Here is a 57,671-nt window from a genome sequence, read left to right as displayed (position 1 = left end):
TAAAAAAATGATCGTGGATGCCGTACCCCAGGTAGAGGCAGAACGGGCGACCCTGGTCACCCAGGCCTATAAAGAAAATGAAGATAAATCACCCATTATGCGCCGGGCGAAGGTGTGTGAGGCCATCTTTAACAATATCCCTGTAGCCATCCGGGATGATGAGCTCATCGTCGGGGCACTGACCAAAAATGTACGGTCCTGTCAGATTTCACCGGAATTTTCCTACGACTGGGTCGCCGCTGAATTTGACACCATGGCCACCCGGATGTGTGACCCCTTTGTTATTCCCCAGGATGTTAAGCTGGAATTAACGGAGGCGTTTAAATATTGGCCTGGGCGGACCACCAGCGCTTACGCGGCATCCCTGATGTCCGAAGAAGCCAAGGCCTGCCAGGCGGCTGGCGTGTTTACGGTGGGGAACTACTTCTACGGTGGTGTTGGCCATGTCTGTGTGGACTACGGCAAGGTACTGGATATTGGGTTTACCGGGATCATCCGGGAAGCGGCGGAAGCCAAGGCCAGGATGGAAAGAAATGATCCGGAGTACATCAAGAAGTCAGAGTTCTACGATGCAGTCATTATCACCTATACCGCTGCCATTAATTTTGCCCATCGCTATGCCCAGAAGGCGCTGGAGCTGGCCCAGGTGGAAATGAACCCCACCCGTAAGGCTGAACTCCTCCAGATTGCTAAGAACTGCGCCAATGTTCCGGAAAAACCAGCCGCTAACTTTTATGAAGCATGTCAGGCTTTCTGGTTTATCCAACTGATTATGCAGCTGGAATCCTCTGGACACTCCATCTCACCGGGGCGTTTTGACCAGTATATGTATCCCCATTATGCCGCAGATCAAGAAATCGCACCGGAATTTGCCCAGGAACTCATCGACTGTATCTGGATTAAATTCAATGATATTAATAAAACCCGGGACGATATTTCAGACCAAGCCTTCGCAGGCTATGCCGTCTTCCAGAACATCGGTGTTGGCGGACAGGACAGCAAGGGGGTGGATGCCACCAATGAGATTTCTTACATGTGTATGGAAGCGGCTTCCCATGTTAAGCTGCCCGCACCGTCCTTCTCCATCCGCTGGCATGAAGGGACTCCTGATGAATTCCTGTACCGTGCCTGTGAGGTTGCCCGGGAAGGGACGGGTGTCCCCGCCATGTACAATGACGAAGCCATTATCCCGGCCATGCTTAACCGTGGCGTGTCCTTAGAGGATGCCCGGAATTACTGCATCATCGGCTGTGTGGAGCCCCAAGCCCCCCACAAGACAGAGGGTTGGCATGACGCGGCGTTCTTTAACATCGCCAAGGTTCTGGATATCACCCTGAACAACGGGATGTGCGATGGCAAACAGCTTGGTCCTCAAACCGGAGATATTACCACCTTCAAGTCCATTGAAGATTTCTTCGACGCTTACCAGAAGCAGATGGAATACTTCGTTTTCTATTTGGCCGAATCCGACAATTGCGTGGACTACGCCCATATGGAAATGTGTCCCCTGCCCTTTGAATCTGCCCTGGTGGATGACTGTATCGCCCGGGGTAAATCCGTCCAGGAAGGCGGCGCCATCTATAACTTTACCGGACCCCAGGCCTTTGGTGTGGCAGATAATGCAGACTCCATGTACGCCATTGAAAAGAATGTCTTTTTGGATAAGAAGATTACCCTGGAAGAGCTCCAGGATGCCCTTAAAAATAACTTCGGGGAACCCCTTGGGGCTACTGGAGAACCTGGCTGCGTGAGCACCGCTGGGGATAAGAGTGCCATGGAACAAAAGGTGTACGATGTGGTTCGCCAGGTTCTGGCCGCCAGTGGCTCGGTTGACCTGACCAGCCTGGGCTTAGGGGAAGCAGCCGCGCCGGCATGCAGTGGTAACACCAGCCGTTATGCTCAGATCCGTCAGCTTCTCATGAACAGCCCCCACTTTGGGAATGATGAAGATTGTGTGGATATGATGGGTAAACGCTGCGCCAGTATTTATTCTGACGAAGTTGAAAAATATACGAACCCCCGGGGCGGACAGTTCCAGGCTGGCTGCTATCCAGTATCCGCTAACGTCCTCTTTGGGAAGGATGTCGGCGCTCTGCCCGATGGCCGTTTAGCCAAGCAGCCCTTGGCTGATGGGGTTTCCCCACGCCAGGGGATGGATACCGATGGCCCCACCGCAGCAGCCTGCTCCGTTGCCAAGCTGGACCATGAAAAATTCTCCAATGGGACCCTGTACAACCAGAAATTCCTGCCCACCGCTGTGGCTGGAGACGAAGGGATTAAAAACTTTGCCGCCGTCGTCCGGACCTACTTCCAGCGTAAGGGGATGCACGTCCAGTTTAACGTAATCGATAAGGATACCTTAATCGATGCCCAGAAGCACCCGGAAAACTATAAGGATTTGGTGGTCCGCGTGGCTGGCTACAGCGCACAGTGGACGGTCTTAGCCAAGGAAGTCCAGGACGATATCATCAGCCGTACAGAACAAGAATTCTAGAAGACGAAACGGAGGTCGACTGTTTTGAACGTCAACGTCGATTATGAAAAAGAGGGAGTCGTCTTTAACATACAGCGATTTTCGTTAAATGACGGTCCGGGAATTCGCACCATCCTGTTTTTAAAGGGATGTCCCTTGTCCTGCTTGTGGTGCAGCAACCCCGAATCCCAGAAGATTCGTCCGGTGACCTTGTATGACGTTAAAAAATGTATCCATTGCGGCAGGTGCTTAGGCATCTGCCCCCATGGGGCTTTAGGTCCGCAGTTTCCCACCTTTATCGATTATGAGCGGTGTGTGGGCTGCGGGGAATGTGAAGCCGTCTGTCCGGCAGGCGCCCTGGTGCGAAAGGGGAAGCCCATGACCATTCAACAGGTTATCCGGGAGCTTAAGAAGGATGCCCCCACCTACCGGAATTCCGGCGGGGGGATTACCTTATCCGGAGGGGAGCCCTTGACCCAATTTGAATTTAGTGCGGAGGTTTTTAAGGCCTGCCAGTATCAAGGGTGGCATACCGCCATGGAAACTACTGGCTATACCTTTAATGAAGAAGCCCTGGAGATGGTTTTTAAATATGTTGATTTGGCCTTACTGGATATTAAGTGCATTGATGAAGGGACCCATATGAAGTACACGGGGGTTAGCAATGAAATCATTCTGCACAATGCAAAGAAGATTAGCCAGATGACAGAAACAATCGTTCGGGTCCCAACCATCCCTGGATTTAATGCCAGTCCAGAGGAAATCACCCGGATTTGTGAATTTACAAAGACATTGACTGGTGTGAAGACGATCCATCTATTGCCCTACCATGCCCTTGGCTCCAATAAATACGCCATGATGGGAAGGCCCTATGAAATGGAAGGGGTTAAGCCACCAGAAAAGGAATTAATGAACACCTTGAAAAAAGTGGTTGAAAGCCATGGACTGGGTTGTAAAATCGGTGGCTAAGGCCATCATGCGGTACAGGAAATATATATTTTAATATATTTCATATATATAAACGGGGAAGATGGCCGCTTGGCGGGAGTTATGTAGGATATAACGCACCCCAGCACGTTATCTAAAGCTTCCTGTTTTGATCTCAGAAGGGTCCCTGTTTTAAAGCTTCAGGGACCCGCTTTTGTATAGGAGGAGGGATAGATTATGGATTCACCGGTGAATCAGGCGGTTCAGCTGGCCCGAAAGGCCTACACAGCCTATGCCGGGCAGAAGTTAGCCCGCCGGGAAGAAATCATACAGACCATACGTTTAGCACTACTGCCTGAAGCCATAAGAATTGCTGAAATGACCTTTCAGGAAACAGGAGTGGGGGTGGTGCGGGATAAAGTTGAAAAAATCCACCTGGCCATTAGCCAAACACCAGGCATCGAGGATTTACCTACCGAGGTAAACACCACCGATGATGGGATGACCCTTTACGAATTATCACCCTATGGCGTGGTGTGCGCCGTTCATCCCTATAATAACCCCATTGCCACGCTGATTAATGTGACCATCAGTGCCCTGGCCGCGGGGAATGCGGTGATCCACTGCCCCCACTGCCGGGCGCAAAAAACATCGGCCTATGTGGTGGATCGGATGAATGAGGCCATTAAAAAGGTTTCGGGCATCGATCATCTGGTGGGAATCCTGGAGGAAAGCTCCCAGGCGGCCCGTCATGAAATCATGGCCCATCCCGATGTGGACTGTATCATCATTACCGGCTCCGATACCGCCATTAGTGGTGCCATGCGGGCCGATAAAAAAGTTATTGGGGCAGGACCGGCCAATCCACCGGTGATTATCGATAGCTCTGCCGATATCCTTTGTGCGGCAGAGGACATTGTAAATAGCGCTTCCTTTGATAACAATATGCTCTGTGTGACCGAGGAAGCCATTGTCGTCGTCGATGCGGTGGCAGATGCCTTCATTTCTCAGATGCAGTATCACGGAGCCCTGTACTTAGAGGATATGGCAGATATTTTAAAGCTGACGGGTACCATTTTGGATGAGGATTTAAAACCAAAGAAGATTTTTTGCGGGCGGACAGCGGAGGAAATACTGGCCACGGCAGGACTCCAAGGAAATGGGGAAACCCGGCTCATCATTGTGGAGACCATTAAAGAGCATCCCCTGGCCATCCATGAAATGCTCATGCCGGTGGTGCCCATCATAAGGGTGAAGGATTTTGATGAAGCTGTAGAGGCTGCCCTTTTCATCGAACAGGGCTACCACCATACTGCCGTGATCCATTCTCAGAATATCGCGCATCTCAATTATGCAGCCCGGGTGATGGGAACGGCCATCTTTGTAAAGAATGGTCCGGCCTACGCCGGAATTGGCTATAAAAATGCAGGGGGCTGTAGCTTCTCCGTGGCCACACGAACCGGGGAGGGAACAGTAACCGCCCGTCATTTAGCACGGCGCAGGCGCTGTACCTTAATGAGCGCCTTCATCCTTCGTTAGACAGTGATTAGAAAGAGGTTGCTTTGGAAATGGCTCAGGATGCTTTGAAAAAAAGTCAACAGGATGTCCTCAATTTTAAAAAAAAGAAGGGACAGGAGGAAGGGACCCTGGAGGAACGGCTGAATATGCACTTTTTATTCAACAGCCTGACCTCTGTGGCGAATTTGTCCATTCTTGAAGGGGCTGTCCAAACCAATGAGATGGTGACCCTTTTGGCAGAATTCTTACGCAACAGCTTTTTTTATCGCAACGACTATTGGACGGTGGAGCGGGAGGTTGCCAATATTGAATGCTACCTCCGGATTCAATCCGTTCGGTTTGGGGAGCGCATCACCTACCATCTGGACGTCTCCCGAAGGATTTGGGAGGCACCAGTTCCGGCGTTAATGCTTGTTCCCTTTATAGAATATGCCGTGGATCGCAGCATCAACAACCATAAGGAAGGGGGTACCCTCTGGCTAAAGGGGGAGCGGGATGGGACATCCATCCTTTTCACCATAAAAGATATTAGCAACAAGGCTGACGCCGGGGATGAAATACCCCGTAAAAAGCTGGGGAGCAGCTACTCCCTGGAAAAAAATATAGCTGAGATGAAGGCAGGCCTCTCCCGGGAATACGGGGAATGCTTAGAAATCGAGGAGATACCCCTTGATCAGGGGGGAGAGACGATTCTCCGGCTTCCGTGGCAGGGCGCCGATGTATAAGATACTCGTTGTCGATGACGAAGCCCTGATGGTGGCCGCCCTGGAGCAGATGATTGCCATGATTGATGGCTTTATGGTCTGTGCCACCGCCAGAAACGGTCTGGAAGCCATTGAAGCCCGGGAAAAATACGATCCGGATATCATCATTATGGATGTTATTATGCCCGATATGAATGGAATTGCTGCTGGAAAGGCCATACGGAAGGTGGATTCTCACGTCGCCATCTATCTGATTTCCGCCTATAATGAATTTGATTATGCCAAGGAAGCCATCAAAATAAAGGTGTCCGACTATTTGTTAAAGCCCCTCTCCTTTACGGTGGTTAAGCGGGTGCTGGAAGAATACCGGGGTTTAAATAAGCAGCGTGATGCCACCTTTGAGGAGATTTGTAGTATTCTGGAAACCCGGGATTATAAAACCATGTATTACAAGTTACCGGACATCGTGAAAAGCATTATGGAGGAATCCTGGGACAGCGCCGAGGAAATCATTGATTATTACTACAAGATTGAAGCCAAGCTCATCAGGACCTATGGGTGCAGTCAGTCCACCAGCTATATTAATAAGCCTACCGGGGAAAAGCCTCCCATGGCAAAATGGCTTTCCTTCAGGCTCTATGCCATGATGGATTTGATCCTGCGGACCAAGGCGATGACCGACTACCCCGTTATGGAAAAGGTGTTTTCCTGCATTGATGCCCATCTGGAGGAGAATATTGGTCTGAAAGAGGTTAAAACCTACTGTGATTTAAGCCAGGGATATCTCAGCCGCTTATTCAAACGGACCCTCGGAATCTCCGTAATGGACTATATCCACCTTTGCCATATGATGTATGCCAAATGGCTGTTCTGTACCCAGGGCATGAGCGTGATTGATGTGGCCTATAAGCTGTCCTATAACGAAAGTAGCTATTTCAGCAAAATTTTTAAAAAATATGAGTACATGACGGTTTCAGAATATAAGAAGAAGATACCAGGAAGTGGTGATGAATAATGGAAAAAAGGCGAATAACCGCTGAATCAGTAACGGAAGGACACCCGGATAAGCTCTGTGACCAAATATCTGACAGTATTCTGGATGCCTGCCTAGGGCAAGACCCCGAATCCAGAGTTGCCGTGGAGACCATGGTGTCAAAGGGCACGGTCCTCATCGCCGGGGAAACGGCAACCCAGGCGGTCATCGACCCAGTGGTCATCGCTAGGGAAGTCATAAAGGATACTGGCTATACCTCTGAAGGGGTGGGGATGGATGGAAATCGCTGTCTGATTTTGACCAATATCCACAGTCAGTCTGGGGATATTGCCCTGGGGGTGGACCGGGGGGAAAGCCTGGAGCTGCCCCACTGGATTCCCGGGAAGAAGCGGTGCTGTTGGAAGGCCCCTGAAAACCTGGGAAGCCAGGAGATTAAACGGCACCTGGGCGCAGGGGATCAGGGGATGATGATTGGCTATGCGACTGCGGAAACCCCGGAGTATATGCCCATGCCCTATATGCTGGCCACCCAGCTGGCAAGACGCCTGGCGCAGGTACGGAAAAAGGGTATATTGCCCTGGTTGCGCCCCGATGGTAAATCTCAGGTCACCATGGCCTACGACGGACTGGGACAGCCCGAGCGGATCGAAAGCATCGTCCTGTCTGCCCAGCACGATGAGGGTGTGGATTTGATGGAAATTAAGCTGGAGCTGATGAAGCATGTCATTCAGCCAGTGATTGATCCATCCCTGATCACCGTGGATACCCGATTCCAGATCAACCCCACGGGACGGTTCGTCATCGGTGGCCCCCTGGGGGATACCGGTGTCACCGGGCGGAAGCTTATGGTGGACACCTATGGGAGCGTGGCCCATCACGGCGGTGGTGCCTTCTCTGGAAAAGACCCCACCAAGGTGGATCGCTCCGGAGCCTATATGGCCCGGTACATTGCCAAGAATATTGTGGCCATGGGCTTAGCAAGGCGTTGTGAGATATCCCTAGCATATGCTATTGGCCAGGAGGAGCCGGAGATGATCGAATGTGACACCTTCGGAACTGCAACACAAGGAGAAAGCGCATTACTGGAACGGCTGAAGGCGGAATGCTCCTTTGCCGTGTCGGATATTATCGAGGGTTTGAATTTAAGACGCCCCATTTATAAAAATACAGCGGTCTATGGCCACTTTGGGCGGGAGACCTTGCCCTGGGAACAGGTCGATGGTTTTGCCGCTGTCCGGAAATAGGGAAATTTTTAAGTTGAAATCCAGAAAAAATGCTGCCAAGCTTTTAGAATGAAAGGTAACGACGAATGAAAACTGATTTGATGAATCAATTAATGGCGGAAGTCATGAAAAAAATGGATGAAGTGGAAGAAACAGGCACCTGTGCCGCCACGACGGGGGTCTGTGGGTTAACGGAATTTGTAGGAACTGCCATTGGTGATACCATTGGCTTCGTCATCGCCAATGTGGACGCCAGCCTCCATGAAGCCATGAAGATTGATCCAAAATACCGTTCGATTGGGATATTATCCGCTCGTACAGGTGCTGGACCCCAGGTTTTTGCAGCCGATGAAGCCGTCAAGGCCACTAACACCGAGCTGGTCATTTGTGAATTTGCCCGGGATACCAAGGGCGGTGCCGGTCACGGCTCGCTCTTAATCTTTGGAGCCGAAGATGTTTCAGATGCCAAACGTGCCGTGGAAGTGGCCCTTGGAGATTTAAACCGGACCTTTGGGGATGTGTATGGCAATGATGCTGGCCACTTGGAATTCCAATATACGGCCCGGGCCTCCTTTGCCTGTAACATGGTCTTTGGGGCTCCTATTGGCAAGGCCTTTGCCATTATCGTCGGAGCACCTGCCGGCATCGGTGTGCTTATGAGCGATGGTGCCCTGAAGGCTGCCAATGTAGAGCTCATCGGTTTTGCATCCCCGGATAACGGTGGAACCAAATACTCCAACGAAGCCATTGTCTTCGTCTGTGGAGATGCTGGTGCCGTCAGACAAGCCGTCTACGCTGCCCGGGAAATCGGCAAACAAGCCCTGGAAGCCCTGGGCGGACCTTGTCCATCGAGTACCACTCCCTATATCTAATGACTGGCCTGGAGCAAGCACAAGAATATTACGAAAAATGTGGCAGGGAGACCCTCGCCCGTCAGTTTCCAGAATGCTGGGAGCGGGTTGCAGTGGGATTGGTCGGGGAGGGATCAGAGTGCTTTGGCTATGACGATGCCATCTCCCAGGACCACGATTTTGGCGGGGGATTCTGTCTTTGGCTCATTCCTGGGGATTATGAAAAATATGGGAAAGCCATGGAAGCGGCTTACAACGCTTTGCCCCAGATGGCTGGAGACATAAAAAAAAGACCCCCTAGCCCCATGGGAGGCGATCGTGTTGGGGTATGGTCTATTCCCGTTTTTTATCGAAGCTGTATTGGGTATTCGGAGGCACCCCCTAATAATCGAGCCTGGATGGCCATCCCGGATTATCGACTGGCCACCGCCACCAACGGGATTCTGTGGGTAGACCCGGAAGGCGAATTTACAAGAATCCGGGAGGCTCTGCTCAAAGGCTACCCCGAGGACGTGTGGCTTCGAAAGCTGGCGGGAGAAATCCATACAATGTCCCAAACCGGGCAGTACAATTACGCCCGATGTATGCAGCGGGGAGATGCCGTCACCGCGGCTATCTGTCTGTCTGAATTCGTCCAGGCGGCCATGAAGACTGCTTTTCTGCTTAACCATCGGTATGCCCCATACTACAAATGGATGCACCGGGGGTTAAGGGATTTACCCCTGTTAGCGGATTTAGAACCCCTGCTGCGGACCCTCTTCCTGGCCCCGGATCAACGGGACAAATGGACGGGGGTGGATATCCTGCGTTGGCGCTGCCAGATTAATACCGCAGACGACTGTGTTCGGGTCATCGAGAAAATTTCTGACCGCATACGGGCGGTGCTTCTGGATATGGGCCTCTCCCAGGCTGACTCCGATTTTTTGGATCATCACACCGGGGCCATCCTCAGCCGGATTACCGATGACGCGCTGCGACGAAGTTAAGGAGGATTATCAATGAATGTACTGCAGGAAGTACTGGATTTAGAATGGCCCATGTTTCACAATGTAAACAACGCCGGAGGGAAGGCAGACTGTCAATTCAAGAAAAAAACCTTCACCATGATGCGGGTGAGTCAGTTTTCCTCCTGGGATATCCCGACCCTGGAAGCCTATTGGCAGGATTTAAAAAAGGCCGTGGCAGAGGGGAGAAACCTCATGACGGAGAAATACGCCCGTATGATGGAAACCACGGCTCCCCAGGAGTATGCCCGGTTTGCAGATAAGCTCCCGGCCATCGATGCCAAGACCCTGGAGATCGTTGAGGGGATTGTCACCATCCAAACGGCATGTCGGGCTGTGTTTGAAGAAAAATACCCTAAAACCGCATCGGCGGGAAGAAAGCTTTACACTGCGGATGACCGGAACGATGACACCTCTTTTGAAACCTATCTCCGGGCAGAATTAAAAACCTACTCCATGGAAACCCTGCTGCGTTATCGGGCCAATCTCATGGATCTGCTATCCAAACGGGAGAATATCATCGAAATCATCATGACCACCATGGTAAAATTCTATGGCTATACTTCTCTGGCAGAATGCGAAGGGAAAGCTGTCTGAATCCGTGGCACCCACTGCTTAGTCAGGGCCCATTATTCTGTACTCCAGAAGGATCGGGCTCTTTTTAAGTGGGGGAAAAAGGGCGGGACTTAAACCGACTAAAGATGCCTCAATGATGATGAGGGGGAGCTGGTCGATTCACCACAAAAATTCCCAAGCACACTAAAGCCAGTGCCAGAATAACCACTGGACCAGAGGCCTGGCTTTGCTCACCCAACAGGATGGCAGAGAGAACCACGCCGGCAATGGGGTTCATAAAGCCGTAAACGGCCACGGTGGAGACCGGATTATACTTAAGCAGAAGGCTCCACAGTGAATAGGCCACAGCGGAGACAAAGCCAAGATACAAAAGCATCCCATAGGCTCCGGGAGCGGTGGGGGTAAGGTGTCCCCCGAGGACCAGGCCGACCAGGGTGAGGATAAGCCCGCCTAAAACAAATTGATAGCCGCTTAAGGTAACGGGATTATCCTTTTTGGAATAGATGCCAATGAGGGCGGAGGACACCGCATAGGAGATGGCAGAGATCATAATAAAGCCATCCCCGGTCGGCGTAAAACCACCACCTAGGCCCCCTCCGGATACATTGACGGCAATGACCCCGGCAAAGCCCAGGACGCACCCAAGGATTTTAGGCACCGTTAGCCGCTCCTGGTGAAAAACAATACAAGTAATCAGAATAGCCCAAAAAACGTTGGTGGCGGTGATGATAGAGGCCTTGACCCCGGTAGTGCCGGCCAGACCCATATAAAAGAAAAGATATTGAATGACGGTTTGGAAGAGACAGAGCTTCAAAATCGGCCCCCAGGAGGATTTCTTTGGGAGGAGGAGGCGGCGGTTTAAAAGACTGCCAAAGAGGATGGCCAGCAGCCCAGCCAGGGTAAAGCGCAGGCCGGCAAAAAGGATTTGGCTGGCCCGGTCATCCCCGGCGATCTGGAAAAGGCCATAACCAATTTTAATACAGGGAAAGGCGCTGCCCCAAAGAAGGCAGCAGACCAGGGCAAGCAGGCAAACGACCATGGGGCGGGTCAAAGCAGTGGTGGAATGTGATTTCATGGACTCTCCTTTTGATACGATACATTGGGTCCATTGTAACACAAAGCTTAAGGATGGGGAAAAGACTTGACAGAAAAATACTTCGGGTATAGAATGAATTTACTTCGAGGAAAGAAATAAAAAGGAGGCGGTGTGGATGTCCGAGGAGACCTGGAATATGGATCACTTTATTTTTGACATAGTCGATCGCTGTCGGCTGCTCTTTTTTCCAGAGCAGTGGAATAATTTTTTCATGAGCTGTACTAAGAACGAAATCTTTGCCATGATGTACCTATACCGAAATGCCCCGGCCAGCATGGGGGAAATTGCGGAGTATTTGGGGGTTCCCCTGAATACCGTCTCAGGTGTCATTGGTCGGATGGAAAAAAGCGGTTTTACGGAGCGGATGCGCCAGGAGACAGATAAGCGGGTGGTGACCGTCACCCTGACACCCGAGGGTAAGGCGTTTTTAGAGGATCAGCTCCACAGCCTAACCGGGGTTTTTGACACCTTCATCCAGTCCTTGTCGGAAGAGGAGCGTGGGCTGATGACTGGTCTGGTGGATAAATTCCTGTTGGCGGTGGGACAGGTCGGGGAGGGGAAAACCGATGCAGCCAGGAAGGGGAGTCCCGTTCGCCGGATTACCATTGAGTAGATGGATTGAGGTCCTTTTAAAAAGGGGACCTTTTATTCAGAAAAGTACTTCGAGAGAAGAATAATTCGTAAAAAGAAATAAAGGAGAACACAATGGGTCGAATAATGATTTTTACAGGAAAGGGGGGTGTTGGAAAATCCAGTATTGCGTCTGCCCATGCCCTCCAGGCGGCAAAAAAGGGAATGAAAACCCTCCTCATCAGTACGGATATGGCCCATAATCTGGGGGACCTCTTTGAAATCACCTGTGGTCAGGATATCCAGCAGGTGACAGACTGTTTAGATATTTTGGAAATCGATCCGGAATATGAGATGGCGGCGCATTACGGGCACCTTACCGAAACCATCAGTCATATGCTGCCAGGGAGAGGGGCGGATGAGGATGGGGTAGGCAGCTTTATGCTCTTTCCGGGAATGGTGGATTTGTTCTCCCTTCTCCGGGTGAAAACCTTGCACGAATCCGGGGAATACGAGATGATTATTGTGGATTGTGCCCCCACGGGTGAAACCCTGGCACTTCTAAAGCTGCCGGAGCTGTTAAGCTGGTATATGGAAAAGCTCTTCCCCGTGGGCCGGGTGGCGGTGCGGGTCATGCGGCCAATTTCCCGCCATGCCTTTAAAATCGAGCTGCCGGATCAGGCAGCCATGAATGATATTCAGGCCTTATATTTAGAGCTTAGCGCCCTCCAGAAGCTGTTTAAGAATTCGGAAGTGACCACCATCCGCATGGTGGCCATTCCAGAGAAAATGGTAGTGGCAGAAACCAAGCGCAGCCTGATGTATTTAAATCTCTATGGCTTTACCGTGGATGGTCTGGTGATCAATCGGGTACTGCCAGCGGCAGCGGATGCTGATTTTTTCAGGGAGTGGCATCGGATTCAGGCGATGTACCAGGAGGAGCTTGGGGAGGTCTTTAGGGGATTGCCCATCCGTCAGGTCCCCTGGTACGAGGAGGAGGTCAAAGGTCCGGCTGCCTTAAGACGGATTGCCCAGGATGCCCTGGATGATGCCGATCTTTTTGCCCGTCCACCCAAGGATCATCGGGAAATCTTTGAGAAGAGTCCCAGGGGCTACACCCTGATCCTGGCCTTACCCCAGGTGGAAAAGGGGGCCATTGATCTTCATCAGGGACGGGACGATTTGATTCTTCGTATTGGTAATTTTAAGCGCTGTATCCCTCTGCCGGATGTTCTCAGGAAGACCGTGGTGTCCGGGGCGGCCCTTAAAGAGGGTGTATTACGGGTTAACTTTGAGGAAACCCAGGAGGAGGGGCAACATGAAGTGTGAATTTATTGAAAAGCTGTGGGAGGCGAAGCAAATGGAGATGGCGGCCTTTAAATCATTGATCCCAGAGGATTTACGCCCCCATGTGGATACCATTGAAGGGGAGGTCCAGGCCATTGGCCGAAACCTGCTCAATCGGCTTTTGGAGCCGGAAGGGACAGGGGAAAAAACAGCAACCTCTGTCCATAAAATAAAGATCTCAGAAGAATAGGAGGCCGTCATGCGACTATTATTATATACCGGGAAGGGCGGTGTGGGAAAAACCAGCATCGCTGCTGCCACTGCCTTCTCCCTTGCAAAAGCAGGACAACGGGTTTTGATTTTGAGTACCGATGCTGCCCATAGTCTGGGGGATAGCTTTGAAGTGTCCATTGGCAATGCGCCGGTTGAGGTGGTGCCAGGGCTAATGGCCCTGGAAATTGATGCAGAGGCAGAGAGCGAAGAGGCCTGGGGTGGTCTAAAGGCGTATTTCAAGCGTCTTTTAACCGCAAAAAACGGTGAGGTACTGGAGGCAGAGGAGCTGTTGGCTTTCCCGGGCTTTACAGAATTGGCAGCCCTTATGCGGATTCAGGATTATTATGAGGAAGGGGCCTACGATGTGCTAGTGGTGGACTGTGCACCTACGGGAGAAACCCTGTCACTCCTTAAATATCCCGAAGCCCTGGGAGAGGTTATTGAGAAGGTACTGCCCATTAAGCGCAAGGCGCTGAAGGTACTTGGCCCAACCATGGAGCGGACCCTGAAGCTTCCCATGCCCGAGGATAATATTTTTGATGAGTTTGAAGTGTTAAATCAGCGGTTAAAGGCCCTGCGCCGCCTCCTCACCGACCATGAGGTCACCAGTATACGGATTGTAACCACTCCGGAGAGCATTGTCATTGCTGAGGCAAAGCGAAATTTTTCCTTTCTCCATCTTTATGGCTACAATGCCGATGCGGTGATTGTCAATCGTCTTTTCCCCGGGGAAGCGCTGTCGGGTTACTTTGGAAAATGGCAGGAAACCCAGACCCAGGCCCTGGAGTCCGTCATGGAGAGCTTTGCCCCGATGGCAGTTTTCACCCTTGGCCTCATGCCCGTGGAGTTGAAGGGGCTGGAAATTTTGGCGCAGGCCGCAGCTGAGCTTTACGGGTCGGCCGATCCCATGGATTGCTTCTATCAGGGGACGCTGTACCAGATTAAAAAAGGGAGTAAGGGTCCAGTGCTTTTGGTGGACATTCCATTTATGGATAAGGACGCCCTGGATCTGACCCAGCAAGGGGACGAGGTGGTCCTCCGGGTGAAGAACCAGCATCGCCGTATCCTTTTACCGGATCAGCTTAAGAATCGGGAAATCACCGGGGCCATTTACCGGGAGGGGTATCTTCAAATACAATTTACATCTCATTCATGATTTTTTAGGCCTTTTAGGGTATAATCACTATAAATGATTATTCAAGAAATGAGGAGGGCCTATCAATGGCGAAGCTTTTGTACCAGGGACATGGCAGTTACCGGCTCCAGTCGGCGGATGGCCGGGTGATTTACGTCGATCCCTATGCGGGGGATGGCTATGAGCTGCCCGCAGACTTCGTGCTCATCACCCACGAGCATTACGATCATACCAATTTGAATTTAGTGAGAATGAAGGCCGATGGTATCATTCTCCGGGCAGCGGATATGATTGAAGAGGGACAATACCTGAAAAAAACCTACGGCGATTTTATCCTGCGGGCAGTTCCTGCTTATAATTTAAAGCACGACCGGGATGCCTGTGTGGGCTATGTGATGGTCATTGATGGGGTGAAGGTTTATGGCTCCGGGGATACCTCCCGGACCGACTGTATGGAGGCTGTATTGTCCAAGGAAAACATCGATTATGCCCTGCTGTGCATCGATGGGGTGTACAATATGAATCCCGAAGAGGCGTCGGAGTGCGCCGCCATCATCAGAGCCAATCACTCCATTCCCATCCATGTGGCCCCGGCCGATAGTCAGCGCCTCTTCGACCTGTCGGTGGCAGAATCCTTCCACGCAGAGGGGCGATTGATTTTACGCCCAGGGGAGGAAATTGAATTGGTGCATAAGGATTAAAAAAACAGGGGCACTCTTAATCAAATAACAGCGTGAGCAAATCCTTGGAAGTCAGCCCATTGATGGTACCCCTTAGGGCATCGTCGGTGAGGTGGCTTTCGAGGATTTTTTTATCCAGGGGTAAGTCCATAAGCAGGCGGTACAGGGTATCCACGCCATCCCCAAAGAAATCGCCGCAAATATGGACATCGCGGATGATGCCATCCACCAGATTCAGGTAAAGGGTGATGCCACCAAAGTCAAATTGTTTGGACCGGGTGGCATTGTATCCGGGGGAAGCACCGTAATTCCATTCCCAGGTGGCGTAACGGCCGGCCTGGATGGCGGCAATGCTCCTCCGATCAGAATCTGTGAGGGTGTAGGTCTGGACATCACCCTCAGAAAAGACCTCTTCGAGAAGGGCGGTTTTAAATTCATCCAGGGATAGGGGGGCAGTCAGGGCATCGGAAATATTACCCACCCGGGAGCGGACGGATTTAACGCCCTTCTGCTTGTACTTTTCCGGCTTAAAGGCTAGGATGCTTTGTACCCGGGAGAGATCCGAGGAAAAAAGCAGGGTCCCGTGATGCATGACCCGACCATCCCGGGTGTACTGGGCATTTCCTGAAAATTTATAACCATTGATGGTCAGATCATTGCGGCCATTGAATTCGGCAGTGATGCCAAAGCGGGCCAGGGTTCCCAGGACGGGCTTTGTAAAGTGGAGAAAGTCAAAATCAGACACGGTATCGGCATCGGTAATGAAGGTGAAATTCAGGTTGCCCATATCGTGAAAAACCGCACCTCCACCAGAAAGGCGCCGTACGACGGTGACCTTTTGCTCAGCCACAGCCTCGGCATCGATTTCTGCATCCGTGTTCTGGTATTTACCGATGACAACGGTGTTGTCATTTTGCCAGAGCATGAAGTAATCCTCGTCCTTGGGTAAATGGTCAAAAACATATTCCTCCAGGGCGAGGTTCCAGGTGGGATCGGTTGAAGGACTTTCGATGTATCTCATGATGGTATTCTCCTCTTGAATGCGGATTTGTTGTTAATCAGTTTAACATAGCTGGGTGGTGTTGTAAAAAGAAGCGGATAAAAATCATTTTAATTAGAATCATCTTGCAATGTATTTGAAAAGATGTTAAGATAATTTTAAGTCAAGACAATCTGGAAGAAGGCCTCTGGTCGACAGCTCCACCGCTACTGTGAAAGTCAGGAACAGGTTTTGACAGGGTCGTGTGGGAACGTTGTTTTTTTGTTGCCGCCACCTGCCCTGGTGGCTTTTTTAATCGAATAAAGTTACTCTCATCCGAAGGTAATCTGGTGCGAATCCAGAACAGAATCCAGTGGACCGACCGGTTATTCGGCCGTCTGGAACCTAACATGAGTGAATATCCAACAGAGAATGGTTGGATTTTGCTGATGATCGGATATGCTGAGCCTGCTCCGGTTTTTACCGGAGTTTTTTTATTTTAAAAATGAATGAGAATAGGATCTGGTAGGGCCAGTTGATATAAATAATAATACGAAGAGGAGAATAATCGGATGAAAAGATTAAAAAATCTTGTAATGCTGTTGTTGATGGTAGCGTTGGTGATGGGAATGGTACCATTGTCCGCCATGGCGGTGGAATCCCAGGATAGCCAAGTTCATGTCACCGTATCCAACACCACCTATTCAAAGGCCGATGGCGCACCGTGGGAGGGGACCCTCGTGGATGAGTGGGTGCCAATCAATCAGGACAGCACCATGATGTCTGCTGTTTTAGAGGCGCTGTCCAGAGGAAAATACTCCCAGACCGGTGCAGAGAGCAACTATATTTCTGAAATCAATGGCCTCTCTGCCTTTGCGGGAGGCGGTATGTCCGGATGGATGGGGACCCTCAATGATTGGTTCACCAATGAAGGCTTTGGCGCCTTCACGGTGAAAGCCGGGACCCTGGAAGCCGGGGATGACATCGCCATTATGTATACCTGCAATTACGGGGAAGACCTGGGCGGCACCTGGGGAAATAATGATAAAACCCTCAAGGCCCTTAAGACGGATGCCGGGGTGTTGAGTCCGGCCTTTGATCCAGCGACCAAGAGCTATACCCTGACGGTGGAAAATGGCACGAAGGCCGTGACCGTCACACCAACGGCGGCCAATAAAAACTACCAGGTCCGTGCATCTGTGGCCGGCACCGAGTACAAACGGACGGCCGCCATCCCTGTTCAGGATGGTACGGTGATTTCCGTTAAATGTGGGGACCCGTCCTGGCCCAGCATGAATAGCAATGAGAGCCCAGGGGTGGAATACACCCTCACCGTCAAGATGAAAAACAACGCACCGGTACTGGCAGAGGGCGTGACCACGCCGGATCATGCCAGCGTCAATAAAACTGGGAAATATAGTATCGACTTATCCAAGATCTTCACGGATTCGGACGGGGATGCCCTGACCTACACGGTGAGCGTCGGCGATGCAGAAGCCGTGGCCGCCGATGCCGCTTACACGACGACCGTGCAGGACAAGGAAACTTTTACCTTCATCGCCAACGATGGCAAGGCGGATTCCCCCCAATATGTGGTGACGGTCACCAATACCGGCAACGCATCCCCGACATTAAAAGAGGGTGTCGAAGCCATCGAAACACAGAGCTATACCTGGTATGCTGGTGGGACCAGCTATAAATATTTCTATCCGTCTAAGTTTTTTGAAGATCCGGATGGGGATGCCCTGATCTACACCGTGAGCATCGATGGTGGTGCACCGGTCCAGATGGAAGGAACCAATCCTTCACAACGGGTGGAGATTGGAGAAACCAGCCCAGCGACCCAGACCTATGTGTTTCAGGCCAGTGACGGCAAAGAATCCTCCCCAACCCATACCTTAATTGTCCTTTCACGGCAGATTGCCCAGGCGACCATTACGCCGGCATCGGGGCAGGGCGTCTACGAAACCAGCAACGGCCGCTTTGATTACATCATGGGCGGTACGCCAGAGAATCAAATCCAGTTTACGGCCAGCGTTCTTCCTGCTGGGTCCCAGCAGAAGGTCACCTGGAGCATCAATAACGATTCAGTGGGCAGCATCGACGACAATGGCCTGCTGAGGTTGAATAAGGATAAATTTGCCACAGCAGAAGGAACTTTCGAGGTCCAGGCTACCAGTGTCGATGGCGCACGCTCATCGGTTTATTTCCATGTGATTCCAGGAAAGATCAACATCGGCAGTGATGCTGTAGAGGCGCCCCTTTCTCAGGACACCAGTGTGAAAACCACGACGGTGAAGCTGGCCAATAATTGGTACAATAACCAGCTGGTGGTCAGCAGCGCAAATCCGGAGATTGCCACCGTGACAGTCACGGGTCAAAACCTCACCATTACGCCCAATAGCCCTGGAGAGACCACCATCAAGGTCGCCTATGCCCAGGATGAAGCCAATACCGATACGATGACGGTCAAGGTCACCGGGGTCCGTGTCACCCGAAAGGATGGCAGTGATTCCAAATACTTCCAGCTGAAGAAGGGCGCAACACCCAATACCCTGGCCCTCCAGGCCAAGGGCGTGGATGCCAATGAAACCTTCACTTGGAGCTCCAGCGACGAATCCGTGGCCACCGTGGATGAAAACGGCGTAGTCACCGGCATCAAGGATGGTCCGGTGCTCATCACCGCCAAATCCTCAGCATCAACCCTCCTCAGCGCGGTCAAGGGCGTCATTGCCCTGGAGGTCGCCGGAGAAGGGGTGCCCTACATGGATAACCTCACTCTGACTTCTTACAGCAGCTTCGGATGGACCTCCAATAATTCCGGATTCCGTTCGACCCAGTTGGACTATCATTTGACAAGCACTAATGTCAGTCTAGCATCCTTCATGTTCACTCCGACATACGATGGGGAGAAATACAGCGCGAAGGCATACTACAAGGATTCCACCCGTCAGGAGACCTCCTGCGGGATCAACCAGGGTGTATCCAACACCCTGAACTACGCCCTGTTCCCGGGGGACAATACCATTAAAATCGTCCTGACCGAAAAGGCTGATGCCACCAATACCACCACTTATGTGTTTAATATCAGCCGTCCCTATTCGGCAACGAAAACCATCACCAAGATGATGGTCCAGCCGGACGGCAGTGCGGCACAAACGTATCCCACCTACAAGGGAAAGCCCGAAGGTACGCTGTTTAAAAGTCCCGAGGGCGTGGTGGGCACAGCGACAGGCTGGAGCAGCAGCGTCTATGAATACACCACCTACGCCTTTGAGGGTACCAAGGTCCTGGCCCTGGCCCCGACCTTCGGCGATGCCTTCGAACACGTCCGGGTCAGCGTCGATGGGGGAGCCCCCACAGAGCTGACCGCAGATGTATCCTCAAAAATGCCGGATGTCCAGAACTATGGGGTCAAGCCATCAGGCACAGCCCTTGTCTATGAAGTCATTTCCTCCAAGGTATGGGCGGACCGTCTGGAAAGCGGCACCCAGGATCCCTGGAGCGACGGGGCAGAAAGCACCTACAAGATCACCATCCTTCAGGTTGCCGCAGATGCCGGCACTATGAAAATCACCTCGGCCAAGCTGTCCGAAGGGGCCCAGTTCTTTGGAAAAGGCTTCGTTTCTTCGGACTTTGCCCCCAATATTTTAATCAACCGGGGAATCCAGTCCGTGACGATGAATTTCACTGTCCCTAATGGCTATGAGGTTTATCAGAATCAAAAGAAGGATGCCAATAAACTCACCGGGGAAACCGGGGCTTCCGAAACGACCTATACCCTGGCCATGGATACGCCGAGTGCTGTAAGCGGTACGGCGGCGACCATCGTGCTGTTTGATGAAAAAAGCAATGTCCAGTACAGCTACCGATTCGCCTACACCGCCAAGGGGGAAGAAGGCGTCCAGCCCAGCCGCGTCATCGACTACCTGTGCCTGGGCTCCCAGTACACCAATATCAGCACCTTTGGCATGCTGCCGGAAAAAACCCTGCAGTATGGCGGGAGCTTGAAAAGCTTGGGGAATTTTGGCGGGTCCATCACCTATGAATTCGACACCCCCATCACCAATGACCCCAAAAACCCCAATGGCATCGACTTTATCGCCTTTGGCAACTGCTTCGGAGAAACCGCCGGTGCGGCTGAGCCCGGCTGGGTTCAGGTCTCTTCCGACGGGGTGAACTGGTATTACCTGGCCGGCTCAAGCCATTACGATGATGAAGCCGACTGGAACTACAGCATGACCTATACGAAAACCGGAAGCGGGGCCTCAGCCTGGACCGCCAGTGATGGCACCAGCGGCACCAACTACACCTATCCATTGGCGGCCAACTACCCGCTGCATACCTTTGCAGCCGGTGAAGAAAACAGCATGACCGTCTCTGGCCTTCACCTGGTGGCCAACGCCAAGGATTCCTACGGCACTGATTCCGCCGCTTATCCTGATTTTGGCTATGTGGATACCCATGTGAACAATACGGTTAAGGGGGAAGCCACCAACCCCTATTTAGGCAGTGGCAACAGTAAAGACGGCATGTTCGATCTGGATTGGGCCGTGGATGCCGAAGGCAAGCCCGTCTCCGTGGATAATGTCAAGTATATCAAAGTCGGGACAGCATCCAATATTTATGCGGGTGCCATCGGCGAAAAATCAACAGAAATCACCTCAATCTACACCACCCAGAATAAAGCAGAGGAAGCCGTTGGTCAAACGGCGGCACCTACGGGCATCACCGTGGATGGTACGGCCTTAGCTTTAAAGGAAGGGACCACGAGCTATCGCGCCGCCGTGGATGGCGACTTCGATGTCACCGTGGATGCCCCAGAGGGTGCCAACGTCTATATCAACGGGAATCGGGGAACCACCCGGACCTATGAAAGCACCCCGCTGCATCACACCCTGCGGATCATCGTGCAGGAAGGGGAAAAAGAAGCCTCCATGACCTACATCACGCTGATCACCCCGGAAGAAGCGGCATTAGAAGAAGTTCAGAGTATGCTCGACAGCTTGAAGGCACCGGCAGATGTGACCTTAGAGGACAGTGCCCAAATCGCATTGGTCCGCAAGGCCTACGATGCCCTTTCCGATGAAAACAAGGCGCAGATTACCGCCGATGCCCTCCAACGGCTCACCGATGCTGAAGCGAAAATCACCGCGCTCAATGCGGATGTCGCTGCTGCGCAAAAAGTCACAGACCGCATTAACGGCCTGCCGACGGCAGAGGAATTAACCCTGGCCTATCTGGTTCCGATGCAGGATGCCAGGAAAGCCTACGACGGGTTAACCCCGGAACAGAAAGCCCTGGTATCCGCAGATGTGTTAAAGCATCTGACGGATGATGAAGCTAAAATGGCTGAGCTGGCCGCTGCGGCAGCCCTTGAAAAACAAAAGGAAACGGCAAAGGCTGACTTAGCCAGTACCGTCAACAAGGCGGATTACCGCACGGCCCAGCAGGCAGAAATCGACAAAGCCATCGAACGTGGCAATCAGGCCATCGACCAGGCCAAGGATGCGGATGGCATCGCTCAGGCTCTGGCCGCTGCGAAGAATACCATCGCCGCCATTAAGACCGATGCCCAGCTGACCGCAGAAGAGGACGCGGCTGCGGCCCAGGCCGTCCAGAGCCTCATTGACAAGGCCCATGAAAAAATAGCAGCCAATGATGGTGGCGTTGAAGCGGCCGTAAAAGCCGTCAATGATGGCTATGCCGCTTTAAGTGACGGGGCCAAAGCCCTTGTCAAAGAAGGCGTCTCAGCTGTCAACACCGCTGAACAGGATTTGGCCCAAAACAACCACCAGCCCAGTCACGAAGGGGTAGCGGTGGTGGCCACCGATGACCAGGGGAAAGCCCTTCCCGTGGATACCCGGATCGTTCTCACATCCCCCAAATCCGAAACGAGCATGGCCAAGGCAGAATCCCATGCGGCGGAAGCTGGACACGCTGGTTATATCAGCGTCATGGGCGTGAATATCAGCATGGAAGGTACCCCAGTAGAAGGTGCCATCCGGTTGGTGCTGTCCGTGGATCTGGACGGCTACCAGACAGATGCCGTAAAGGTGGCCCACGTGAAGGCCGATGGCAGCATCGAGCTGCTGGATGCCGTCTACGATACCACAGCCAAGACCCTGACCTTCAGCACCCGGAGCTTCTCAGATTTCGTCGTTCTGGCGAAAAAAACAGAAGCAGTGACACCAGGAAGCGGTTCCGGCAATACGACCACGACTACGGGAACGACGGAAGGTAACAGCGTTAAGACTGGCGTGGCGGGTGATGATCTCGCCCTGGCAATGCCTCTGCTTCTGGCCGGCCTGGCAGGCTGTCTCCTCCTGGCAAGGCGGAAGGCCCAATAAGCAGCGCCTTTAGGAAAAGAGAAAAGTAGAAATTAAAAAAGCAAATGAAAGAGGCCCCCACAGGATGCAGAGTGGGGGCCTTTTTGCCAGGAAGGGTATGAGGAGGAGGTATCCGTTCGAGAAATCGCCTTATATCGACATTTTAAGAATAAAGAAGACATTTTTATGAAAGTAATAGACGCCGCACAAATGCGTATTATGGAGACATATGTTCTCAATGCGGTGCCAGAGACGGTTCAGAAGGATAACATCGCCGGGGGATATCGTGAATTGTCCACGAAGCAATTGTGTGACATTGCATGGAATCTCTTTTGCCTTTATACCAAAGATCCGGTCGTATCAGATTTCCGAAAACTGCTCACACGGGAACAATAGAATGAAGCATTGAATGGATTTATTGAACGGACACAATAGAAAAAACGCTCCATTTCTGGAAAGGCAGTGATGCGCTTCTGAGCAGCGGATTACAGGGGAATCAAAAAGTATTGAACGAAACCTGGGAAGAGATACACGTGAAAAGAGAAAGGAATAAGGCGGTGTATAAAATGACAGAACGGAAAATACCAGAAAAAGCATAAATGACCAAGGCGCGTTTTGAAAAGTCCTTCGGAGGATTAGAAAAATCGGGTTTAGTGCCATAGCGCCAAATTCCCGTTGACTTTCACCTCCGCCTTATGTATAATGCATTTGTTCACTCGGAGGGTGAGCCATTCGTTGGAAATGGTGAGCTGGATAAGGTGGCAGGCTGAAATGTCTGTCTCCTTATCCAGCTTTTTTTTATGGAAAGGAAGACGATGGATTTATTACGAGATCGAATCAGACCAACCTATTTTAAATATTTGGGGGCCGCTTTTGGCAGCGCTTTAATCAGCTCGATTTATGGCATTGTGGACATGGCCATGGTGGGGCAGTATCAGGGGCCGGTGGGGACTGCCGCACTGGCCGTGGTGGCACCAGTATGGAATATTATTTACAGCCTGGGGCTGCTCACCGGCATTGGCGGCTCGGTGTTATTGGCCTAGGCAAAGGGCCAGGGGGCACGCGGGGAGCAGAACCAATACTTTACCGCGGCCCTGATCTTAACAGCTATTTTAGCGGCTGTGGCATGGCTGGCCATTGGTTTTTTTGATACGGAAATGCTGGGGTTTTTCGGTGCGGAAGAAATCCTGCTGCCCTTGGCAAAGGCATATCTGGCTCCCGTTAAATACGTGGTGCCGGCGTTTTTACTCAACCAGATGCTGGCTGCCTTTTTAAGGAATGACCAGGTACCGGGCCTGGCGACGGCGGCGGTTTTAATTGGCGGGGTGTTAAACATCTTTGGAGATTATTTTTGTGTGTTTATCCTGGATATGGGGATTAAAGGGGCAGGTCTGGCCACGGCAGTAGGGGCGGTGGCTTCACTGCTTGTCATGCTGACCCATTTTAAATCGAAGCAGAATACTCTGGGCCTGTGCCGCCCCATCCGGGGATGGGAAAAGGTTGGAAAAATCCTGCGCATTGGCTTTTCCACCTTCATTATCGATGTGGCTATGGGGGTCTTGACCATTTTATTCAACCGCCAGATTATGAATTATTCAGGAACCAACGCCTTGTCTATCTATGGGGTTATCGTCAATATCAGCACCATCGTCCAGTGCTGCGCCTACAGTGTTGGGCAGGCGGGTCAGCCGCTTTTAGCAACGAATTTTGGCGCGGGTCAGGGCCAGCGGGTTAAAGCCACGCTGCGCTATATGATTATGACAGCATTTTGCTTTGGGGTGCTTTGGACGGCGTGTATTTTTATTTTTCCCAATGGGTTTATCCATATCTTTATGAAGGCTTCCCCGGAGATATTACAGATTGCGCCGGGCATCCTGCGGATGTATGGCCTGTCCTTCCTGCTCCTGCCCATTAATGTGTGCTCAACCTACTATTTCCAGTCTGTCATGCATCCGGGGCTTTCTTTAATGATTGCATCGGCTAGGGGTATCGTCGTCAGTGGCATCCTGATTTATGTACTGCCGGCGCTCTTTGGTGCCAACGCCCTGTGGTTAGCCATGCCCGTTACAGAGCTTTTAACCATGGGCTTCGTCATTGCAGCACTGAGGATTACTATTTTTACGATACTGTAATGTTGTCAATCTGATTGCAGGCCTGTGAAAGAAGCACATCCCTCTGGACCAAGCTTTTCGGATGGGCCAAGGCATCCTCAAAGGCATCCACCAGGATGGTGTTGATGGCGGCGTAGCGGGCTACCATCTCCGGGTCCTTGATAGCCGATTGCTGCCAGGTGTCAGCCATATAATCAAAGATATGGTTGGTGATTCCCCGCATGAGGGCAGCCAAGGCGGCCACCTCAGGGTGGAGGTAGTCTGTATCGGCCTCGTAGACGGAGTGGTCGGAGATATTCAGCCGTCCCGCTGCCTTGAGGTCCTGGTAGCTGCTGCTCCCGGCCAGAATAATCTGATGGTGATAAAGGACATTGACCGAGATTTCCAAACGCTCCAGGAGCTGGTTGCGCTGGAGAAAGGCCAGATTAGCCCGGAGGTCCTCAAAGGTGGAGTCTGGCTCAAACATGATGAAGCCTACATTGGGCTGGATGCCATTTTCCCGGAGGATGGCCAGGGCCCGTTCATTATCGCTGACGGTGGTATGCTTATTGAGTCGGGCCAGGGTTTCATCCCGTCCGGATTCCAGACCCACCAGGATGTCCTTTAAGCCAGCTTCCACCAAGGCGGCGGTGGTTTCTTGGTCAATATCGTTGGCCCGGGCTTCGATGCCGAAGGTAATGGGCCGTTCCTTAAGGAGTGTGGCCAGCTTCAGGACCCGATCCCGGCCCACTTTGCCCGGGCCGTAGAAATTGGGATCCGTAAAGTAGAAATACCGGTGGTCGGTCTGGGCAATAATCTGGTCGATTTCCGCAATGATGTTTTCCGGTGAGCGCCCCCGCCATTTGGCACAGCCCCCCTGATTGCCGTAATAAGGGTTGATATAGCAGAAGGTACAATCGTTGTAGCAGCCCCGGCTCCCAAAGATATTGACCTCACCCCCGGGGTAGCTGGTGGCCTTACGGATGGGGAAGGGCAGGCGGTCAAGCTCGGTGATGGTTTGCCCGAAGCTGGCGGCAAAGGTGCCATCCCCCTTGGGATAAGCCAGGCCCTGGATCCCGGTGAAATCATCCAGGGAATCCACCAACCGGGTGATGGTGATTTCATTTTCCCCCAGCATGGCGGTATCCACCGCTGGGCAGCGGTGGAAGATTTCCGGATAGGCGAAGGTGGGGTAATAGCCGTAGATGGTGATGTGCTGGATGCCATAGTCGGCCTTCAGCCGGGTGATAAAGGCGTAGAGGGTGTGATTGTCCTCCCAATTGTACACCAGATGGATGCCCAGAAGCTGGGGCTGGAAGGCGGCGACTTCTTTTTCGATGGCCGCGTAGCTGAGGTTTTCCATGTAACCTTCCACTAAATCGACGCAGTGGCCGGCGGCCAGCAGGGTGGATGCCAGATAGCCGGAGTTTAGGCAGGAGGCCAGGGTAGTATTGGCGATATCGTTCTGCCGGTCTGGTGAAGGCTTACGGGGAGGTTCTAATAATAAGATGCGCATTTTCTTTTTCCTTTCGAATCATTCAATACCGGACCACATCTGTACATTTTGCCGTTGATGATAGATTTCCAATTCGTAGCGTAGGGTGCGGTGGGCAGCGGGATCGTAGTACACGGGGTAAAGCAGGTCGGTATCATCGTCAATTTCCCCGCTTTCCCGGGCCAGGCGTTCCACCTTGGTCCTGGGCATGATGCGAATGAGGTTTAAGACGATGGTTCCGATGCTTTTGGAATCCCGGTGAATGTCGTAGATGGCATCGATGAGGGCCTTGGATTCAGCGATGGTTTGGGCATCTTCTCCAGGGACATTGACTAAGAAGTGATACACTGTAGTAATGCCCACCTGGGAGAGAATACGGGCGGTATCTAAAATCTGTTCCACCGTTAAGTGTTTGTCTAACATATCCAGATGCTTTTGACACAGGCCGTCCGGGGAGAGGGAAAAGCACTCACACCCCGAGGCGGCGTACAATCGGGCATTTTCCAGGGTGAAGAGATCCTCCCGGAAGAAGCCACTCCATTTGATTTTTAGATTTCGGGCCAGGATTTCCTCACAAATGGCATCCAGATGGTTCACGGGGAAATTGACGATGGAGTCTGTGAGGTGGATGCGTTCCACACCGTATTTCTTCTGAAGAAATTCAATTTCGTCCACCACGTCTTTGGGATCCCGGCACCGCATGCAATGGCCCTGGAGGATGGGATAGGAGCAATAGCCACAGGAAAAGCAGCAGCCGCGTTTAGTCTCAACCCCAACGCTTTCCACATATTTGTTGACCTTCAGGTATTCCCGGGGATCCAGCAAATCCCGGTTGGGCATTTGATATTCGGCCATATCGAAGGTGCCGGTGGGTGGGGTCAGATGGATCTGCCCATTTTGCCGACAAATAATGCCGGGTAAGGCTGGCGGATTGTCCAGATGATCCAGCAGGGCGAGGATGTTTTCCTCTGCCTCTCCGACAATACCACAGGTAATCTGGGGGAATTCCGCCATGAGCCGTTCCGGAAAGAGGGAGAAGGCGGTGCCGCCAGCCATGAGTGGCAGCGCTGGTGCCGCTTCGGCAATCAGGTCCAAGGTGATGGCGAAGGGGACCAGGAGGGAGGTGGTGCGGTTTCCCAGGGGGTCTAAATTCCGTAGGGATATCCCCAGGATATCCGGCTCTTCCTCCCGAATGGTGCGGATTAAATCACCGTAGGGGTCCATGGCCATGTTCATATCAAAGATGGAGACGGCGTAGTAGCCGCTTCTTTCAATGATGGAGCCCAGGGTGACGATACCAATGGGATAAACCCGTTCAATGTCCATTCCCTCCATGGAAATAGCCTGGATGAGCAATATTTTTTTCTTTTTCATGCTTACCTCTTTCTACTCTAAAAGGAGCAGTGCATAGTATTTGATGACTTCGCCCTTTTCCTTCAGGGTTTTTAAGGTCTCACCCACCGCTGAGACGGTGGCAAAAACATCGATGCCGGAGCCCTCCATGGATGGCCGGCTGTGCTTGTGGTTGGTACAAGGCTCCGATAAATCACAATTGGGGCAGATGCTGCAGGGGCCAGCCCAGTAAATAAAGGCCTTGTAATACCCAGCCTTAAAAGCGGCGGCTTCCGCCGCCAGGCATTGCTGTTGGAAATCCCCGGTAGGGGGCTCTCCCTTTAAGAGTAAGGCCCGGGTGTAGGTGTTTATGAGGCTCTGGGTTTCCCCGGGGCTTAGCTCATGGTTCCGGCTGCAGTGTTTTTTATCGTAGGAATTGCATCCAAAACGGCATTTGTTTTGGGCAAAGTCCGTCACTACCACATCCCTTGGTACAAAGGGAATGGCCTCAGTAAAACCCAGGGCGCGAATAACTGGAATGAGCTGAGCCACGGGGTCCAGAGACAGGGCATCCAGGGTTTGGCGGGAGGCTGAGGCAAAGACGATGCTGGTGTCGGAATCCAGGGGTGTAAGGCCGGTGGTGGCTAACCCCAGGCCCTTCAGGGCCTGGGTGACCCAGGTGCTGTCGTAGGCCCGGCCGTTGTAGGTGTTCACCAGCATGTTGATGTCGGACAGCCGGGATTTGATTTCCCAGTGGTCGGTATAGAAATCGTGGAGGAGCATCAGTCCGTCCTCCGCCAGATGGGCTGCGGCATTCTTCAGGACCAGGGCCATTTCAGCCTCGCTGTAGGCATGGACAATATTGGAGAGGATGATGAGATCGTAGTGGGCAGCCTCCTGCCAGGGATCCTCTAAAATATTCTGGTCCACATAACGAATACGCCGGGATATATCCGGAGGATAAGTCTCTACCAGGGTACGGGTGTGGGGGAGAATCTGTCGGATATCCATGAGGGTGGCCTGGGCCTGGGGATAGGCCGCCAGGAGACTGGTGGTAAATCCGCCGCTGCCAGCCCCCACATCCAGGATTCGGGCATTTGGAGGGATGGCTTCGCCCAAAAGGGGCAGGATCTCCGGTATTTTCAGGCTGATGACGGCGTCCATGGCTTTGAGGTAATCCAGACGCCGGGCTTCCATTTCCGACTCAGAAACCGTGGCGGTTGGAAAATGGGTCCGGGTCCCGGCGGCCAGGACATCCCTGAGGGTGGACCAATCCCCCTGGAGTTCTTCCCGCCAGCGGATATTGCCCCCCTGGTACAGGGGACGGCCGACAACCAGATAATCTGAGGATAGCTGGGTATTGTACCAGGTTCCTTCATAGCGATCCACCAAATCCAGGGATTTTAGGAGCTTTAAGAATCGAAGGAGGGCGCCTTCGTCCAAATTCAGGCTCTCAGCCATGTCCGCCGTGGTTGCATTGGGGCTGCGGTCTAAAAAGTCAAAAAGCCCTAGATTCAGGGCGGTAAATAGGGTATCGGAATACCAGTAGGCGGTGGCCAGATCCTCGAGATACTGGCCGCCGCTTGCATTGGGATCGTACTTAAGCCAGGCCATTGGTGACTGAGGCCTCTTCAAAGGTGAGCATATCGTTCATACACCGGGCGGCGCACTCCACCAGATGCATGGCCACGGCGGCTCCGGTTCCTTCGCCCAGGCGGAAGTCAAGATTTAAGAGGGGACGCATCATAAGCGTTTGCCACATCATTTGATGCCCAGGCTCCTGGGATTGGTGGGAGGCGATCATGTAGTCGGCGGCACTTGGGCAAAGTCCCTTGGCGATAAGGGCCCCGGCAGTGGAAATGAAACCATCCACCACCACGGGGGTCTGGTTAACCGCGGCTCCTAAAATCATTCCAGCGATGCCGGCGATGTCGTACCCACCAATTTTCATCAGGACATCCAGAGCGTCAGCCGGGTTCGGATCGTTGATGCGGATGGCATCCTTGATGACCTGTATTTTGTTCAGAAGGCCAGCATTATCGACACCGGTGCCCCGCCCGGTAACAGCGGTAACAGGATATTCCCCCATAACAGCCAGTATAGCCGCACTGGGCGTGGTATTCCCGATACCTAAATCACCGGTGCCTAGGAGCTGAACCCCTTCCTTATGAATGAGATCATCGGCGACCCGTGCCCCGGCTTCCAGAGCGGCGATGGCCTGCTCCCGGGTCATCGCCGGGCCCTTACGCATATTATTAGTGCCGTGGGCAATTTTACAGTCGATAACGGCACCAGAGGCCACTAAATCGGGCATATCGGGAATGACCCCCATGTCAACGAGACGGACCTCCGCCCCGCTGGCTTTACCGAGGATGTTGACACCAGCACCTCCAGCGACGATGTTCTTGACCATTTCCATGGTGACTTCCTGGGGAAAGGCAGAGACGCCTTCTTCGGCTACGCCGTGGTCGGCGGCCATGGTGAGGATGACTTTCTTATCGACATTGGGGTGGATGGTGCGCTGGATACCGGCCAGCTTGACCCCGAGGGTCAGGACCTGGCCCAGGCTCCAGGGGGGAATGGCCAGCTCTTCCACATGGGCAGCGGCTTTAGCTTCCCACTCTGGGTCTGAGGGCTGGGTGTGATCGAGGATATAATCTAAAGTTAGAGTTGACATAGTGGTTTCTCCGATTTTGAATTCAGTGCGCCATGCCTCACTCGCTCCGGGCTTTCGCCCTGCGCTCGTTCGCGGCTGCGCCGTATGGTAAATCCATGTGCAATGCTTTTATGAAAGCAAGCTTTCAACAAGCATTACCCATGGATTTCCCCCATGGCTTAGTTTATGCCGAAAAATTCTGCGGCGACATCTGCCGGGCACTTGGCACCCTGGCAGGCGGCACAGTGGTCGCTGTGGGGTTCGGCGGCCATTTTAGCACGGACGATTTCCGGTTCCAGGCTGTTGGCAATCTGGGCTTCGGTGTCCCGGGCTACCCGGGCCTTGGACATGGCCAGAGAGCGTTCCCAGCTTTTGCCGCCCCGACGGAGCATATTGGCGCAGTCGGCGGCGATTTTGGTAGAGCGAACCCCCATTTTGACATCCTCTTCGTTGGGCAGGCCCAGATGTTCGGCTGGGGTGAGGTAACACAGGAAGTCGGCACCGTACATACCGGCAAAGGCGCCGCCGATGGCACCGGTGATGTTGTCATAACCTGGGGCGATATCGGTAGCCAGGAAGCCCAGGATGTAGAAGGGAACACCGTAGCACAGGCGTTTCTGCATTTGCATGGTGGTGCGGATCTGGTTCAGCGGCACATGGCCTGGACCTTCAATCATGACCTGAACCCCTGCTTCTAATGCCCGTTTGGTCAGCTCGCCCTGGACCATGAGACCTGTCATCTGGGCAGCATCCAGGGAGTCGGCATTACAGCCAGGGCGGATGGCATCCCCAATGGAGAGCACGGTGTCAGTGGCCTTAAGGATTTCAAGGAGCCGATCGAATTGTTCATAAAGGGGATTTTCCTTTTCATTGTGGAACATCCAGGCGGTGAGGAAGGAGCCCCCACGGCTGACCACATCCGTGACCCGGCCCGTTTTCTTCAGTGCATTTAACACCTGCCAATTCAGGGCAGAGTGGACGGCCATAAAGTCCATCCCTTCCTGACATTGCTTTTCCACCACGGCAAAGAGATCATCGGCGGTCATATCCACCATAGCACCATTGCGTTCGATGGCTTCAACGCTGGCCTGGTAAATGGGCACACAGCCAGCGGCGATGTTGGAAACCGCCAGGGACTGCTTACGCATGGCGTCGATATCGTCGCCAGTGGACAGATCCATGAAGGCATGGGCGCCGCATTCTTCTAACATTCTGAGCTTTCGGGCTTCCATTTCCATATCATTACGGTCCGAGGAGGTTCCCATGAGGCCATTAACCTTGACATCCATACCGTGACCGATGCCACAGATTTTTTCCCGATCCCGATAACGGTTTTTAGGGATGACGATGTGTCCCTTGGACACACCCTCCCGGACAAATTCCGGAGTGACCCCTTCCATTAAAGCAACCTTTTCCATTTCTTCCGTAATTTTACCAGCACGGGCTTGTAATAATTGTGTTGTCATTGTGGTTTCTCCTCTATGCTTCTGCTCTTAAATACTTTTCAACAATCCGCATGGCGCAGTATTTCCCACACATGGTACATTCTGAGGTGAAGGAGGTACTGCGTTCCCGCCACATCCGCTCGGCAGTTTCAGGATCGATGGACAGCTCAAACTGGCGGGGGAAGTTCATTTCCCGGCGGGCCACGGACATTTCTTTATCCCATGCCAGTGCCGAGGGCAGGCGCTTGGCCACATCCCCTGCATGGGCGGCGATGCGGGAAGCCATGACACCCTGGTAGACATCATCCACACTGGGCATACCAATGTGTTCTGCGGGGGTGACGTAACAGAGGAAATCGGCACCGGCGTAAGCCGCGGCAGCACCACCGATGGCAGAGGTGATGTGGTCGAAGCCCGCGGCGGCATCCGTGGGCAGGCAGCCAAAGACGAAGTAAGGAGCACCGTGGCAAAGCTTCTTTTCAAGCTGAACCGTACAGGCAATTTCATCCAGGGCGACGTGGCCGGGTCCTTTGACCATGACCTGGACCCCAGCTTCCCGGGCCCGGCGCACCAGGGTACCGATCAAGACCAACTCTTCCACCTGGGCTGCATCTAAGGAGTCCGCCACGGCACCGGGACGCATGCCATCGGCAAAGGAGAGCACCACATCGTATTTGTGGCAGATTTCCACAATACGGTCGAAATCGGTGTACATGGGGTTTTCGGTGTTATTATGAATCATCCAGCCGATTAAGTGGCTGCCGCCATAGCTCACCAGGGGATCGATCCGTCCTTCTTCCTTGGCCCGGTGAATGATTTGAAGGGTGGTGGCCGGGTGCATGGCCAGGAAACTGACACCCTGGGCGGCTTGGCGTTCAATCATTTCAAACATATCCTCGGGGGTCATATCCAGGGCTGTGCCGTATTTTTTTGCGGTTTCGGCCAGGGTTTCGTACATGGGCAGCGTCCCCACCGGACGATCCACGGTGGAGAGAACCTTCTCCCGCATTTCTTCAATGGGCCCCCGGACGGAAAGGTCCATGATGGTATCTGCCTTGGCGGCAATGGCGGCCTCAATCTTGGCCATTTCACCCTCGATGGTGTCGGTGTCTTCGTACATCCCCACACTGGCAGATACCTTGGTGGTCATGCCACGGCCAACCCCCACGGGGGTGATGTTGGGCCGGGAGCTGTGGAGGATGACAATGGTGCCATCCGCAACGCCTTGGCGAACAAATTCCGGGGAAATCCCTTCCTTATCGGCAACGGCTTTCATTTCGTCGGTGATGATACCGGCTCTTGCTTGTTCCAGTAATGTCATAATCAAATCTCCTTTAGCGTAGTGGTCTGTCTGAACAAAAAAACGGTAAAGTCCATAACAGATCCTGTTGAATCTGCTATGGACTTTACCGTCGCCCATGCATCGTGGTTCATCAGGCAGGTCTCCTGGCTTACGGAATAACTCGCCAGAGGCCTTCCCATCATCGATTTGTTGATGACAGTGACATCTTCTCTGGCAATACCGCTTACAGTGATGGGTTCGCCCGGGATTTTAACCCGGTTCCCTATTCTCCCTTTCGGGCACCTGAAACACGTTGACTATTCATTTGTTTTAAGTATAGGCAATATCAGGGGATTGTGCAAGGTTTTTTTAAAAATTGAAAAAAATGAAAACAATGTAAAAGGCTGAGTGACGCTGAAAATCGAGCTGTTCATTGGGCTTGTCAATGTGTGTGACGGAGGACCTTGTCCGCTGTGGTGATTTCTTTTGTATTGCCGGGGTTCGCCCTTGACAGAAGCCCCCGGAATGAGTAGAATGAAGATAATAAAATAGTGATTGCGAGATGTAGAGGAATGAGTGAAAAACTCAACTGCTCCACTGCAACTGTAAGTCCCGAATTGACGAGGGGCGTAATAAGTCAGAAAATTTGAAATCTCGTAGAATCTTTCACCTGTGTCATGTGGAAACGGGATTGGTTTGCTTTTTTTGCTTTATGCAATAACGGTTCTTTGCCATTGGTGGAGGGCTGTTTTTTTGTGCGTAAGCTAACAGAAGTGACCACTTCTGTAAATTGGCAAAATTCTGGCAGAGGGCTTGCTCTTCTGCTACAAATCAAGGAAGGAAAGAGTATGGAAGGAAAAAGGTTAGGTCAGACGCGGGCCAAGCGATTTAAACGGCATCAGCGCCTGACAATTCTTAAAAGCACTGAAATCACCATAATTGATAGCGAGTGTTTTAAAAATTTCACGAATTTGCGGGAGATTAAAATTTGTGAGGGAGTAAGGGTTATTGGGGATGGTGCTTTTAAAAATTGTACGGCACTGCGGCGGATTGTCTTGCCGGATACCCTGGTGTCTATAGGCGTGGGGGCCTTTGATGGGTGTACCTCTCTGGAGGAAATCACCCTGCCACCTGGGATTATCGACCTTTCGGACCGATTATTTCGAAATTGCAAGCGCCTGAGAAGGGTCGTCATGGCGGGTCCCGTCTGTCGTATTGGGAAGGATGTGTTCTTTAATTGTGAGGGACTCCAGGAGATTAATCTACCCGATAGCATTGAGACCATTGGAACCCGGGCCTTTTATCGGTGTAAGGGATTAACGGGAGAGCTGAAATTGCCCAGGAGCCTTAAAACCATTGAGGAGGAATCTTTCCTGGGGATTTCCATTACGCGTATCCGGTGGAACGATTGTTTGAAGGTTGTGGGGTTTAAGGCTTTCTTTCGCTGTCGTTATTTAGAGACACTATCCATTCCTGAAAATATTCAGACCATTGATGAATGGGCCTTTCACGGCTGTAACCGACTTAAGGAGATCCGATTCAGCCATGTCCCGGAAATGGGGGAATGGTTGACCAATCGTTCGACCATCTGGTATTGCCCCAGAGAATCCTCCATTGCGGCTTATTGCCAGGATTTTGGGTATTCCTGCCATTTTTTAGAGACCGAGATGGACGGGCCGAATGAAACCCTGTGGAACTGTGTGTAATTAAAAAAACGAAGGGAGTTTCGTAGAAATAACGATGAAAATCCCCTCGTTTTTTTTGATGCCTCTTTTAGAAATAGGTATAGTGGGGTATAATCGTACTGTATCTAAAAGAAAAAGAAGAGGAAAGATGATGCATCAGGAAATCAAAAAGAATATTGTACTTGGACTGTTCATTGCGGTGCTGGGGGCCATTATTGGTGGGGTGGTCTGGTTTTTACTCTGGGTCATGGATTTGGGGATTACGCTATTGTGGGAATGGATTCCCGGGACGATGGCACTACCGGCATGGTATTCCCTGGTTATTTGCGGTATTGGAGGGATTTTGGTGGGAATCCTCCAGTGGAAATGGGGACCATGCCCTGAGGAGCTTTCCCAGGTCATGGGGGAGATTAAGAAGGGCCATCGCATTCCCTATAATCGTTTGCCCATTATTGCTCTTTGTGCCTTGGTTCCTCTGATTTTTGGTGGGAGCCTGGGGCCTGAAGCGGGCTTGACCGGAGTGATTGCCGGGCTGTGCTATTGGCTTTCCGATAAATTCAGATCCACCTATTCTGAGGTGGAAGAGCTCACCCAAATGGGGATCGCCGCCACCCTTGGGGTAATTTTCAGGGCCCCTCTCTTTGGATTTGCCAACGAAATGGAGGATGGTGCCGGGGAACGGACCATTCCCAAGCGTTCAAAAATCCTGTTATACTTTGTGGCGATTTTGTCGGGATTTGGGGTTTATTCCATCCTGTCCCATGTGCTGGGGGGCGGTATGGGCCTGGGACATTTTGAGTCCATTACCATCACCGAAAGGGAGTGGATTGCCATGATTCCCCTGGGGCTTTTGGGGACCCTGTGCGGCATGCTGTACTATGGTTTTGGACGGGTGACGGAGTGGCTGACAGGTCCCTTAAAAAGTCGAAAAATTATTCTGGGCACCGTCGGTGGACTGGTTCTTGGTGGTGTGGGGATGGTTTTACCCTATACCATGTGGGCTGGGGAATCCCAAATGACGGTGTTGATGTCACAGTGGACGGCCTTTCCGGTGTGGATGCTCTTTGCCACGGGGCTGGCCAAGCTGTTTATGATCCATTTCTGCATCAGCTCGGGATGGCGGGGCGGAAATATCTTCCCGGTCATCTTTTCCGGGGTCTGTGTGGGATATGGGGTAGCGGCCCTGTTCCCGGGATTGGATGCAGTATTCTGTGTCGCAGTGGTCACCGCGGGACTGTGCGGGGCGGTGATGCGTAAGCCCTTTGCGGTGGTGATGCTGTTAATGATCTGCTTCCCGGTGGCAGCCATCGTTCCCATGTGCGTCGGGGCCTTTATTGCCGGAGCAATCCCCGTGCCCAAGGTGCTCGTGGCTGGTGAACCTGCTGGGACTAATGGTTGAAGTCTGATAGTAGGGAAACTTAAAATATGGGTGGTTTGTCCATTTGGTTTGTAGAAATGGGACGGCTGTTCGCAGATTGTATAACAGTCATGCTCCCGCTCGTCGTACAGGCTGCGCCTGTTCGCCTCAAGGTCGCAGTGCCTGGTATACAATCTACGGACAGCCTGGGTTTTGTGGGACAAACGGGAAACCGTTATTTGTAGCGGCGGTAATAGCAAAACGAAGGGGGGATGGACATATCTTTCACTCAAGTCTGTATCAGGGCGGACAGGCATGTGTTCGAAAGCGCGCAGCGGTTTCGGTAACACACCCTGTCCGAATCTGCAGGCAGACGGAGTGAAAGATATGTCCAGCACGCCGCACTGACTAAACGCTGACGCTACCGCCCAGCCTACTTGCTTTGTCTTGATTTTGAAGGAGATAAGATATGAAAGAAATTAAAATTTGCATTGGATCGGCCTGCCATGTTCGTGGTTCTTACGACGTTGTGGAGAAATTCAAGGAAATTGTGGCGGTCCGGGGCCTGGAGGATGAAATCGAGTTAGTGGGGTCCTTTTGCATGGACACCTGTAGTGATGGCGTTGCCGTCAAGTATGGGGATACCATTTATAATGTCAAGATCGATGAGGTTGAAGCCGTTTTGGACGAAATCATGGGGACGGACTGATGGGTGTTATTAATTTTAATAAGGCGAATTGTAAAAACTGCTACAAATGCATCCGATCCTGCCCGGTAAAGTCCATTCGGATTGTAGAGCATCAGGCCCAAATCGTAGAGGATTTGTGCATTGGGTGCGGTAATTGCTTTAAGGTCTGTCCCCAGAATGCCAAGCAGGTGGCCAGTGATGTGGACCAAATTAAGGAGTGGCTTACCGGCGGACCGGTGGTGGTCAGCCTGGCGCCAAGCTTTCCCGGGAGCTTTAACGTGGCAGAACCCCTGCGGGTGGTGGGTGCCTTGAAGGCACTGGGCTTTACCGCAGTGGAGGAAACAGCCATTGGTGCGGAGGCAGTTTCTAAGAATTATCGGGTGGATTACGACGGCTCCAAGCGCCACGTCATTACCACTTCCTGCCCGACGGTGGATATTATGGTAGAAAAATACTATCCTCAGCTGGTCCCCTATCTCAGCGGGGTGGTTTCACCGATGATGGCCCATGGCGCCCTGCTTAAGGAAAAATATCCCGATGCCCGGGTGGTTTTTGTAGGACCTTGCATCTCAAAAAAACTGGAGGTTCAGGAACAGTCACAGAACACTTGTATCGATGGGGTGATGACCTTTGACGAGTTGGATCTTTGGCTGACAGAGGCAGGTTACGATATCCGCCAAATGCCCGAGGTGCCCTTGGACTCCCAGGCCTGCAATGTGGCGCGTTTTTACCCCCTGGCTGGCGGCGTGGCAAAAAGTAGCGTGTCCGATGTGGCAGGTCCAAGACGGGTGATCAAAATTGATGGCCTGAAAAATTGCCGGGATTTCCTTGATAATATCGATCAATTGGAGGAATCCTATTGGATTGAAATGAATGCCTGTCTGGAGGGGTGCGTCAATGGACCAGGAAACACCCACAGCCCCCTGGTGCAGTACGAACGGATGGAGCGGGTCCGTCGCTATGTGGAGAATGTGGATCGCGATGCCTTTGATGCCGATGCTGTGGCTCAGGCACCCCAAAGGGAGTACACACCCCAACCCATGGATATTTTCTCCGGTATCCCAGAGGAAGCTATTGTGGAAATTCTTCATAAAACTGGGAAATATCAGTCCAGTGATGAGCTGAACTGTGGTACCTGTGGTTACGACAGCTGCCGGGAAAAGGCGGCGGCGGTCTATCGGGGAATGGCGGAAATCGATATGTGCCTGCCCTACATGCGGAACCGGAACGAGGCGGTGTCCAATCTGATTATTGCCACTACGCCCAATGCCATTGCCGTACTGGATCGGGATTATCGGATCCTGGAATTCAACTCGGCGGCTGAGCAAATTTTTGCTGTCTCTAAAAACGATGTTATGGGTCAGGATTTTACCCAGATTTTTGATTATAATCCCTTTACCAAGCTTAAAAATGTGGAAGGGAACACCTACAGTGGACGGGGATATTATTTCCAGGGGGGAATCCATTTCATGGAGATTTTAACCTACATCCCTGAGCAAGATATGTATATGGGTATTTTTGTGGATATTTCCCAGGAAATCAAGAAGGAAAATACCTTTAGACAGATGCAGGTGGAAACCCTGGAAATGGCCCAGAAGGTCATTGATAAGCAGATGCGGGTAGCTCACGAAATTGCCGGCCTTTTGGGGGAAACAACAGCGGAAACTAAGGTGACGCTGACGAAGCTTCAAAAAATTGTAACCACAGAGGCAGGTGAGGACTGATGCCCCTGTTTATGGATATTGCCCATGATCGGATCAATAAGTATAGCCAGGAGCTCTGCGGGGATAACGTGGAAATCCGGTTTAATGACGAGAGCGTCATCGTCGTGCTGGCAGATGGGCTGGGCAGTGGGGTAAAGGCTAATATCCTGGCCACCATGACCTCCACGATCACCGCGACGATGCTGGAAGAAAAAATGCCCCTTCCAGATGTACTGGAAACTTTGGAGGCCACTCTGCCGGTGTGCCAGGTGCGTAAGTTGGCTTACTCCACCTTTACCATTGTCCAGGTTTTTTGGCGTCGTCAGGAAATGTATATTGTTGAGTTTGATAACCCGCCAATCGTTTATGTCCGGGATGGGGAAATCATTGATTTGCCACGAAAAACCATGGATTTTCAGGGAAAAAAGGTTTTTGAAACCACCATGGATATTCAGGTTGGGGATACCATGGCTTTCTTTAGTGATGGCGTGATCTACGCCGGCGTTGGCGCCTTGATGAACTTTGGCTGGCAGTGGGAGGACGCCGCCGATTATTTCCTGGCCCGGACCTACGATGAGAACATGGTGACCTGCAAGGATATCTCCATGAAGATGATTGAGACCTGTGATGAGCTCTATGCCCATAAGCCCGGGGATGATACCACGGTGGTGGTGATGCGGGCAGAAGAGCATCAATACGTCACCCTCTTTTCCGGACCGCCACTGGATCGGACCAAGGATTATCTCATCAAGGATATCTTTGATGAAGCCAAGGGAAAAAAAGTGGTTTGCGGCGGAACCGCCAGTAACATCCTTTCCCGGGAATACGGAGAGGAGATTGACATCGATTTGTCCACCATGTCCCGGTCCGTTCCTCCGGTGGGTCATATGAAGTCCATTGACCTGGTAACCGAAGGCGTGATTACCATCCAGGAAACCGTTCGGATTATCCGGGAGTATATTGAAAAACGCCAGGGACATAAGGCCTTTAAAGGAAATGGCGGTGCGGATATTTTAGCGGATTTGCTGGTGAATCACTGCACCCATATTGATTTTGTCCTTGGGAATTCCATTAATCCAGCCCATCAAAATCCGGATTTCCCAGATGCCCTCAGCTCCAAGTGGCGCATTACCAAAGAGCTGATTGATTTGCTGGAATCCCTCAATAAATCCGTCAAGATTATTTATGTATAAAAGTCGTTAAAAAAGCGGATTGTGAAAACGCTCTTTATTGACAACATTTTCAAAAAAGGATACAATAGCTTAGTAACACTAATTTGAAAAATGGAAATCACATAATAGGAGGTGAAACCAATCATTACATTAATAATCTGCTCAATGATCGCAGTCGTCGTTGGACTTGGCATCGGATATGTCATCCGAAAAAATATTGCCGAAGGAAAAACGCGCAGTGCGGAAGAAGAAGCAAAACGCATCGTAAATGATGCGATTCGAGATGGTGAGGCTCAGAAAAAGGAATTGTTGTTCAATGCCAAAGAAGAAGCCATCACCCTGAAGGAATCCATCGAGAAGGATAATCGGGAGCGGCGGAATGAGCTCCAGAAAATGGAAAATCGGTTGGTCCAAAAAGAAGAAAACCTGGACCGTAAGAACCAAAATCTGGAACGTTCCATGGAGAAATTGGAAAAACGGAACAAGGAATTGGACCGTAAGCATGAAAAGCTGGACGGCATGCTGGATGAAAAACTCCAGGAGCTTCAGAAGATTTCTGGACTCACTGCAGAAGAAGCCAAGGAAATGGTTTTGGAAGAGGTGGAAAAGGAAACCCGAACAGAAGCCGCTATGATGGTGCGCCAGATTGAAACGGAAGCTAAGGCCGGGGCGGATAAAAAAGCCCGGGAATTAGTGGCTCAGTCCATTCAACGCTGTGCCGCAGACCATGTGGCAGAAAACACCATCAGCGTAGTGAATCTGCCCAATGATGAAATGAAGGGACGGATTATCGGTCGGGAAGGGCGAAACATTCGGACCCTGGAAACCCTGACGGGCATCGATCTGATTATTGACGATACCCCGGAAGCCGTTATCTTATCGGGTTTCGACCCAATCCGCCGGGAAATTGCCCGGATGTCTTTGGAAAAGCTCATCATTGATGGGCGAATCCATCCGGCAAGGATTGAAGAAATCGTTAACAAGAGCCAGAAGGAAATGGAAGTACAGATTAAGGAAGTGGGCGAGCAAGCTTGCTTTGATACCGGGATTCACAATGTCCATCCGGAAATTGTGAAGCTGTTAGGGCGACTGAAATACCGGACCAGCTATGGCCAGAATGTGCTCAAACACTCCATTGAGGTAGCCCATTTGGCGGGCCTCATGGCGGCAGAGTTGGAAGCTAATGTAAAAATTGCCAAACGTGCCGGACTCCTCCACGATATTGGGAAAGCCATCGACCACGAAGTCGAAGGGAACCATGTGGAAATCGGTGTAAATGTGCTGAAGAAGCATAAGGAAAACAAGAATGTCATCCATGCGGTGGAAGCCCACCACGGGGATGTGGAAGCAACTACCATTGAAGCCGTACTGGTCCAGGCAGCGGATGCCATTTCGGCGGCTCGTCCTGGTGCCCGCAGAGAGACCTTAGTCTCCTACGTCCAACGTCTGGAAGAGCTTGAAAAAATTGCCAACTCCTTCGATGGGGTGGAAAAATCCTTTGCCATCCAGGCTGGCCGTGAGGTTCGTATCATGGTGAAACCTGATGCCGTCGATGACGATGGCATGTTGATGCTCTCCAAGGATGTCGCCAAAAAAATCGAAGCGGAAATGGAATACCCCGGAAATATCAAAGTCAATTTGATCCGGGAAACGCGGGCTGTAGAGTACGCTAAGTGACGCCGAATCCGATTCCGTGAAACGGAATCGGGAGCAGGCCGGTCTACGAGCGTAAGCGAGTGGCCTGCGGTAATGAGGCAAGGAAAGTATAGATTTCAAAAAAAGAAGGAAGGGGAAGCCCCTTCCTTTTTTAATAACAAGGAGTCATCATGAAAATACTAATGATCGGGGATGTCTTCAGCCGGCCGGGCCGAAGCGTCCTTAAAGAGCATCTGAGGGAGATTATCACAGCCCATCAGGTGGATTTTACCGTTATCAATGGGGAAAATGCTTCGGGAGGAAACGGCATGACCGAAAAAAATGCGGCGGAGCTGCTGGCCCTTCCCGTGGATGCCATCACCATGGGAAACCACGTGTGGAACCAGAAGGAAACCGTCCATTATATCGACGCCTATCCCCAAATCGTCCGTCCGGCCAACTACCCCGAGCCCTGTCCGGGACAAGGTTTCGCCATCTTTCACCATGGGGCAGTCCGCATTGGCATCCTCAACCTCTCCGGTCAAATTTTTATGCCGGAAATGGGGTGCTGTCCCTTTGCTACCTTTGATAAAATTTACGAGGCCAATCGGGAAGCAGTGGACATTCTCTTAGTGGATTTCCACGCCGAAGCCACCTCTGAAAAAATAGCTTTTGGGTATTACCTGGACGGTAAGGCTTCGGTGGTGGTGGGAACCCATACCCACGTCCAAACCGCCGATGCCCGGGTCCTCCCTGGGGGAACCGCCTATATTACCGATCTGGGGATGACCGGGGCATTAAATGGGGTCATTGGAGTGGAGAAGGATATTATCATCGGCAATATGCGAACTAAGCGCCCGGAACGCTTCGTGGCGGAAAAGGACCATCCCTGGCAGATTAATGGTATCCTGGCCGATGTGGATGAAGGGACAGGACGAGCCCGGAGCGTTGAGCGGATTTACGTGGTTTACGGAGAGTAGCATGAAATTATCACAAAAATTAGAAACCTGTATCCCTTCCCTGACCCTGAAGCTGGCAGAGCAGGCAGCGGTCTTTACAGCGGCTGGAGAATCGGTGGTGCGCTTTGGTACCGGGGAGCCGGATTTCATCACTCCGGACTATATTTGCTCCGGGGCCAAGGCGGCCATCGATGCCGGATACACCAAATACGATGCCGTGGCCGGGGTGTATGCCTTGCGCCAGGCCATTGCAGAAAAGCTTCGTGTTGAAAATGGGCTGGAATATACCCCGGATGACATTATCGTGGGGAGCGGGGCTAAGGTAAGCCTATCCGTGGGCCTCCAGGCCATGCTGGACCCTGGGGATGAAGTCATTATCCCCAGACCCTATTGGGTCAGTTATACGGAAATGGTTAAGCTGGCTGGGGGTGTTCCGGTGGTGGTGGACACCGATCCCGGGGCTGATTTTAAAATGACGCCGGAGCAGTTAAAGGCTGCGATTACAGATAAAACAACGGCCCTTATGCTCAATACCCCCTTAAATCCCACTGGGGTGTTTTATACCGAGGGGGAACTTGCAGAGCTGGCCAAGGTCATTGTAGAGGCGGATATCTGGGTGATTTCCGATGAAATTTACGAGGCCTTCGTCTACGATGAAGCTAAGGTGGTGAGCATCGCTTCCCTGGGAGAGGCGATCAAGGCCCATACCCTAGTGGTTAATGGTTTTTCCAAAACCTTTGCCATGACCGGTTGGCGTCTGGGCTATGCCGCGGGGCCCCGGACTCTGATCGAGGGGATGAAGAAAATCCAGGGTCATCTCATTTCTCATCCCTCTACCATCACCCAGTACGCAGGGATCACAGCCCTTACCGAAAAGGGGGATAAGGTATCAGAAATTGTTGCTGTTTTTGATGTGCGCCGTCGAGCGATGATGGCGAGAATGAACGCCATCCCGGAATTTCGCTATATTTACCCCCTGAGCACCTTCTACATTTTTGTGGACATCTCTGCCATAATCGGGGATAATAAATACAAAATAGCCTCGGCTTACGATTTTGCGGCACAGCTATTAGAGAATGAAAAGGTCGTGACCATTCCCGGAGAAGCCTTTGGTGTGGAGAACTACATACGGTTTTCCTTTGCCACCAGCCTTGAAGAGATCCAGGAAGGCTTCGACCGGATTGAACACTTTTTAGAAGGACGAAGATAGGAGATACGATGAAAGAGTATTACGAAAGCCCCCTTATTGAACGGTATGCCTCCAAGGAAATCAGTCGGATTTTTTCCGCAGATAATAAATTTTCCACCTGGCGCAAGCTCTGGGTCGCCCTGGCAGAAGCGGAACAAGAACTGGGGTTACCCATTACCGATGCACAGATCGAAGAGCTTCGGGCTAAGATTTACGATATTGACTATGATATGGCGGCCAAGGAAGAAAAAATCCTTCGCCATGATGTCATGGCCCATGTCCATACCTACGGTGCCCAATGCCCGGGGGCCAAGGGAATCATCCACCTGGGGGCCACCAGCGCCTATGTGGGGGATAATACGGACATTATTACTTATACCGAAGGACTGATTCATGTGAAGGGGATTCTGGTCAACCTCATTGCCAAGCTGACAGATTTTGCCATGGAATACAAGGATCTGCCCACCCTGGGCTTTACCCACTTCCAGCCTGCCCAGCTGACAACTGTTGGGAAACGGGCGACGCTATGGATTCAGGACTTGCTCATGGATTACGAAGACCTGTGCCACCTGATTGGTAGTGTGCGTCTTCGTGGGGCCAAGGGAACCACTGGCACCCAGGCCAGCTTTATGGATCTCTTCGAAAACGACCAGGCCAAGGTAAAGCAGATTGATGCCTTAGTGGCCAAGAAGATGGGCTACAAAAAAACCTACGCTGTTACAGGGCAAACCTATCCCCGTAAATTTGACGCCCAGGTGCTGGCTGTGCTGTCTGGCATCGCCCAGAGCTTGAGCAAATTTGCCACAGATATTCGGCTTCTTCAGCACTTAAAGGAAGTGGAAGAGCCCTTTGAAAAGACACAAATTGGTTCCTCGGCCATGGCCTACAAGCGGAACCCCATGCGCTCAGAACGCATCTGCTCCCTGGCCCGCTATGTCATCGTGGATTCCCTCAATCCTGCCATCACCCAGGCCACCCAATGGTTTGAACGGACCCTGGATGATTCCGCCAACAAGCGCATCGCGGTACCAGAAGCCTTCCTGGCCGTGGATGCCATTATCGGAATCGCCAATAATGTGGCAGGTGGCCTGGTGGTCTATCCCAAGGTTATCCGCCAGCATATCTTAAACGAGCTGCCCTTTATGGCCACTGAAAACATTATCATGGAAGGGGTGAAGCGCGGTGGAGACCGTCAGGACCTCCATGAAAAAATTCGGGTCCTCTCCATGGAAGCCGGGGCCACCGTCAAGGTGGAAGGTAAGCCCAATGACCTTATGGAACGCATCGTCGCTGACGGCACCTTTGGGATCACTGAGACAGATGTCGCCGCCATTTTGGATCCCAGCCTCTATATCGGCCGGGCACCCCAACAGGTGGAAGATTTCATCGAAGAGGAAGTCACTCCAATTTTAAAAGACAATGCTGACCTTATCGATAAATCCGAAGTGGATTTAAAGGTTTAAGCCCATAGAATCTGAGCACCCCAGAAGTGAAACCCACGCATCTGGGGTGTTTTTATATAGGACGATTCTAATTTGTGATTTTATTGGTAAGTGGGAGAAGGGTGCAGTATAATGAAAGAAAGCATAAAAAGGAGGTAATGAAAAGCAACATGGTAAAACAGATTTATTTGAAAAATGCCATGATCCTGACCATGAATGATCAAAATCAGGTTTATGAGCGGGGGGATATCCTGATTAACGGAGACCGTATTCAGGCGGTGGGCAAGGTGGATCCTGCCACGATAACTATGGGGGCGGAGGTCTTTGATCTCCAGGGGAAATATGTCCTTCCAGGGCTGGTGAATACCCATGTCCATACCTCCCAGCAGATTAGCCGGGGCGTCGGGGATGATGTGGATTTTATGACCTGGCTGCATAAGCGCATGTGGCCCTTTGAAAGCAATATGACCGAGGAGGACTCCTACGTCTCCACCCTGATGTGCTGCCTGGAGCAAATCCGCTGTGGGGTGACCAGCTTTGCAGAGCCTGGGGGGCAATTTGTCTCTGGGATGGCCAGGGCGGTGGCCCAGTCCGGGCTCCGGGCCAAGCTGGCGAAATCCGTTATGGACTGTGGCGAGGGTCTTCCGGAAATTTGGCAACGGACTGCCGACGAAGAGCTGGAGCAGCAGGTTGAGGATTTGAAAAAATACCACAACACCGCCGATGGTCGGGTTCAGGTATGGTTTGGCCTACGGACCATCTTTAATAACACCGACGACCTCATCGTCCGAACCAAGGAGCTGGCGGATCACTACGGTGTTGGGGTTCATATGCACGTTGCGGAGGCGAAATCCGAAATCGAATATACCCAGGCCGTCTATGGGGAACCCACGGTAACCCATCTTAAAAAGCTGGGGGTGCTGGATAAAAACCTGCTGGCGGTCCACACCGTGTGGCTAACCAATGAAGAAATCGATTGGTTCAAAGCCTATGACGTAAAAGTTTCCCACAACCCCGCCTCGGCCATGCGGGTTTTAGGCTTTGCCAAGATTCCCCAAATGCTTACTAAAGGGGTCTGTGTCTCCATCGGAACCGATGGCGCCTCCTCTAGTAATCGGATGGACATGGTGGATGAAATGTGGCTGACATCTTTAATTCATAAAGGCTGGCGGCTGGATTCCACGGTGGTGCCCTCGGAGGATATCCTTCAGATGGCCACTAAAAATGGGGCACGGGCTCTGTTGGATGATGACCTTTACGGCAGTATTGAAGTGGGAAAAAAGGCCGACCTCATCATTGTTAATCCCCATGGACCTTCCATGATGCCCGTGAATGATCCCGTTGCCGCTCTGGTAACGGCCATGCATTCCAGTAATATTGAAAGTACCATGTGTGATGGGCGGTGGCTGATGAAGGATCGGGTTATCCTGACCCTGGATGAAGAAGCCATCCTGAAGGAGGCCCAGGAGCGGGCGGAAGCCATTTATGCTCGGGCCGGAATCGTATTGCCGGATCGCTATCCCGTTGTAAGATAGCTGATTATCGTATTGAGTATTAGGAGGTAGAAATTGAACACACAATTGTTGGCAGTAGCAGGGGGACAAGCACCTGCAGATATCGTTGTAAAAAATGGCAAATTGGTCAATGTGTATTCCCATGAAATTTATGATGGCGGTGTCGCCATCAGTGGCGATACCATTGCTGCCGTGGGTGATGTTGATTATTGCATCGGTGAAGGGACTGTGGTTATCGATGCCGGGGGACAGTATATTACTCCAGGTTTCATCGATGGGCATATCCATCCGGAAAGCACCAGCCTGGCCATTCGTTCCTTTGCGGAACTGGTATTAAAACACGGGACTACCGTGGTGATGACAGACCTCCACGAAATTGGCGTTGTCGCGGGAATCGAGGGTATTGAGGCTGTTTTGGATGAAGCAGCAGAAACCGCCCTTAAACTCTATTTTGTGGTGCCTTCCCACGTCCCCTTTTCACCCAATCTGGAAACCAGTGGGGGACGATTCGATTACGATATCATTAAAAAGGCCCTGGAACGTAAGGATGCCGTCGGTCTCTCAGAAATCGTCGGACCCTACGTATTGGCCGGTTTCCCGGACCTCTTAGCATCCATGGATATGGCGAAGGGACTGCCTGGAAAAACCTGCCAGGGCCATTTACCGGATATGAAGGGGCCCGCTATGAATGCTTGCCTGGCGGCAGGGGTAACCACGGACCACGAAGCCCTGGGGGCCGAGGATGCCCTCCTTCGTCTGAGAAACGGTTGCCATCTGATGATTCGTGAAGGCTCTGCTGCCCGGGGCCTGAAGGACTGCATCACGCCAATTTTAGAGTTGGGATTGGATACCTCCCGGGTGAGCATCGTCACCGATGATCTCCACACAGTAGATGCTGTGGAACGGGGCCATTTGGACGATGCCGTACGGGTCGCTCTGGATGCAGGGGTGGATTTTGCAACGGCCATCACCATGGTCTCCCTCAATGCCGCCCGGGCCTTCCATTTGGATGATGAAATTGGTGGTTTAGCCCCTGGACGTCGGGCCGATGTGAACATCACCACAGGACCCGAGAATTTCAAGGTCCTCAGCGTCATTGCCGGGGGAACACCGATTTTAGATCAGGGGAAAATGCTCATCCATTATCCTGTGGCTGACCATCAGCCGTGTCTGTTAAATACGACGACTCTGAAACACCCCATTACCCCGGATAGCTTTAAAATGAAAGCGCCAGAGGGGGCAAAAAAGGTGAAGGTTCAAGTAATGGATACCCTGCCATGGATTCCCATTACCGAAGGTCGGGAAGTGGTGCTGGATGTGGTGGATGGCGCCATCACCTGTGATGTAGCCCAGGATGTATTATATATTGCCCAGGTTGAACGTTATGGCAAAAATGGCAATGTGGGGAAGGCCTTTATGGGTGGTTTCCATATGCAGGCAGGTGCCATTGCTTCATCAGTGGGCCATGATAATCACAATGTCATTGTTCTGGGGACTAATTTCGAGGATATGTCCGTGGCTGTCAACCACCTCATTGATATCGGTGGGGGACAATGTGTCGTGGTAGATGGCCAGGTGGTGGCCGAGGTGGCTTATCCCATTTGTGGGCTTCTGTCCGATCTTTCTGGGGAAGCACTGGCAGCAGAAAAGAAAAAACTCAATGCTGCCATTCACGATTTGGGATGTCCCATTGCCATTCCCTTTATGTTTTTATCCTTCATTTGCTTGGCAGCACTGCCAACCTATGCCATTACCGATATGGGCTTTATCAATGTCCTCACCCAGGAAGTCATTAATCCTATTTTAGAGGTTGTCGAATAATCGTTGGAATGCAAAAAGGCACTGCCGACCATGCAGTGCCTTTTTATAGGGGTGTAGAAAATTGATGGATGGCATCACCTGCTCGTTTTCTTCATAATAACCATCCTTTCCGGGACCATGGAATTTTTCTGTGATGGTACCTGTTGCTTTTAAATTATAGAAGGGGATTCTTAATGAAAAGGGGAAAGGTATGGTTGAGTGAAAAATTTTAAGAAAGTATCAATAAAAAAATAAAAAAGTACTTGCTTTTTTTATATCACTCGTCTATACTATATAAGTACCGCAAATGAGCGGTCAATAAATGGGCCATTAGCTCAGTTGGCTAGAGCACCTGACTCTTAATCAGGGTGTCCAGGGTTCGAGTCCCTGATGGCCCACCATTTAGAAAATCGTGTCAAACCAAAAGGTTTGGCATTTTTTATTTGTAATAATTATGATATACTGTGTTTACAGGCGTACTGCCTGGCCTACTGGTTGCGGTAGCGGATAAGTCCCCCTAGACAGGAGGACGCCTATGATTCGGTTTATAATCGGCTATTTTAGTTGCTGTGGTTTGCTTTTGTGGTGGCTTCATGCCGCGACAAAGCTGACCAGGGCAGAAGAAAAAGCGTATCGAGAATACTTCGAAAATAGAGAAAACCGCTAGTCCCTGATAAGATTTAGCGGTTTTCAAAAACAGTTAAATTCCGGGGCACCGCAGCCGTAGCCAGTAGTGCGCCTGTCTTTATATTTATTATAGCATTTTAGGGATGCTTGTCAATATGGGTTTACAATCCCTGACCGTGCTTCACCACTTTATCTGCGCTCTGAAAGCTGTCTGGGCAGCTCTTCTAAAAAATGAACGAAGCGTGACTAAGTCCTTTGACGACCATGCTATCCTAAGTTCATCGAATAAATTAGGAGAGTGAAGAACACAATGGTCGTTGTATTTTATGGTATTGCACTTTTTTCCTGTCTTATCGGAACCATCTGCGGTATGGGAGGCGGGGTTATTATTAAGCCGGTATTGGATGCTTCCCAGCTTATGCCTGTGGCCACGGTCAATTTTCTGTCAGGGGTAACCGTGGTGGGGATGACTCTGTGGAGTGTGGGGCGGACTCTGATAAAAGGAGAATCTATCATTGATTTAAGGATAGGGACACTGCTGGCTTTGAGTGCTGCCATTGGGGGATTGGCAGGAAAGCAGCTTTATCGGATGGTCGCCACTTTCTTTGAAGATCCTAATACGGCTGGTGGTATCCAGGGGGTGTTACTTTTTCTTGCAACGGGAGCAACCTTGATTTATACTCTTCGTCGGGCGAAAATCCCCCCTAAGCAGATTAAGTCCAGGGGGATAACCCTTATGATCGGCTTTGTGTTAGGGGTGTTTGGAGCGTTTCTGGGTATTGGCGGTGGCCCCTTTAATGTGGCGGTATTATGCTATTTTTTTTCAATGGCGACAAAGACGGCGACCCAGAATAGCTTGTACATTATTTTGTTCAGCCAGGCGGCAAGCACGGGGTATTCATTGATTCGGGGAAGTGTGACAGATTTTTATATTCCCATTCTCCTGGGAATGGTGACCTTTGGGATTCTGGGGAGTGAACTGGGACGGCGCCTCAATGGGCGGCTGACCACCCGCCAGGCGGATTGGATGCTTGTGGGAGCGATGGTGCTCATTATGGGACTCAGTGGAGGGAATGCGGTGGCGTATCTTTTGTGAGGGAACTGAAATATTGACAGGTATAAACTAGCTGAGTTCCATTAAATTATTGTCATCACCTGAACTTTTTGTGCAAATGCGTTATAATATCATCAAATCTAAACATTAAATCGTTGTAAAAATGAATCACTGTGAAATCATAGAGAAAATCGAGGAGGACAGCATGAGCAAAATGGATGAGGTTCGCTTTTTCCAGGTGAAACCCGCAATCTTTTACGGCATTGGTGCCATTGAAGAAATTGGCAATCATGATTTTAAACAGGTTTGTATTGTAACAGATGAAGGAATGGTCAAGTTTGGCCTGCTTAAAATGCTGACGGATGTGTTGGATGCCCACGGGATTAAATATCATGTTTTCGATGAAGTTGAGCCGGACCCCTCCACGGAAATCGTCGAGAAGGGCTTGACCCATATCCTCATGGAAAAGCCGGATGCTTTAATCGCGCTGGGTGGTGGCTCTGCCATCGACTCTGCGAAAGCGATTATTTACTATTGCTATAATTTCAAGAAAATCTTTTTTGAAGAAGATTATATTAAGAAGCCCTACTTTATTGCCATGCCGACCACCGCAGGGACGGGCTCTGAAGTGACTGAGTACGCGGTTATTACGGATAAAAAGAACAATACCAAGATTCCGTTGACGGATATTTTGATGATGCCGGATGCAGCCATCTTAGAACCTAAACTCATTGAAAGTGTTCCGGCCGGGGCCACGGCAGCTACGGGGATGGATGTCCTGACCCATGCCATTGAGTCCTATGTTTCTACGGATAATAATCCTTTCTCCCGGTGCTATTCCGCCAAGGCCGCAGAGCTTGTCTTTAAGAGCCTCTATGAATGCTATACCAACGGTGGTAATCTGGAAGCCAAGGCGAGTATGCAAATTGCCTCCTGTATGGCAGGGATTGCCTTCAATAGTGGTGGTCTGGGAATTACCCACAGTATTGCCCATGCCATTGGTGCCCAGTGGCACATGCCCCACGGTCTGGCTAACGCCATTACTATGCCTTATGTGGTTGCTTTTAATGGTGGGGATCAACGGGCAGAATATCTGTACACCCGGCTTCTCCACGCCATGGGGATGCATCGTGATGCGGGGACTACGGCTGCGGCTACGCTGGTACGTATGATCTTCAAGCTTTCCATTGATATGAGTATTCCCCTGACCCTTCGGGATAAGGGTGTAGAGGAATCGGATTTCTTAGCCAATCGAGACATCATTATCGATAAAGCCATGAAGGATGTATGTACAGTGACCAATCCGGTTAAGCCCACCCGGGAAGAAATGGGTTCGGTTCTCGATATGGTTTACTATGGCTGCCCCAAGGCAGAATAATTTAACGGTTAAAAAGCACCCGTCGATGCGGGTGTTTTTTTATGAAGGGGAAGGAAGGAGAACCCATGGATCTCACACAATATTTGGAGCGGTATGCCATCACCCTGAATGCCCAGCAGCGGGAGGCCATGGCGCGAATCCAGGGGGCGACCTTGCTTCTGGCGGTGCCAGGAAGTGGAAAGACGACGGTCATCATCTGTCGGCTGGGGTATATGATTCGGGAACTGGGGATTTCTGAGGATCAGATCCTCACTCTGACTTTTTCCCGGGCCGGGGCAAGGGATCTGGGACGACGTTACCGGAGTATTCTGGGGGGTGAAGGGGCGGCACCGCGGTTCTCAACGATCCATAGTTTTGCCCTCTCCGTCATCCGGACCTATGAAAGACAGACCGGTCGCCGGGCTTTTGATGTGCTCCAGGATGTGGGGGCGGTTATTCGGGAGCTCTTTCGGCAGGTGTTTCAAAGCTATCCCTCGGATAACGATATTGCGGACATCCTTGCGGCGATTACCTATACCAAGAATCTGATGTTAAATGAGGCGGAAATCGCTGCTTTTAAGGTGGGGGATTTGGATTTTCCCCGGATATACACTGCCTATGAGCAGTACAAGCGAAGGGCTCATTTGATGGACTTTGATGATATGCTGCGTTATGCCTGGCTGCTCCTTAAAAAATACCCTGCTCTTCTGGCCCATTTTACAGAGCGCTATCGCTACATCAATGTGGACGAGGCCCAGGATACCTCCAAAATCCAGTTTGAGCTGATCCATCTCCTGGTGGCCCGGTGGGGCAACCTGTTTATGGTGGGGGATGAGGATCAGAGTATTTACGGTTTTCGAGGCGCCTATCCCAAGGGATTATTGGATTTTGAGACCCATTATCCCCAGGGAAAGGTAATGCTTATGGAGACGAACTATCGAAGTACCGGAGCCCTGGTGGCATCAGCTAACCGCTTCATTACCCTCAACCAGGAGCGATACCCCAAAAAGATGACCACCCCCAATGCCCTGGGAGTCCCTGCGGTTCAGGAATATGTTAAAACCCTGGAGGATCAGTATCTTTTCCTGTTGAATTCGGTTCAAAAGGAAGGAAAGGAAACGGCGGTGTTGTATCGGAACAATGAATCCGCCATCCCCCTGGTGGATTTGTTCGAACGCCAGGGGATACCCTATCGTCTAAAGGAGCATAATCCGCTGTTTTTCAGCCATTTTGTGGTTCGGGATATCTTGGACTTCCTGGCTTTGGCCGAAGACCCCGGGGATGGGGAGCTCTTTGAAAAGAGTTACTATAAAATGAATTGCAGTATCTCAAAGGAGAACATGATGCAGGCCCTCAGACGGAAAAAGCCTGGGGAGACGGCATTCCACGCCCTGTACACCATACCAGGGATTCCTGAGTGGCTGGTGGAGCGGGTTCAGGACCAGGAGGCGGGGTTTCAGCGGCTGAAGACCCTGCCCATGACCCGAGTAGTGGATTATATTGAGCACCAGCTGGGCTACGGGGAGTACCTGGCGTATCGGGTAGAAACGGGGTGTCGGGAGGAGCAGCTCACCCAGAAAATGGAGATCCTAAAGACTCTTTCTAAGCGGGAGGATACCCGGGACGGCTTTCGGAGGCGTCTGGAGGATTTGGCTGCAATCCTCAGGGGAGAGACGGAGTCTAAAGGCAGAGGCGTGCTGCTGTCTACCATTCATTCCAGTAAGGGACTGGAATTCGAGAAGGTCTTCATCATTGATGCCGTGGATGGCGAGTTCCCCAGTCGGGCGGCCTTGGAGCCCACCGAGGAGGGGGAACGTCTGATGAATGAAGAAATTCGCTTGTTTTATGTGGGGGTGACTCGGGCAAAGGGAGAATTGGAGTTTATTTCCGTTGGGCATAAGGGACGATACAACCCCGCCCGCCCAGTATCCCGTTTTGTCGAACATTATTTAGGCCGGCGGCCGGTGGCGAAGGTGGCGGAAAAATCCATCACAGGGGACAAAGCGCCGGTCAAAAGGGGCTTGGGCATGGGGACTGCCAATATCCGGCCGGAGGTGATGCCTAAGGCTGCGGTCCCTGCCAACTGGGGAGTTGGAACCGTCATTACCCATGGGGGATTTGGTCCTGGGGAGATTATTGCTCTGGAGGGGGAGACGGCGACGGTGCGTTTTGAGACAGCCGGGGCGAAGAAGCTGAACCTGGCCATTTGTCTGAGTAAGGGAATCATTGAATGAAAATATTGCAAAAAACAAAAAATTACCGTATAATAAAACCATGGAGGTGGATGGGATGATCGATATGCACAATCACGTTTTATACGGGGTGGATGATGGGGCGGAGTGCCTTGAGGACAGTCTGGCCATGTTGGCGGAGGCAGCCCGGGTAGGCTATACCGGCGTGGTGTTAACCCCCCATTATATGGTGTATCAGGATTACACCGCCACGGTTCGGGAGAACCAGGTACGCCTGGCCCATTTAGAGCGGGCCCTGGATGAGGCGGGTATTCCCATTACCCTTTACCTGGGCAGTGAGCTTTTTTACGACTACGAGCTGGTTGGCCGAATTGGCACCGGTGCCTTTAAAACCCTGGGGGATAGTCCCTATTATCTGGTGGAAACCGGACGGCAGGGAGGGACTGCCCTGGGGATTCAGAATTTCATGGGGAAGCTAAGGGCGTCCGGGAGGAAAACCATCCTGGCCCACCCTGAGCGTTATGATTTCGTCCAGGAGGACCCCAATGTGCTTTTGGAATTCATGGCGGCAGGGACCCTGATTCAGTCCAATTACCTAAGCCTCATCGGCTACTACGGAGGTGCTACTCAGAGGACTCTGGAGGTAATGCTACGCCATGATATGGTCCAGCTGTTAGGCAGCGATGCCCACCAAGCCGAGGGCTATACCCTTTACCCCGAAGCGGCGGATGCCGGCATGACCCTGGTGGGGAAAGAGAAATGGCAGGACTTAGTGTGCATTAACCCAGAGAAAGTCATCCTGGGAACGGGCACTGTCACCACAAGCCCTTCTTTTTACAAAGCACCAGCCACAAAAAGTGTTGTTGGCCGGTTCACACTTTAATCGAAACGAAGACGTTCACTCCAGAGGAGAAGAGCGTCTTGTTTTTTTTAATCCTCACACGATGCCACCAGAAGCGAAGCGGAACGAATGTTTACTTCTTCCCCCAGATTAAAAGAAAGAAGGCGTACCCATGACCGATTATCTCCTACTCATTGCAGTAGCGATTCTATGCTGTTTGGCCCTGTACAAGCTATCTGACCGGATGGGGATTCCGGTGCTGCTGGCTTTTATCTTCCTGGGGATGGCCTTTGGAACTGATGGAATTTTGCGGATTGATTTTGACAATTATGCCCTGACGGAGCAGGTGTGCTCTGTGGCGTTGATCTTCATTATCTTTTACGGCGGATTCGGGACCCGGCTGGCGGAGGCTCGGTCCATTGTGGGGCAAGCTACCCTTCTTTCCACCCTTGGGGTGGTGGTCACAGCAGGGCTGACAGCCTGGTTTTGCCATGGCGTCCTGGGCTTTTCCTGGGGTGAGGGATGGCTGGCTGGGGCAGTGCTTTCGGCAACAGATGCGGCTTCCGTCTTTTCCATTTTACGGATGAAGCGCCTCAACCTCAAATATCATACGGCATCGCTCTTGGAAGTGGAAAGTGGGAGCAATGACCCCATTGCCTACATGCTGACCGTGTCTTGCATCGGGGTGATTTTGGGAACCGGGGGGACCACCCAGATCCTTGGGTTATTGGCGTCCCAATTATGTATCGGGGGTTTGGCTGGATTCCTCTTTGCCCGTGGTGCCGGATGGTTATTAAAGCGGGTGCACCTGCCGTCGGGATTTACCATGGCCCTGGTGGTAGCTATTACCATTCTGGCTTATGCCCTTCCAACTCGGTTTGGTGGCAATGGGTATCTCTCGGTTTACCTTTTGGGCATCGGCCTGGGCAATGTGGATTTTGTGGATAAGCGGGCTTTAGTCCATTTCTTTGATGGGGTCACAGATCTGATGCAGATGGCCGTGTTCTTTGCCTTGGGGCTTCTGGCCTTTCCATCCCGACTGCCAGAGGTTTTTATCCCGGCATTATGCATCGGCCTCTTCATTACCCTGGCGGCCAGACCGGCAATGGTCTTTGCCTTAATGGCCCCCTTCCGAGCACCACTGCGGCAGTGTATGTTGGTCTCCTGGGCGGGCCTCCGGGGGGCATCCTCCATGGTCTTTATGACCATGGCTATGCTGGCAGTGGACCCGGCTTCTGATTTGTTTCACATGGTCTTCCTCGTCGTGCTGGGGTCCATTTTGTTCCAGGGGACGCTTCTGCCCTGGATCGCCCGTCATCTGGATATGATCGATGCGAAGGAGGATGTCATGAAGACCTTCTCGGATTATAGTGAGACGACTCCAGTCAAATTTTTAGGCTCTATTCTCCGGGCAGATCATCCCTGGTGCGGCTGTACCCTGAATCACATCCAAATGCCCCCCTGTACCATTATCGCCCTTATTCAACGGGGGCCGGAGTTTATCATTCCCACCGGGAGTACGATTCTAAAGGTCGATGACCGCATTATCCTTTGTGCGAAAACAACAGAGGATCTTGAAGGTGTCCGTTTTGAAGAAAGGAAGCTGGAGCCTGGGGATAAGATGGTGGGCAAACCCCTGTCCGAGCTGTCCATGGAGAAGCGGCGTCTGGTTATTATGGTCCAGCGGGAGGATCGGATCATCATTCCCAAGGGGAGCACGGTATTAGCGGCAGGGGATATCCTTGTTATAACGCTTTTGGACCAGGATACCCTTTTGGAATAGAGGAACTGAAAATATCCATCAATTCTCAAGACTTTCCTTGCCAAGGAATCTTTATCTGTGTTATGATAGCCGTCGGCTATTATCATCGGGAAGGATGACAAGAAATGAAGGCAAGTAATGATTTGGGGCGGGACCCCATTATTGGTTTGGTGGCACGCCTGGCGATTCCGGCAATGGTGGCCCAGATGGTGAATGTGCTTTACAGTATCATCGATCGGATGTTCATTGGAAATATTCCGGAGATTGGGGGAATGGCCCTGGCTGGGGTGGGCGTATGCGGCCCCATCGTTACCCTGTTGTCCTCCTTTGGGATTCTCATTGGCTTGGGAGGGTCGATTCTCATGGCCATGCGGATGGGCGCCAAGGAGACGGCAGAGGCTCGACGGCTATTGGCTAACAGCACCGTGATGCTGGCGGTGGTGTCCCTGCTGTTGACCGTTATTTTTTTGTGCTCAAAGGGTTTTTTGATTCGGAGCTTCGGAGCGAGTCCGTCAACTTTTGGCTATGCCGATACCTATTTGACGATCTACACCCTGGGGTCGTTTTTTGCGTTGATGGCGGTTGGCCTGAATTATTTTATTACCTGCCAGGGCTTTGCCTTGGTGGGGATGGTGACAGTGCTCATCGGGGCGGTGACCAATATTGTGCTGGATGCGGTTTTTATCATCGGATTGGGCTGGGGCGTGGCGGGGGCGGCCTGGGCGACGGTTATCGCACAAATGCTCTCCTGTCTCTTTGCCATAGGGGTTTTGCGCTCTAAGATGATGCCGGTCCGGATCACCTTTGGGGGTTACGATTTTCGGATTTGGCGGCAGATTGTTACCATTGGCCTGCCGACATTTTTCATCTGGGCTTCGGACAGCGTAATCCTTATTGTGATGAATGCCAGTCTCCAGCATTATGGTGGGGCCCAGGGGGATGTCTTTATTTCCGCAGTGACCATTGCCCAGAGCTATTTCTTTTTGATTACGGGTCCTTTGGGGGGCTTAACCAGCGGAACCCAGGCTGTTTTAAGCTATAATTATGGGGGACGGGCAGTGGGGCGGATTCGACAGGCGCTTAAAGTAATTTTGACCTTTGGTCTCATATTGACCACAGGGATGTTTTTTGTCACCCGGTGGGTGGCGCCCCTCTTTGCCCGGGCCTTTACCCCGGATGTGGAAATTCAGGGTCTGGCCATTTGGGCCATGGGTGTCTTTACCCTGGCGGTGATTCCCTTGACCTTCCAGTATGTGCTGGTGGATGGACTGACCGCTTTGGGGCGGGTATGGACGGCCTTTTCCCTGGCTTTTATCCGAAAAGGAACCTATGTTCTGTGTGTGGTGGCCCTGCCCATAACCTGGGGGGTCCGTTCAGCCTTCTACGCCGAGCCTATTTCGGATGTGGTATCCTGCTGCGTATCGACTGTCGTATTCCTGTTGATTTTCCCACGGCTTTGCCGCCGGATGACGAGCAGGGACCAGCGCTTCCTTTAAGGAAGCTTCAGACTGTCGACAAACCCAGGGAAGGGTGATGATAAAAATACGAGAACCCTGGCTGCCCCTGCGGGCTGGCGGTTTCGATTTTCATCAAATCAAGAAGGCTAACCGGCCTTAAACCCTATCAAAACCGAAGGTTTTGCGCACTGACGAATGAGAACTTTCCCTTTGTTCGTCAGCGCCTTGCGGTGCTATCCAAATCTTTGATTTGGGATATAGCACCCATGCAACGCTTGTCCAAGAGCCAAAGGCGATTGGCAACAAGCGACTGCTGGG

43 protein-coding genes, 1 tRNA gene, 1 pseudogene and 1 riboswitch (1 of these 46 running past the window's edge) are annotated in these 57,671 nt (G+C 51.7%); of the genes and pseudogenes, 37 read left to right on the top strand and 8 right to left on the bottom strand.

The genetic code is table 11. The features are described from left to right. From BLU30_RS04495 to BLU30_RS04455, 9 genes are all read left to right on the top strand, one after another. On the top strand, positions 1 to 2,494 hold the 3' portion of the coding sequence (locus tag BLU30_RS04495) for a glycyl radical protein (RefSeq protein WP_090243906.1). It extends 47 nt beyond the left edge of the window; the window shows 2,494 of its 2,541 coding nt (coding positions 48-2,541); the start codon falls outside the window, past its left edge; its stop codon occupies positions 2,492 to 2,494. Between the two features lie 24 nt (positions 2,495 to 2,518). After that, positions 2,519 to 3,442 carry a glycyl-radical enzyme activating protein gene (locus BLU30_RS04490; protein WP_090243904.1) on the top strand — a complete coding sequence of 308 codons (924 nt, stop codon included), beginning with the start codon at positions 2,519 to 2,521 and terminating at the stop codon, positions 3,440 to 3,442. Between the two features lie 195 nt (positions 3,443 to 3,637). After that, the gene (locus tag BLU30_RS04485) at positions 3,638 to 4,939 is read left to right on the top strand and encodes an aldehyde dehydrogenase (RefSeq protein ID WP_090243902.1); all 1,302 of its coding nucleotides are present in this window, start codon (positions 3,638 to 3,640) and stop codon (positions 4,937 to 4,939) included. A 29-nt stretch (positions 4,940 to 4,968) separates the two neighbouring features. Continuing rightward, complete coding sequence (locus tag BLU30_RS04480; RefSeq protein ID WP_242873512.1) at positions 4,969 to 5,643, top strand: sensor histidine kinase; 675 nt, start codon at positions 4,969 to 4,971, stop codon at positions 5,641 to 5,643. Continuing rightward, positions 5,636 to 6,637, top strand: coding sequence for a response regulator transcription factor (locus BLU30_RS04475; RefSeq protein ID WP_090243898.1), 1,002 nt, complete (start codon positions 5,636 to 5,638; stop codon positions 6,635 to 6,637). The genes BLU30_RS04480 and BLU30_RS04475 overlap by 8 nt, the downstream gene beginning before the upstream one ends. Further along, positions 6,637 to 7,860, top strand: a complete 1,224-nt coding sequence (metK, locus tag BLU30_RS04470) for a methionine adenosyltransferase (protein ID WP_090243896.1) — start codon at positions 6,637 to 6,639, stop codon at positions 7,858 to 7,860. Before BLU30_RS04475 ends, metK begins: the two co-directional genes overlap by 1 nt. Before the next feature lie 65 nt (positions 7,861 to 7,925). Continuing rightward, positions 7,926 to 8,711, top strand: a complete 786-nt coding sequence (gene pduB, locus BLU30_RS04465) for a propanediol utilization microcompartment protein PduB (RefSeq protein ID WP_090243894.1) — start codon at positions 7,926 to 7,928, stop codon at positions 8,709 to 8,711. Further along, positions 8,681 to 9,676: a DUF4037 domain-containing protein gene (locus BLU30_RS04460; RefSeq protein WP_143024204.1), complete on the top strand. Its 996-nt coding sequence runs from the start codon at positions 8,681 to 8,683 to the stop codon at positions 9,674 to 9,676. The genes pduB and BLU30_RS04460 overlap by 31 nt, the downstream gene beginning before the upstream one ends. 12 nt (positions 9,677 to 9,688) lie before the next feature. Continuing rightward, positions 9,689 to 10,291 carry a DUF4125 family protein gene (locus BLU30_RS04455; RefSeq protein WP_090243890.1) on the top strand — a complete coding sequence of 201 codons (603 nt, stop codon included), beginning with the start codon at positions 9,689 to 9,691 and terminating at the stop codon, positions 10,289 to 10,291. Positions 10,292 to 10,400: 109 nt separating this feature from the next. Here BLU30_RS04455 and BLU30_RS04450 read toward each other — a convergent pair whose 3' ends face one another. Continuing rightward, entirely contained in the window at positions 10,401 to 11,345 is a 945-nt protein-coding gene (locus BLU30_RS04450; protein ID WP_090243888.1) for a DMT family transporter, read from the bottom strand. 136 nt (positions 11,346 to 11,481) lie between these two features. Here BLU30_RS04450 and BLU30_RS04445 point away from each other — a divergent pair, with 136 nt between their 5' ends. From BLU30_RS04445 to BLU30_RS04425, 5 genes are all read left to right on the top strand, one after another. Further along, positions 11,482 to 11,979: a MarR family winged helix-turn-helix transcriptional regulator gene (locus BLU30_RS04445; protein WP_090243886.1), complete on the top strand. Its 498-nt coding sequence runs from the start codon at positions 11,482 to 11,484 to the stop codon at positions 11,977 to 11,979. Positions 11,980 to 12,071: 92 nt separating this feature from the next. Next, positions 12,072 to 13,265: an ArsA family ATPase gene (locus BLU30_RS04440; RefSeq protein ID WP_090243884.1), complete on the top strand. Its 1,194-nt coding sequence runs from the start codon at positions 12,072 to 12,074 to the stop codon at positions 13,263 to 13,265. Further along, on the top strand, positions 13,255 to 13,473 hold the full coding sequence (locus BLU30_RS04435; RefSeq protein WP_090243882.1) for a hypothetical protein: 219 nt from the start codon (positions 13,255 to 13,257) through the stop codon (positions 13,471 to 13,473). The genes BLU30_RS04440 and BLU30_RS04435 overlap by 11 nt, the downstream gene beginning before the upstream one ends. A 9-nt stretch (positions 13,474 to 13,482) precedes the next feature. Then, on the top strand, positions 13,483 to 14,652 hold the full coding sequence (locus BLU30_RS04430) for an ArsA family ATPase (RefSeq protein ID WP_090243880.1): 1,170 nt from the start codon (positions 13,483 to 13,485) through the stop codon (positions 14,650 to 14,652). A gap of 65 nt (positions 14,653 to 14,717) precedes the next feature. After that, positions 14,718 to 15,332, top strand: a complete 615-nt coding sequence (locus tag BLU30_RS04425) for an MBL fold metallo-hydrolase (RefSeq protein ID WP_090243878.1) — start codon at positions 14,718 to 14,720, stop codon at positions 15,330 to 15,332. 16 nt (positions 15,333 to 15,348) lie between these two features. On the opposite strand, the gene BLU30_RS04420 is transcribed toward BLU30_RS04425, so the two are convergent. Continuing rightward, the gene (locus tag BLU30_RS04420) at positions 15,349 to 16,332 is read right to left on the bottom strand and encodes a lipoate--protein ligase (RefSeq protein WP_090243876.1); all 984 of its coding nucleotides are present in this window, start codon (positions 16,330 to 16,332) and stop codon (positions 15,349 to 15,351) included. 530 nt (positions 16,333 to 16,862) lie between these two features. Between BLU30_RS04420 and BLU30_RS04415 the strand changes: the two genes are divergently transcribed. From BLU30_RS04415 to BLU30_RS14660, 4 genes and pseudogenes are all read left to right on the top strand, one after another. After that, the gene (locus tag BLU30_RS04415; protein WP_090243874.1) at positions 16,863 to 22,640 is read left to right on the top strand and encodes an Ig-like domain-containing protein; all 5,778 of its coding nucleotides are present in this window, start codon (positions 16,863 to 16,865) and stop codon (positions 22,638 to 22,640) included. Positions 22,641 to 22,805: 165 nt separating this feature from the next. Further along, a complete protein-coding gene (locus tag BLU30_RS04410; RefSeq protein ID WP_090243872.1) occupies positions 22,806 to 23,015 on the top strand; it encodes a hypothetical protein in 210 nt (69 codons plus the stop codon). A 404-nt stretch (positions 23,016 to 23,419) separates the two neighbouring features. Continuing rightward, positions 23,420 to 23,956: pseudogene (locus tag BLU30_RS14665) on the top strand (MATE family efflux transporter); the annotation flags it as partial. A gap of 33 nt (positions 23,957 to 23,989) precedes the next feature. Continuing rightward, positions 23,990 to 24,751, top strand: a complete 762-nt coding sequence (locus BLU30_RS14660; RefSeq protein WP_340148125.1) for an MATE family efflux transporter — start codon at positions 23,990 to 23,992, stop codon at positions 24,749 to 24,751. Here BLU30_RS14660 and BLU30_RS04400 read toward each other — a convergent pair. The 6 genes from BLU30_RS04400 to thiC form a co-directional block, all read right to left on the bottom strand. Then, positions 24,738 to 26,225 carry a B12-binding domain-containing radical SAM protein gene (locus tag BLU30_RS04400; protein ID WP_090243870.1) on the bottom strand — a complete coding sequence of 496 codons (1,488 nt, stop codon included), beginning with the start codon at positions 26,223 to 26,225 and terminating at the stop codon, positions 24,738 to 24,740. The genes BLU30_RS14660 and BLU30_RS04400 overlap by 14 nt on opposite strands. Positions 26,226 to 26,243: 18 nt before the next feature. Further along, a complete protein-coding gene (bzaD, locus tag BLU30_RS04395) occupies positions 26,244 to 27,578 on the bottom strand; it encodes a B12 lower ligand biosynthesis radical SAM protein BzaD (RefSeq protein ID WP_090243868.1) in 1,335 nt (444 codons plus the stop codon). Between the two features lie 12 nt (positions 27,579 to 27,590). Further along, positions 27,591 to 29,150 (bottom strand): DUF2284 domain-containing protein, encoded by a 1,560-nt coding sequence (locus tag BLU30_RS04390; RefSeq protein ID WP_090243867.1) that lies wholly within the window; start codon positions 29,148 to 29,150, stop codon positions 27,591 to 27,593. Further along, on the bottom strand, positions 29,137 to 30,213 hold the full coding sequence (cobT, locus tag BLU30_RS04385; RefSeq protein WP_090243866.1) for a nicotinate-nucleotide--dimethylbenzimidazole phosphoribosyltransferase: 1,077 nt from the start codon (positions 30,211 to 30,213) through the stop codon (positions 29,137 to 29,139). Before cobT ends, BLU30_RS04390 begins: the two co-directional genes overlap by 14 nt. Before the next feature lie 158 nt (positions 30,214 to 30,371). Then, complete coding sequence (gene bzaB, locus BLU30_RS04380; protein ID WP_090243864.1) at positions 30,372 to 31,658, bottom strand: B12 lower ligand biosynthesis ThiC-like protein BzaB; 1,287 nt, start codon at positions 31,656 to 31,658, stop codon at positions 30,372 to 30,374. 13 nt (positions 31,659 to 31,671) lie between these two features. Further along, a complete protein-coding gene (thiC, locus tag BLU30_RS04375; RefSeq protein WP_090243862.1) occupies positions 31,672 to 32,958 on the bottom strand; it encodes a phosphomethylpyrimidine synthase ThiC in 1,287 nt (428 codons plus the stop codon). A 98-nt stretch (positions 32,959 to 33,056) separates the two neighbouring features. Next, positions 33,057 to 33,241: riboswitch (cobalamin riboswitch) on the bottom strand. Positions 33,242 to 33,767: 526 nt separating this feature from the next. Here thiC and BLU30_RS04370 point away from each other — a divergent pair. The 19 genes from BLU30_RS04370 to BLU30_RS04285 all read left to right on the top strand — a co-directional run bounded on the left by BLU30_RS04370 (position 33,768) and on the right by BLU30_RS04285 (position 57,392). Continuing rightward, the gene (locus BLU30_RS04370; protein ID WP_176770824.1) at positions 33,768 to 34,625 is read left to right on the top strand and encodes a leucine-rich repeat domain-containing protein; all 858 of its coding nucleotides are present in this window, start codon (positions 33,768 to 33,770) and stop codon (positions 34,623 to 34,625) included. Between the two features lie 127 nt (positions 34,626 to 34,752). Further along, positions 34,753 to 36,003 carry a chloride channel protein gene (locus tag BLU30_RS04365; protein WP_090243859.1) on the top strand — a complete coding sequence of 417 codons (1,251 nt, stop codon included), beginning with the start codon at positions 34,753 to 34,755 and terminating at the stop codon, positions 36,001 to 36,003. A gap of 427 nt (positions 36,004 to 36,430) precedes the next feature. Then, complete coding sequence (locus BLU30_RS04360) at positions 36,431 to 36,670, top strand: (2Fe-2S) ferredoxin domain-containing protein (protein WP_090243857.1); 240 nt, start codon at positions 36,431 to 36,433, stop codon at positions 36,668 to 36,670. Further along, positions 36,670 to 38,373 carry a [Fe-Fe] hydrogenase large subunit C-terminal domain-containing protein gene (locus BLU30_RS04355; protein WP_090243855.1) on the top strand — a complete coding sequence of 568 codons (1,704 nt, stop codon included), beginning with the start codon at positions 36,670 to 36,672 and terminating at the stop codon, positions 38,371 to 38,373. The genes BLU30_RS04360 and BLU30_RS04355 overlap by 1 nt, the downstream gene beginning before the upstream one ends. After that, the gene (locus tag BLU30_RS04350; RefSeq protein WP_090243853.1) at positions 38,373 to 39,545 is read left to right on the top strand and encodes a SpoIIE family protein phosphatase; all 1,173 of its coding nucleotides are present in this window, start codon (positions 38,373 to 38,375) and stop codon (positions 39,543 to 39,545) included. Before BLU30_RS04355 ends, BLU30_RS04350 begins: the two co-directional genes overlap by 1 nt. A gap of 111 nt (positions 39,546 to 39,656) precedes the next feature. Continuing rightward, the gene (rny, locus tag BLU30_RS04345) at positions 39,657 to 41,201 is read left to right on the top strand and encodes a ribonuclease Y (RefSeq protein ID WP_278286239.1); all 1,545 of its coding nucleotides are present in this window, start codon (positions 39,657 to 39,659) and stop codon (positions 41,199 to 41,201) included. 149 nt (positions 41,202 to 41,350) lie between these two features. After that, positions 41,351 to 42,139, top strand: coding sequence for a TIGR00282 family metallophosphoesterase (locus BLU30_RS04340; protein WP_090243849.1), 789 nt, complete (start codon positions 41,351 to 41,353; stop codon positions 42,137 to 42,139). A gap of 1 nt (position 42,140) precedes the next feature. After that, positions 42,141 to 43,328, top strand: a complete 1,188-nt coding sequence (locus BLU30_RS04335; RefSeq protein WP_090243847.1) for a pyridoxal phosphate-dependent aminotransferase — start codon at positions 42,141 to 42,143, stop codon at positions 43,326 to 43,328. An 8-nt stretch (positions 43,329 to 43,336) separates the two neighbouring features. After that, a complete protein-coding gene (purB, locus tag BLU30_RS04330; protein ID WP_090243845.1) occupies positions 43,337 to 44,770 on the top strand; it encodes an adenylosuccinate lyase in 1,434 nt (477 codons plus the stop codon). Between the two features lie 137 nt (positions 44,771 to 44,907). Continuing rightward, positions 44,908 to 46,284 (top strand): amidohydrolase, encoded by a 1,377-nt coding sequence (locus BLU30_RS04325; RefSeq protein ID WP_090243843.1) that lies wholly within the window; start codon positions 44,908 to 44,910, stop codon positions 46,282 to 46,284. A 33-nt stretch (positions 46,285 to 46,317) separates the two neighbouring features. Then, entirely contained in the window at positions 46,318 to 48,084 is a 1,767-nt protein-coding gene (locus BLU30_RS04320; RefSeq protein ID WP_090243842.1) for an adenine deaminase, read from the top strand. A gap of 303 nt (positions 48,085 to 48,387) precedes the next feature. Continuing rightward, a tRNA-Lys gene (locus BLU30_RS04315) sits at positions 48,388 to 48,464 on the top strand. A 134-nt stretch (positions 48,465 to 48,598) separates the two neighbouring features. Then, the gene (locus tag BLU30_RS14620; protein ID WP_278286238.1) at positions 48,599 to 48,730 is read left to right on the top strand and encodes a hypothetical protein; all 132 of its coding nucleotides are present in this window, start codon (positions 48,599 to 48,601) and stop codon (positions 48,728 to 48,730) included. A 270-nt stretch (positions 48,731 to 49,000) separates the two neighbouring features. Beyond that, entirely contained in the window at positions 49,001 to 49,786 is a 786-nt protein-coding gene (locus tag BLU30_RS04310; RefSeq protein WP_090243840.1) for a sulfite exporter TauE/SafE family protein, read from the top strand. A gap of 163 nt (positions 49,787 to 49,949) precedes the next feature. After that, the gene (locus BLU30_RS04305; RefSeq protein ID WP_090243838.1) at positions 49,950 to 51,122 is read left to right on the top strand and encodes a 1-propanol dehydrogenase PduQ; all 1,173 of its coding nucleotides are present in this window, start codon (positions 49,950 to 49,952) and stop codon (positions 51,120 to 51,122) included. 65 nt (positions 51,123 to 51,187) lie between these two features. After that, entirely contained in the window at positions 51,188 to 53,335 is a 2,148-nt protein-coding gene (locus tag BLU30_RS04300; RefSeq protein WP_242873504.1) for an ATP-dependent helicase, read from the top strand. 55 nt (positions 53,336 to 53,390) lie between these two features. Further along, the gene (locus BLU30_RS04295; protein WP_090244042.1) at positions 53,391 to 54,176 is read left to right on the top strand and encodes a tyrosine-protein phosphatase; all 786 of its coding nucleotides are present in this window, start codon (positions 53,391 to 53,393) and stop codon (positions 54,174 to 54,176) included. A gap of 130 nt (positions 54,177 to 54,306) precedes the next feature. Beyond that, on the top strand, positions 54,307 to 55,917 hold the full coding sequence (locus BLU30_RS04290; protein ID WP_090243834.1) for a potassium/proton antiporter: 1,611 nt from the start codon (positions 54,307 to 54,309) through the stop codon (positions 55,915 to 55,917). 104 nt (positions 55,918 to 56,021) lie between these two features. Next, positions 56,022 to 57,392 carry an MATE family efflux transporter gene (locus BLU30_RS04285; RefSeq protein ID WP_090243832.1) on the top strand — a complete coding sequence of 457 codons (1,371 nt, stop codon included), beginning with the start codon at positions 56,022 to 56,024 and terminating at the stop codon, positions 57,390 to 57,392. Positions 57,393 to 57,671: the final 279 nt, after the last annotated feature.

Source organism: Eubacterium barkeri, from assembly GCF_900107125.1.
GTDB lineage: Bacteria > Bacillota > Clostridia > Eubacteriales > Eubacteriaceae > Eubacterium_O > Eubacterium_O barkeri.
The sequence above is the reverse complement of the archived record's forward strand: the minus strand, read 5'-3'. Positions and strand labels throughout refer to the sequence as shown.

Excerpts from the sequence above, each read along its gene's own strand:
- BLU30_RS04485 (WP_090243902.1), top strand. The coding sequence starts at position 3,638 with ATGGATTCACCGGTGAATCAGGCGGTTCAGCTGGCCCGAAAGGCCTAC.
- BLU30_RS04480 (WP_242873512.1), top strand. The coding sequence starts at position 4,969 with ATGGCTCAGGATGCTTTGAAAAAAAGTCAACAGGATGTCCTCAATTTT.
- BLU30_RS04475 (WP_090243898.1), top strand. The coding sequence starts at position 5,636 with ATGTATAAGATACTCGTTGTCGATGACGAAGCCCTGATGGTGGCCGCC.
- metK (WP_090243896.1), top strand. The coding sequence starts at position 6,637 with ATGGAAAAAAGGCGAATAACCGCTGAATCAGTAACGGAAGGACACCCG.
- pduB (WP_090243894.1), top strand. The coding sequence starts at position 7,926 with ATGAAAACTGATTTGATGAATCAATTAATGGCGGAAGTCATGAAAAAA.
- BLU30_RS04455 (WP_090243890.1), top strand. The coding sequence starts at position 9,689 with ATGAATGTACTGCAGGAAGTACTGGATTTAGAATGGCCCATGTTTCAC.
- BLU30_RS04450 (WP_090243888.1), bottom strand. The coding sequence starts at position 11,345 with ATGAAATCACATTCCACCACTGCTTTGACCCGCCCCATGGTCGTTTGC.
- BLU30_RS04445 (WP_090243886.1), top strand. The coding sequence starts at position 11,482 with ATGTCCGAGGAGACCTGGAATATGGATCACTTTATTTTTGACATAGTC.
- BLU30_RS04440 (WP_090243884.1), top strand. The coding sequence starts at position 12,072 with ATGGGTCGAATAATGATTTTTACAGGAAAGGGGGGTGTTGGAAAATCC.
- BLU30_RS04435 (WP_090243882.1), top strand. The coding sequence starts at position 13,255 with ATGAAGTGTGAATTTATTGAAAAGCTGTGGGAGGCGAAGCAAATGGAG.
- BLU30_RS04430 (WP_090243880.1), top strand. The coding sequence starts at position 13,483 with ATGCGACTATTATTATATACCGGGAAGGGCGGTGTGGGAAAAACCAGC.
- BLU30_RS04425 (WP_090243878.1), top strand. The coding sequence starts at position 14,718 with ATGGCGAAGCTTTTGTACCAGGGACATGGCAGTTACCGGCTCCAGTCG.
- BLU30_RS04420 (WP_090243876.1), bottom strand. The coding sequence starts at position 16,332 with ATGAGATACATCGAAAGTCCTTCAACCGATCCCACCTGGAACCTCGCC.
- BLU30_RS04415 (WP_090243874.1), top strand. The coding sequence starts at position 16,863 with ATGAAAAGATTAAAAAATCTTGTAATGCTGTTGTTGATGGTAGCGTTG.
- BLU30_RS04410 (WP_090243872.1), top strand. The coding sequence starts at position 22,806 with ATGAAAGTAATAGACGCCGCACAAATGCGTATTATGGAGACATATGTT.
- BLU30_RS14660 (WP_340148125.1), top strand. The coding sequence starts at position 23,990 with ATGGGGATTAAAGGGGCAGGTCTGGCCACGGCAGTAGGGGCGGTGGCT.
- BLU30_RS04400 (WP_090243870.1), bottom strand. The coding sequence starts at position 26,225 with ATGCGCATCTTATTATTAGAACCTCCCCGTAAGCCTTCACCAGACCGG.
- bzaD (WP_090243868.1), bottom strand. The coding sequence starts at position 27,578 with ATGAAAAAGAAAAAAATATTGCTCATCCAGGCTATTTCCATGGAGGGA.
- BLU30_RS04390 (WP_090243867.1), bottom strand. The coding sequence starts at position 29,150 with ATGGCCTGGCTTAAGTACGATCCCAATGCAAGCGGCGGCCAGTATCTC.
- cobT (WP_090243866.1), bottom strand. The coding sequence starts at position 30,213 with ATGTCAACTCTAACTTTAGATTATATCCTCGATCACACCCAGCCCTCA.
- bzaB (WP_090243864.1), bottom strand. The coding sequence starts at position 31,658 with ATGACAACACAATTATTACAAGCCCGTGCTGGTAAAATTACGGAAGAA.
- thiC (WP_090243862.1), bottom strand. The coding sequence starts at position 32,958 with ATGACATTACTGGAACAAGCAAGAGCCGGTATCATCACCGACGAAATG.
- BLU30_RS04370 (WP_176770824.1), top strand. The coding sequence starts at position 33,768 with ATGGAAGGAAAAAGGTTAGGTCAGACGCGGGCCAAGCGATTTAAACGG.
- BLU30_RS04365 (WP_090243859.1), top strand. The coding sequence starts at position 34,753 with ATGATGCATCAGGAAATCAAAAAGAATATTGTACTTGGACTGTTCATT.
- BLU30_RS04360 (WP_090243857.1), top strand. The coding sequence starts at position 36,431 with ATGAAAGAAATTAAAATTTGCATTGGATCGGCCTGCCATGTTCGTGGT.
- BLU30_RS04355 (WP_090243855.1), top strand. The coding sequence starts at position 36,670 with ATGGGTGTTATTAATTTTAATAAGGCGAATTGTAAAAACTGCTACAAA.
- BLU30_RS04350 (WP_090243853.1), top strand. The coding sequence starts at position 38,373 with ATGCCCCTGTTTATGGATATTGCCCATGATCGGATCAATAAGTATAGC.
- BLU30_RS04340 (WP_090243849.1), top strand. The coding sequence starts at position 41,351 with ATGAAAATACTAATGATCGGGGATGTCTTCAGCCGGCCGGGCCGAAGC.
- BLU30_RS04335 (WP_090243847.1), top strand. The coding sequence starts at position 42,141 with ATGAAATTATCACAAAAATTAGAAACCTGTATCCCTTCCCTGACCCTG.
- purB (WP_090243845.1), top strand. The coding sequence starts at position 43,337 with ATGAAAGAGTATTACGAAAGCCCCCTTATTGAACGGTATGCCTCCAAG.
- BLU30_RS04325 (WP_090243843.1), top strand. The coding sequence starts at position 44,908 with ATGAAAAGCAACATGGTAAAACAGATTTATTTGAAAAATGCCATGATC.
- BLU30_RS14620 (WP_278286238.1), top strand. The coding sequence starts at position 48,599 with ATGATTCGGTTTATAATCGGCTATTTTAGTTGCTGTGGTTTGCTTTTG.
- BLU30_RS04310 (WP_090243840.1), top strand. The coding sequence starts at position 49,001 with ATGGTCGTTGTATTTTATGGTATTGCACTTTTTTCCTGTCTTATCGGA.
- BLU30_RS04305 (WP_090243838.1), top strand. The coding sequence starts at position 49,950 with ATGAGCAAAATGGATGAGGTTCGCTTTTTCCAGGTGAAACCCGCAATC.
- BLU30_RS04300 (WP_242873504.1), top strand. The coding sequence starts at position 51,188 with ATGGATCTCACACAATATTTGGAGCGGTATGCCATCACCCTGAATGCC.
- BLU30_RS04295 (WP_090244042.1), top strand. The coding sequence starts at position 53,391 with ATGATCGATATGCACAATCACGTTTTATACGGGGTGGATGATGGGGCG.
- BLU30_RS04290 (WP_090243834.1), top strand. The coding sequence starts at position 54,307 with ATGACCGATTATCTCCTACTCATTGCAGTAGCGATTCTATGCTGTTTG.
- BLU30_RS04285 (WP_090243832.1), top strand. The coding sequence starts at position 56,022 with ATGAAGGCAAGTAATGATTTGGGGCGGGACCCCATTATTGGTTTGGTG.